Annotated in this window: 46 protein-coding genes and 1 tRNA gene (2 of these 47 only partly in view); 14 read left to right on the forward strand and 33 right to left on the reverse strand. The window is 57.0% G+C overall.

All coding sequences use genetic code 11. The features are described 5' to 3' along the window. On the forward strand, positions 1 to 1,850 hold the 3' portion of the coding sequence (locus tag NBV64_RS15110; protein ID WP_250756054.1) for a penicillin acylase family protein. The gene continues 583 nt to the left of window position 1, outside the view; only the last 1,850 of its 2,433 coding nucleotides appear in the window; the start codon falls outside the window, past its left edge; its stop codon occupies positions 1,848 to 1,850. Positions 1,851 to 1,923: 73 nt separating this feature from the next. On the opposite strand, the gene NBV64_RS15115 is transcribed toward NBV64_RS15110, so the two are convergent. Next, positions 1,924 to 3,036 (reverse strand): GGDEF domain-containing protein, encoded by a 1,113-nt coding sequence (locus NBV64_RS15115; RefSeq protein WP_009464009.1) that lies wholly within the window; start codon positions 3,034 to 3,036, stop codon positions 1,924 to 1,926. A gap of 115 nt (positions 3,037 to 3,151) precedes the next feature. Continuing rightward, on the reverse strand, positions 3,152 to 4,066 hold the full coding sequence (locus NBV64_RS15120) for a LysR family transcriptional regulator (protein ID WP_009464011.1): 915 nt from the start codon (positions 4,064 to 4,066) through the stop codon (positions 3,152 to 3,154). Positions 4,067 to 4,172: 106 nt separating this feature from the next. Here NBV64_RS15120 and NBV64_RS15125 point away from each other — a divergent pair, with 106 nt between their 5' ends. Together NBV64_RS15125 and NBV64_RS15130 are read left to right on the forward strand one after the other, a co-directional pair. Then, complete coding sequence (locus tag NBV64_RS15125; RefSeq protein WP_031232491.1) at positions 4,173 to 5,762, forward strand: sulfatase family protein; 1,590 nt, start codon at positions 4,173 to 4,175, stop codon at positions 5,760 to 5,762. A 37-nt stretch (positions 5,763 to 5,799) separates the two neighbouring features. Continuing rightward, entirely contained in the window at positions 5,800 to 6,771 is a 972-nt protein-coding gene (locus NBV64_RS15130; RefSeq protein ID WP_009464013.1) for a Bug family tripartite tricarboxylate transporter substrate binding protein, read from the forward strand. A 470-nt stretch (positions 6,772 to 7,241) separates the two neighbouring features. Here the strand turns inward: NBV64_RS15130 and NBV64_RS15135 are convergent, their stop codons facing one another. From NBV64_RS15135 to NBV64_RS15150, 4 genes are all read right to left on the reverse strand, one after another. Continuing rightward, the gene (locus NBV64_RS15135) at positions 7,242 to 7,580 is read right to left on the reverse strand and encodes a hypothetical protein (protein WP_250756055.1); all 339 of its coding nucleotides are present in this window, start codon (positions 7,578 to 7,580) and stop codon (positions 7,242 to 7,244) included. Positions 7,581 to 8,024: 444 nt separating this feature from the next. Further along, positions 8,025 to 8,999, reverse strand: coding sequence for a Bug family tripartite tricarboxylate transporter substrate binding protein (locus NBV64_RS15140; RefSeq protein WP_250756056.1), 975 nt, complete (start codon positions 8,997 to 8,999; stop codon positions 8,025 to 8,027). A 21-nt stretch (positions 9,000 to 9,020) separates the two neighbouring features. Further along, the gene (locus tag NBV64_RS15145; RefSeq protein ID WP_250756057.1) at positions 9,021 to 9,914 is read right to left on the reverse strand and encodes an MBL fold metallo-hydrolase; all 894 of its coding nucleotides are present in this window, start codon (positions 9,912 to 9,914) and stop codon (positions 9,021 to 9,023) included. Positions 9,915 to 10,092: 178 nt separating this feature from the next. Then, on the reverse strand, positions 10,093 to 10,839 hold the full coding sequence (locus NBV64_RS15150; protein ID WP_250756058.1) for a GntR family transcriptional regulator: 747 nt from the start codon (positions 10,837 to 10,839) through the stop codon (positions 10,093 to 10,095). A gap of 195 nt (positions 10,840 to 11,034) precedes the next feature. Between NBV64_RS15150 and NBV64_RS15155 the strand changes: the two genes are divergently transcribed. Next, the gene (locus NBV64_RS15155; RefSeq protein WP_250756059.1) at positions 11,035 to 14,643 is read left to right on the forward strand and encodes an ATP-binding protein; all 3,609 of its coding nucleotides are present in this window, start codon (positions 11,035 to 11,037) and stop codon (positions 14,641 to 14,643) included. A gap of 92 nt (positions 14,644 to 14,735) precedes the next feature. Here NBV64_RS15155 and NBV64_RS15160 read toward each other — a convergent pair whose 3' ends face one another. Continuing rightward, positions 14,736 to 16,340: a phospholipase D family protein gene (locus tag NBV64_RS15160; RefSeq protein WP_274984784.1), complete on the reverse strand. Its 1,605-nt coding sequence runs from the start codon at positions 16,338 to 16,340 to the stop codon at positions 14,736 to 14,738. Positions 16,341 to 16,494: 154 nt separating this feature from the next. Here NBV64_RS15160 and NBV64_RS15165 point away from each other — a divergent pair, with 154 nt between their 5' ends. Further along, a complete protein-coding gene (locus NBV64_RS15165) occupies positions 16,495 to 17,418 on the forward strand; it encodes an EamA family transporter (protein WP_250756060.1) in 924 nt (307 codons plus the stop codon). Positions 17,419 to 17,421: 3 nt separating this feature from the next. Here NBV64_RS15165 and NBV64_RS15170 read toward each other — a convergent pair whose 3' ends face one another. From NBV64_RS15170 to NBV64_RS15220, 11 genes are all read right to left on the reverse strand, one after another. Continuing rightward, a complete protein-coding gene (locus tag NBV64_RS15170) occupies positions 17,422 to 18,906 on the reverse strand; it encodes an NAD(P)H-hydrate dehydratase (protein ID WP_250756061.1) in 1,485 nt (494 codons plus the stop codon). A 188-nt stretch (positions 18,907 to 19,094) separates the two neighbouring features. Further along, positions 19,095 to 20,117, reverse strand: coding sequence for an XdhC family protein (locus tag NBV64_RS15175; RefSeq protein ID WP_250756062.1), 1,023 nt, complete (start codon positions 20,115 to 20,117; stop codon positions 19,095 to 19,097). A 24-nt stretch (positions 20,118 to 20,141) separates the two neighbouring features. Further along, positions 20,142 to 21,818, reverse strand: coding sequence for a TRAP transporter large permease (locus tag NBV64_RS15180; protein ID WP_250757253.1), 1,677 nt, complete (start codon positions 21,816 to 21,818; stop codon positions 20,142 to 20,144). Positions 21,819 to 21,829: 11 nt separating this feature from the next. Then, a complete protein-coding gene (locus tag NBV64_RS15185) occupies positions 21,830 to 22,438 on the reverse strand; it encodes a TRAP transporter small permease subunit (RefSeq protein WP_250756063.1) in 609 nt (202 codons plus the stop codon). A gap of 38 nt (positions 22,439 to 22,476) precedes the next feature. Then, positions 22,477 to 23,238 (reverse strand): ABC transporter permease, encoded by a 762-nt coding sequence (locus NBV64_RS15190; RefSeq protein ID WP_009464034.1) that lies wholly within the window; start codon positions 23,236 to 23,238, stop codon positions 22,477 to 22,479. Continuing rightward, positions 23,231 to 24,010, reverse strand: a complete 780-nt coding sequence (locus NBV64_RS15195) for an ABC transporter ATP-binding protein (RefSeq protein WP_009464036.1) — start codon at positions 24,008 to 24,010, stop codon at positions 23,231 to 23,233. The genes NBV64_RS15190 and NBV64_RS15195 overlap by 8 nt, the downstream gene beginning before the upstream one ends. After that, positions 24,010 to 25,029, reverse strand: coding sequence for an ABC transporter substrate-binding protein (locus NBV64_RS15200; RefSeq protein WP_137431454.1), 1,020 nt, complete (start codon positions 25,027 to 25,029; stop codon positions 24,010 to 24,012). The genes NBV64_RS15195 and NBV64_RS15200 overlap by 1 nt, the downstream gene beginning before the upstream one ends. A gap of 44 nt (positions 25,030 to 25,073) precedes the next feature. Then, positions 25,074 to 26,261 (reverse strand): xanthine dehydrogenase family Fe-S subunit, encoded by a 1,188-nt coding sequence (locus tag NBV64_RS15205; RefSeq protein ID WP_250756064.1) that lies wholly within the window; start codon positions 26,259 to 26,261, stop codon positions 25,074 to 25,076. Between the two features lie 3 nt (positions 26,262 to 26,264). Then, the gene (locus NBV64_RS15210; protein WP_009464042.1) at positions 26,265 to 27,101 is read right to left on the reverse strand and encodes an FAD binding domain-containing protein; all 837 of its coding nucleotides are present in this window, start codon (positions 27,099 to 27,101) and stop codon (positions 26,265 to 26,267) included. Continuing rightward, a complete protein-coding gene (locus NBV64_RS15215; RefSeq protein WP_250756065.1) occupies positions 27,098 to 29,500 on the reverse strand; it encodes a xanthine dehydrogenase family protein molybdopterin-binding subunit in 2,403 nt (800 codons plus the stop codon). Before NBV64_RS15215 ends, NBV64_RS15210 begins: the two co-directional genes overlap by 4 nt. A gap of 24 nt (positions 29,501 to 29,524) precedes the next feature. Continuing rightward, positions 29,525 to 30,622: a TRAP transporter substrate-binding protein gene (locus tag NBV64_RS15220; RefSeq protein WP_009460856.1), complete on the reverse strand. Its 1,098-nt coding sequence runs from the start codon at positions 30,620 to 30,622 to the stop codon at positions 29,525 to 29,527. A 382-nt stretch (positions 30,623 to 31,004) separates the two neighbouring features. On the opposite strand from NBV64_RS15220, the gene NBV64_RS15225 reads away from it, so the two are divergent. The 4 genes from NBV64_RS15225 (at position 31,005) to NBV64_RS15240 (ending at position 34,516) form a co-directional block, all read left to right on the forward strand. Continuing rightward, positions 31,005 to 31,319 carry a non-heme iron oxygenase ferredoxin subunit gene (locus NBV64_RS15225; RefSeq protein WP_009460854.1) on the forward strand — a complete coding sequence of 105 codons (315 nt, stop codon included), beginning with the start codon at positions 31,005 to 31,007 and terminating at the stop codon, positions 31,317 to 31,319. A 31-nt stretch (positions 31,320 to 31,350) separates the two neighbouring features. Continuing rightward, positions 31,351 to 32,628: an NAD(P)/FAD-dependent oxidoreductase gene (locus tag NBV64_RS15230; RefSeq protein ID WP_250756066.1), complete on the forward strand. Its 1,278-nt coding sequence runs from the start codon at positions 31,351 to 31,353 to the stop codon at positions 32,626 to 32,628. 66 nt (positions 32,629 to 32,694) lie between these two features. Then, positions 32,695 to 33,984, forward strand: a complete 1,290-nt coding sequence (locus NBV64_RS15235) for an aromatic ring-hydroxylating dioxygenase subunit alpha (RefSeq protein WP_035273649.1) — start codon at positions 32,695 to 32,697, stop codon at positions 33,982 to 33,984. Positions 33,985 to 33,997: 13 nt separating this feature from the next. Then, entirely contained in the window at positions 33,998 to 34,516 is a 519-nt protein-coding gene (locus NBV64_RS15240) for an aromatic-ring-hydroxylating dioxygenase subunit beta (protein WP_250756067.1), read from the forward strand. 1,212 nt (positions 34,517 to 35,728) lie between these two features. On the opposite strand, the gene NBV64_RS15245 is transcribed toward NBV64_RS15240, so the two are convergent. The 4 genes from NBV64_RS15245 to NBV64_RS15260 form a co-directional block, all read right to left on the reverse strand. Continuing rightward, the gene (locus NBV64_RS15245; RefSeq protein ID WP_205649066.1) at positions 35,729 to 36,331 is read right to left on the reverse strand and encodes an N-carbamoylsarcosine amidohydrolase; all 603 of its coding nucleotides are present in this window, start codon (positions 36,329 to 36,331) and stop codon (positions 35,729 to 35,731) included. 7 nt (positions 36,332 to 36,338) lie between these two features. Then, positions 36,339 to 37,391 carry a 2,5-dihydroxypyridine 5,6-dioxygenase NicX family protein gene (locus tag NBV64_RS15250; protein WP_250756068.1) on the reverse strand — a complete coding sequence of 351 codons (1,053 nt, stop codon included), beginning with the start codon at positions 37,389 to 37,391 and terminating at the stop codon, positions 36,339 to 36,341. 81 nt (positions 37,392 to 37,472) lie between these two features. Further along, the gene (locus NBV64_RS15255) at positions 37,473 to 38,297 is read right to left on the reverse strand and encodes an alpha/beta fold hydrolase (RefSeq protein WP_250756069.1); all 825 of its coding nucleotides are present in this window, start codon (positions 38,295 to 38,297) and stop codon (positions 37,473 to 37,475) included. Between the two features lie 2 nt (positions 38,298 to 38,299). After that, positions 38,300 to 39,271: an amidohydrolase family protein gene (locus tag NBV64_RS15260; RefSeq protein ID WP_026485442.1), complete on the reverse strand. Its 972-nt coding sequence runs from the start codon at positions 39,269 to 39,271 to the stop codon at positions 38,300 to 38,302. A 290-nt stretch (positions 39,272 to 39,561) separates the two neighbouring features. On the opposite strand from NBV64_RS15260, the gene NBV64_RS15265 reads away from it, so the two are divergent. Next, a complete protein-coding gene (locus NBV64_RS15265; protein WP_009460842.1) occupies positions 39,562 to 40,122 on the forward strand; it encodes a MarR family winged helix-turn-helix transcriptional regulator in 561 nt (186 codons plus the stop codon). A 15-nt stretch (positions 40,123 to 40,137) separates the two neighbouring features. On the opposite strand, the gene NBV64_RS15270 is transcribed toward NBV64_RS15265, so the two are convergent. The 4 genes from NBV64_RS15270 to NBV64_RS15285 are packed head-to-tail and all read right to left on the reverse strand — an operon-like array spanning position 40,138 to position 45,080. After that, positions 40,138 to 40,905: an ABC transporter ATP-binding protein gene (locus NBV64_RS15270; protein ID WP_250756070.1), complete on the reverse strand. Its 768-nt coding sequence runs from the start codon at positions 40,903 to 40,905 to the stop codon at positions 40,138 to 40,140. Next, on the reverse strand, positions 40,902 to 41,918 hold the full coding sequence (locus NBV64_RS15275) for a FecCD family ABC transporter permease (RefSeq protein ID WP_250756071.1): 1,017 nt from the start codon (positions 41,916 to 41,918) through the stop codon (positions 40,902 to 40,904). Before NBV64_RS15275 ends, NBV64_RS15270 begins: the two co-directional genes overlap by 4 nt. Continuing rightward, the gene (locus NBV64_RS15280) at positions 41,915 to 42,994 is read right to left on the reverse strand and encodes an ABC transporter substrate-binding protein (protein ID WP_250756072.1); all 1,080 of its coding nucleotides are present in this window, start codon (positions 42,992 to 42,994) and stop codon (positions 41,915 to 41,917) included. The genes NBV64_RS15275 and NBV64_RS15280 overlap by 4 nt, the downstream gene beginning before the upstream one ends. A 40-nt stretch (positions 42,995 to 43,034) precedes the next feature. Then, entirely contained in the window at positions 43,035 to 45,080 is a 2,046-nt protein-coding gene (locus NBV64_RS15285) for a TonB-dependent receptor plug domain-containing protein (RefSeq protein ID WP_250756073.1), read from the reverse strand. A 363-nt stretch (positions 45,081 to 45,443) separates the two neighbouring features. Here NBV64_RS15285 and NBV64_RS15290 point away from each other — a divergent pair, with 363 nt between their 5' ends. After that, the gene (locus NBV64_RS15290; protein WP_009460835.1) at positions 45,444 to 46,757 is read left to right on the forward strand and encodes a short-chain fatty acid transporter; all 1,314 of its coding nucleotides are present in this window, start codon (positions 45,444 to 45,446) and stop codon (positions 46,755 to 46,757) included. A gap of 183 nt (positions 46,758 to 46,940) precedes the next feature. Here the strand turns inward: NBV64_RS15290 and NBV64_RS15295 are convergent. From NBV64_RS15295 to NBV64_RS15320, 6 genes are all read right to left on the reverse strand, one after another. Beyond that, a tRNA-Val gene (locus tag NBV64_RS15295) sits at positions 46,941 to 47,015 on the reverse strand. Positions 47,016 to 47,109: 94 nt separating this feature from the next. After that, a complete protein-coding gene (dnaQ, locus tag NBV64_RS15300; protein ID WP_250756074.1) occupies positions 47,110 to 47,835 on the reverse strand; it encodes a DNA polymerase III subunit epsilon in 726 nt (241 codons plus the stop codon). Between the two features lie 86 nt (positions 47,836 to 47,921). Then, complete coding sequence (locus tag NBV64_RS15305; protein ID WP_009460831.1) at positions 47,922 to 50,999, reverse strand: efflux RND transporter permease subunit; 3,078 nt, start codon at positions 50,997 to 50,999, stop codon at positions 47,922 to 47,924. A gap of 9 nt (positions 51,000 to 51,008) precedes the next feature. Next, positions 51,009 to 52,055 carry an efflux RND transporter periplasmic adaptor subunit gene (locus NBV64_RS15310; RefSeq protein ID WP_009460829.1) on the reverse strand — a complete coding sequence of 349 codons (1,047 nt, stop codon included), beginning with the start codon at positions 52,053 to 52,055 and terminating at the stop codon, positions 51,009 to 51,011. A gap of 99 nt (positions 52,056 to 52,154) precedes the next feature. After that, positions 52,155 to 52,598 (reverse strand): ribonuclease HI, encoded by a 444-nt coding sequence (gene rnhA / locus NBV64_RS15315; RefSeq protein ID WP_022983314.1) that lies wholly within the window; start codon positions 52,596 to 52,598, stop codon positions 52,155 to 52,157. After that, entirely contained in the window at positions 52,595 to 53,356 is a 762-nt protein-coding gene (locus NBV64_RS15320; protein ID WP_009460825.1) for a class I SAM-dependent methyltransferase, read from the reverse strand. Before NBV64_RS15320 ends, rnhA begins: the two co-directional genes overlap by 4 nt. Before the next feature lie 23 nt (positions 53,357 to 53,379). Between NBV64_RS15320 and gloB the strand changes: the two genes are divergently transcribed. Genes gloB through fabI form a run of 3 tightly spaced genes read left to right on the forward strand, consistent with a single transcriptional unit; the run spans position 53,380 to position 56,428 of the window. After that, the gene (gene gloB, locus NBV64_RS15325) at positions 53,380 to 54,189 is read left to right on the forward strand and encodes a hydroxyacylglutathione hydrolase (RefSeq protein WP_031232534.1); all 810 of its coding nucleotides are present in this window, start codon (positions 53,380 to 53,382) and stop codon (positions 54,187 to 54,189) included. A 10-nt stretch (positions 54,190 to 54,199) separates the two neighbouring features. Beyond that, the gene (locus NBV64_RS15330; RefSeq protein WP_031232537.1) at positions 54,200 to 55,609 is read left to right on the forward strand and encodes a transglycosylase SLT domain-containing protein; all 1,410 of its coding nucleotides are present in this window, start codon (positions 54,200 to 54,202) and stop codon (positions 55,607 to 55,609) included. A gap of 33 nt (positions 55,610 to 55,642) precedes the next feature. Beyond that, the gene (gene fabI / locus NBV64_RS15335; RefSeq protein ID WP_009460819.1) at positions 55,643 to 56,428 is read left to right on the forward strand and encodes an enoyl-ACP reductase FabI; all 786 of its coding nucleotides are present in this window, start codon (positions 55,643 to 55,645) and stop codon (positions 56,426 to 56,428) included. 166 nt (positions 56,429 to 56,594) lie between these two features. Here the strand turns inward: fabI and NBV64_RS15340 are convergent, their stop codons facing one another. Beyond that, positions 56,595 to 57,671, reverse strand: partial view of a sigma-54-dependent transcriptional regulator gene (locus NBV64_RS15340; protein ID WP_250756075.1) — the 3' portion only. The gene runs 264 nt beyond the window's last position; the window shows 1,077 of its 1,341 coding nt (coding positions 265–1,341); the start codon falls outside the window, past its right edge — the gene reads right to left on this strand; the stop codon is at positions 56,595 to 56,597.

Genomic DNA, 57,671 nt, shown 5'->3' on the forward strand with positions numbered 1-57,671 from the left:
GCGCGGAACGTGGCGAACAGCTTTACAAACAACTACGCTGGCTGAACGACCCGACTGCCCCCACCATTATTCCGCAGCCTGACACCAAGGCAGCGCTGGCCGATTTGCCTACGCATTTGCAGGCTCTGTCCGCACAAGCGGCGCAGGACTACCTGCACAAGCAAGCCGTGGCCTTGGGCCCCACCGTGGCCGCAGGCACACCTACTGCCAGCAATGCCTGGTTGCTGGGCCCCGAAAAGACAAGCCACGGTCATGCCGTGCTGTACAACGGCCCGCAACAAGGCTGGTACACGCCGTCCATTACCTATAGCGTCGGCCTGCACGGTGCGGGCTACGACCTGACCGGCAGCACGGCCGTTGCTCTGCCCGCTATTTTGTTCGGCACCAATGGCCAGATTGCCTGGGGCTCCACCGTGGGTTCACTGGACACCAATGACGTCTACCAATTGCGCTTGAAAGACGGTGACCCGCATAGTTACTGGTACAACAATGCCTGGCACCCCATGGAGCACAAGCAGGTACGCATCAAGGTGCGTGGTCAGGACGATGTGACGCTGGACGTTTACCGCGCAGCTCAAGGTTATGTCAGCAGTTGGGACAAAAAGAACAACACCGCCTACGCCAACCGTCGCACCTGGGAAGGCCGGGAAATTGAAACCTTGCTGGGTTGGGCCCATGCGGCCAAGGCCAAGAACTGGGATCAATTCATGGCTCAGGCCTCGCGCGTCAGCGCTTCCATTACCTGGTTCTATGCCGACACCCAGAACAATATCGGTGCGGCAGCCCTGGGCCTCTTGCCCAAGCGCCCAGCCAATCAGGCGATCCAGTTCCCTGCAGCGGGCGACGGCAGTATGGAATGGCAAGGCTTCCTGAGCTTTGATCACAACCCCAAAGTGCTGAACCCGCAGCAAGGCTATATCGCCAGCTGGAACAACAAGGCCTACGGTGCCTTGCTGGCAGACAACTCCAACTTCTCCTATGTGGACCGTGTGCAGGAACTGCTGGCACCGCTACAGGCCAAGCAGCGCCTGAGTGACGAAGAAATCTGGGGCATTGACTCACTGGGTGCCCGCTCTGATCTGAATGCGCGCTACTTCGCCCCCATCATCCAGGAAGCTGCCAAGCTGCCACGTGCCAGTGCACTGGCACGTCAGGCTGCCGAACAACTGAAAGGCTGGGACTACAAGCTGCACGTGGCCAGCAATGGCAAACAGTACGAAGGCAGCGCCCCAGCCGTGATGCAGGCCTGGATGCAAGCCGCAGTGCCCGTATTCCTGAAAGGTCGTTTGCCTGACAGCGTCTACAACACCTACACACAAAGCCTGTACCCGGCCATGGATGATCCGCGCAGTGCCCAGCCCGCTGCGGCCGCCAAGCTGATCTGGAATGCCATTCAGGGCCCGGCTGCTGGTGTGCCACAAACAATTGATTTCCTGCAAGGTCGCCCGGCCCAGGAACTGGTGCTGGACGCACTGGAGCAAGCTGCTGCCTCGCTACAGAAATCACAGGGTGCACAAGCCCAGCAATGGCGTGCTCCTGCCGTATCCATGCTGTTCGCCGCACGCAATGCGATTGGGGTGCCTTGGTCTGACCCTGCACACGAGCGCCGCATCATGCCTTATCTGAACACCGGCAGCGCCCGATTCCAGTATGTGCTGGACCCCACCGGCGTGCGCATGTGCTCGGTTATGGCTCCCGGTCAAAGCGGTTTCATCAATCCTGAAGGCGAAGCCAGCGCCCATCACTCGGATCAGTTGGAGATGTTTGCTGCCTTCAAGTGCAAGAGCGATGCCATCAGCGCTCAGGACATCGACAAGGCCAGCCAGGATAGCCAAACCCTGCGCTACTAAGCCGTCAATAGAAAACGGGGCCTGGAGCGGTACACGCTCCAGGCCCCGTTTCCTTGTGCTTCACCCGGCAGGCTTAATCCCTCGCTACCACCTGGTTACGACCAGCGCGCTTGGCTTGATACAAGCGCTGGTCAGCCTGCATCAGGACATCCTCAATCACCTGACCGGGCTGGCATACCGCCAAACCCATACTGGCCGTAATCTGAAAAGCCTCGCGGTCGTGGTTATAAAAGGTTTGTGCCTGTACCTGGCTCAAAAGCAGATCGGCAAAACTCAAGGCCTGCGCATCACTACGTCCGGCCAGTATCAGCACAAACTCCTCGCCACCATAACGGGCCGCCAGATCATCCGGCCCCAGCTGCGCCTTGAATAAAGAGGCAGTACGCGTCAGCACGTCATCCCCTACCGAGTGACCGTGGGTATCGTTGATCTGCTTGAAATGATCCAGATCCACCATCAGCACATGCAGCCTTTCATGCACTGGTCCCTGTCCCAGCTGACGGCTAATCGCGCCCCGGTTCAACAAGCCGGTCAAGGTATCGTGTGTGGCTTGCCGATATAAACGCAGCAAAAGCCCCAGGTGAAAATAATTGGCTGTTAAAGCGACGACCAGCAAGGCTGTCAAAAGCCAAAGATCCTGTAAACCTTTCATGCTTAGCCAGGTTCCCGAACTGACACTGGCCAAAACCTGCAAAGCAATTAACGCGCCCCCCACCAAGGCTGATTCCAGCAAAGTGAAAGGAAAAATGCTTAAGGTGGCCACCAACAGAAAAGGAATAAAGCCATACCCCAGTACAACGTACTGGCCGGCCCCGGACAGGGTCAGCAGCATATAGGCGTAAAAAGAGGCCGGCAAAATAAAGACCAGGCCGCTTAAAACATAAATGCGGGTAATGCGCTGGTGGCCATTAAAAGCCAGCCATACACACAAGATCAGTCCCCCCAGGCTTAAAACCCGTATCGCCATCAAATGCGCGGGCCAGCTGGGCAAGACCAGCCAGTCCATCAAAGTCCAAAGGGGGGTCAGCAAAGCAAATAACAAGCCGACCAGAATGACACGGCTGCGCAAATACTCCATTCGGGCATGAATGAAGTCACGAGAATGATATTTCCCGCTCAGTGTGTCGCGCACCGAGCTAATACTGATCGCTTGCAAGTTTTTCCAGCCTTCCAGAATTGTTCCCATCAATCAATTCGCTAAGAAGAAACAAAGTAACATAACGGCAATTTTTAGTTACATGAGTTTGAAAAACAAGCTGTCAGTTCTTTCAGGGTCCGCCCGCGCTGACCCCGACTTACAATCACACCACTTGAGGTTGCTTACTCATCCAGCTAATTACCTCTTCCAACATCGGTTCGCCCGAATCCTGCGGGCGCCACAACAGACCCAACTGACCATGCAAGCGCGGGTCGCTCCAGTCCAGGTTCAAGATACACAGCTCCGGGTAGACCGGCACCATGCTGCGTGTCATGGGCACTAAAAAGTCGCTATTGACTGCCACACGGGCATTGGTGTGTGCGTAGGCGGACTCAATGGCGCAGGTGGGATACGGCAAGCCCTTGGCATCCAGGCCCAGTTCAAAACTGCGCCGCATCGGGCTGTTTCGTGGTGGCAATATCCAGGGATACTCCAACGTCTGCTCCCAGGTCACTTCATCTTGCTGTGCCAAAGGATGCTTGCGGCAAGCCGCTACCCCCAAAGGCACCATACCCAAAGGCAAATACGCCATCGCCGGGTTACGGCCTGCTTCATCTACACGGCCAATGACCAGATCCAGTTCGCCCTGTTCCAGATTACGGCTCAAAATATCCAGCGTGCCTTCCTGAATACGGATATGGCATTGTGGATCGCGCTCGTGCAAATACACCAGCAACTGCGGCAAATAAACCGCAGCCACCATAGGCGAAATACCCAAAGTAAATTGCTGGCGAAAACCCTGCCTGTATTGCTCCAGAGTTGCATTCATGCGGTCAAGGCGATTCAACACCCCCTGGGCCTGGGAAACCAGCGCCAGGGCGGCTGGCAAAGGCTCAATGCCGCGAGCATGACGCTCGAACAAGGGCATGCCTATATTGTCTTCAAAATCCTTGAGCCATTTTGACAAGGCAGGCTGAGTCATATTGGACTGCCGGGCCACATCGCTCATGCTTTTTTCTTCGCACAAACGAATTAAAACCTGCAGATGCTTCAAGCGAATGCGTTCACTCCAGCTCATGACTTACCTATATGAAAGAGGTATATATACCTGCAAGTTATTCAATTTAACATTATGGCTACTGCTTCCATAATGGGGATACCCAAAGCTACAAAATAGGCACTTCATGTCTCAGTCAGTACCCAATTTTTTATTGATCATTGCGGATCAACTCCGCGCAGACCATTTGGCTTGTTACGGCAATAAAGAAGTTAAAACGCCTAATCTAGATGCGTTAGCCGCTCGTGGTTGGAGTGCTGACCGATTTTACGTCGCCACCCCCATCTGTATGCCCAACCGTGCGTCCCTGATGACAGGTCGCATGCCCTCGGTGCACGGCGCCCGTCACAATGGTGTGCCCCTGCCACTGGATTCCAGCACCTTTGTCGATGTACTGCGCCAGGCAGGCTGGAGCACAGCCTTGGTCGGCAAGGCGCACCTGCAAAATATAACGGATACGCCCCCGCTCTACCCACGGCCGGATGATCCTCCGACCAAGGGAGAAGCTCGCCCTCCTCTGCCTACCAACGATTACGGCCAGGAATGTGGCCAATGGTGGCGCGATCGCGCCGATCACGGTGTTCAGCTACCTTTTTACGGCTACGAGCACGTGGACCTGGCCATTGATCACGGCGATCAGGTCTGGGGCGACTATGGCCGCTGGCTGCAGGATGAACATCCTGAAATCGCCGCCCTGTCCGGCCCTGAAAACGCCATCCCGACTCCGGACTACGAGTTAAGCCGCATTGGCCAGGCCTGGCGTACCCGTGTGCCAGAAGAGTACAGCACCACGGCCTGGATTGGTGAACGGACCCGCGCTGTGCTGGACAAATATGCCCAGGAACAACAGCCCTTCTTTATTCAGTGCTCCTTCCCGGACCCGCATCATCCCTTCACTCCGCACGGTCAGTACTGGGATATGTACAAGCCTGAAGAGGTCAGCCTGCCCGACTCCTTCCACCTGGGTCCGCATCCCCTGCCTGCCCATCTGCAATTGCTGCATCAGCTGCGCGATGAAGGCAAAGCCATCAAGCACACTCCTACGCTGTTTGCCTGTTCCGAGCGCGAGGCCCGCGAGGCGATTGCGCTGAACTACGGTTCCATCACGCATATTGATGCCGAGATCGGGCGCATTCTGGACCATCTGGAGCGCACTGGTCAGGCAGAAAACACCATCGTCATTTTCATGAGTGATCATGGCGACTTCATGGGCGACCATCAATTAATGCTGAAGGGCCCTGTGCATTATCAAAGCATTATTCGCAGCCCCTTTATCTGGTTTGACCCCAAGGATGCGAAAACTCAAGGCACAAGTGAGGCGGTCTGCTCTACCATTGACGTCGCGCCTACGGTGCTGGAACGTGCCGGCCAGCTGCCCTACAACGGCATCCAGGGTCGCTCCTTGCTGAAAGTGATGCACAAGGAGCCTGTGGAATGGCGCAAAGGCGTACTGATCGAAGAAGAAAACCAGCGCAAGCTGTTCAATACGCCCATTCGCACCAAGCTGCGTTCGCTGGTCACGCAGCAGCACCGTCTGAGCCTGTATGAAGGCGGTCAAATTGGCGAGCTGTACGATCTGCAAGCCGATCCGCTGGAACAACATAATTTGTGGAATGAACCTGACGCGCAAGCGTTAAAAACAACGCTTTTGTGCCAATTGATCGATACCATGATGGCTCACAGCGAAACCAGTCCCTTGCCTTTGGCGATAGCGTGAGCTGAACACTGTTAATTACCTCTATCTGGAGACATCTATGCCCACCCTTTCCTTGCTGCGCAAAGTAAGCATTTGTGCGCTGATCTTACCTTTGGCTACGCCAGTCCAGAGTGCCGAGGTGGCCACCATTGTGGTCAGCTCCGTGGCAGGAGGCCCGCTAGATGTCCTGGGTCGCATGTTGGCCCGCGAAGCCACTGAAACCACCGGCCAGACGATTGTGGTGGAGAACCGGGCGGGTGCAGCCGGTACGATTGCTGCAGAGGCGGTGGGCCGGGCCAAGCCGGATGGCAATACCTTGCTGCTGACACTGGATACGGTTGCTACAGCCAATCCGCATATTTACGTCAACAGCAAGTTCAAGATCGGGGAGTCCCTGGACCTGGTGTCTTTGCTGGGTACTTTTGACCAGGTTCTGGTGGTTCCCAGCAAGACCGGCATCACAACGCCTGCCGAGTTTCTGGAGCGTGCCCGCGCCAAGCCCATGAATTACGGCTCGGCCGGTATGGGTTCGCCTGGGCATTTGATGATGTCGGCCTTGACGCAGGATAGCGGTATCAAGCTGGATCACATTCCGTATCGCAGCAATAGCGCTGTGGTCAATGATATGTATGGCGAGCGTCTGGACAGCGGCTTTCTGACGATTGCCGGTGTCTTGGGTCCGATCAAGGAAGGTTTGCTGACTCCCTTGGCGACTTCTGGCGGCAAGCGCAATCCTTTACTGCCTGAGGTTCCTACTTTGGCCGAAGCAAAGCTGCCTGGATTGGAAAACTTTAACGAGAGCTTCTCGTATCTGGTTTTCACCACCAAGGGTTCGCCTCCAGAGAAGATCAAGGCATGGAACGATTTACTCAGCGATATCGTGAAGCGTCCGTCCACCGCCGAGACTTTGCGGATGCTGGATATTCAAGCCTACGACTCGTCCAAGGTTTCTCCAGCCCAATGGGTGCAGCAGCGTAACGCTCGCTGGGAGCAGATTGTGCGGGATAACAATATTCGTTCTGATCAGTAATTGTTGGAATTACAGCCCCTGGTTTCAGGGGCTGTTTTTTTTGAGGCTGTATAGGTTCGAGGGGATTACTGAGAGCAGGCTTTCTTCGTGAGTTGCTTTGGGGTAAGGACTCAACGGTTGGTGAGAAGGCTGCTCGTACAAAGAAGGGAGCAGGAGCAGGGAGCCGGTTAGTGCAGGTGTAGTGGTGTTCGGGCTGAGCACTTGCCGGTGCTACGCACCGGTGCCCTTGTCAGTTTGGGAATCCGGGCGCCCTGTGAACTCGCGGGGTACTTGGTCCCCCGGACCAAGTACAAACGCCCCGCTCAAACAGCACAGGGCTTGCATCCCGAATTCCCAAACTGACCGCGGCAAGTACTCTGAATCGCCCGAACACCACTACACCTGCACCAACCAGCAGACTCACATTGCTCTGCTCCCTTCTTTTCAAGAGCCCAACTGAATGGCTCAATGCGATATGAGGTTTGCTGCTTTTACGCCCTGTTTAAGGAGTGAAAGCTATGGCGCCAGAAGTGGCCAACAACAACAACAACAACAACAACAACAACAACAACAACAACAACAACAACAACAACAACAACAACAACAACAACCAAAGCCAAAGCCAAAGCCAAAGCCAAAGCCAAAGCCAAAGCCAAAAGAGTAGCGCCCCAAAACCTTAAAGCCTCCTCCAGCATCGTAAAAAAGCTACTTAATCCCCCCCCTTTTTCCTCAACTCCAGTCACCTCGCCTATGACCCACGTACTCAAACCAAGCTCAAAACCTGTCTGAAGCGTCCCAAGAAAAACGAAACCACCGTTCAACAAGTCCAAACCATTTCTACTCTCCAGTGCTGTTTGGGCTATGTACACGATGTTGCTTGTTTTCTTGTGGGGCCCGGGTACGGCTTGGCGGGCGAGTCAGGGCTCTTGCCGCAGGCAGAGTGCTGGGGCGGGATGCAAGGGTCGTGCTGTTTGAGGAGCACGCTTGCGGTTTGTCCGGGGGACAAACCGCGCTCCGAGTTCACGACCCGCCCGCCCCAGCACTCTGACAAGGGTACCCACGCGCAGCGTGGGCAAGAGACCCGCCAAGACAAGCCGTACCCGGGCCCCACAAGAAAACTATCCACCGGCCTCACGCAAAGCCCAAACAGCACGTCCAGAAGAAAGCCTCCTCCTGTCAAAACCAGCGCCCTCCCACTTCAAACAAGCCCTCGCATACAAGGCTCGACAAAACACTCAATCCCAATCAAGCCAACCCTGTACCCAAGCGACATATCAATCCAAACTAATCCCAGCCTTAGTCACGATATCGTGCCAATAATCCGCCTCCGCAGGCAGTCCCTTCCGAAACTCCTCAGCAGAAACCTTGGACAGCAAATACCCTTGATCCAGCAACTTGCTGCGAATAGCCGGATCAGCCAGAACCTTCTCCAAAGCCCCTTCAATCCTGCTCACGATCTCCGTCTCCGTCCCGGCAGGAACAGCCAACGCCCACCAGTTGCTGATCACCACGTCCTTGTAGCCCAGCTCCTCCATCGTGGGGACATCAGGCAAAGCCGGGAAGCGCTCTGGCAAGGCCACTGCCAAGGCCTTCAAACGACCTTCAGGCAAAAAAGCCGCCCCCAAACCATAGCTGCTGACAAACATCTGCACTTCATTGCTCAACAAAGCCTGAATCCCCGGCGCCGAGCCTCGGTAATGAATACCCAGCATGTCGCCCTCCAGAGCCTCGGACAGCTTCCAGGCCGACAGCTCCGGCGTTGTGCCTGCTCCTGGCGTCCCGTAATTCACCTGCCCTTTGCGCTGCTGAACATAATCCCGGAATTCAGCCATATTCTTGACCGGCAAATCTCCATTCACATAAACAAAAGCCGCCGCATCCGCCACCTTGTTGATCACATACAAATCCTTGAACGGGTCATAACCCATGTTCTTGTACAAGAACTGATTGATCACAAAATTATTGGTGGCTGAAAACAGCAAGGTGTAGCCGTCCGGCTTGGAGCGCGCCACCATCTGCGTGCCAATATTGCCGCCCGCGCCGGTCTTGTAATCCGTAATTACCGTCTGCCCCAGCTCCATCGACAGTTCGGGCTGCAAGATACGGAAAATAATGTCACCCGCCGCTCCTGGAGGGTAAGGAATCACCACTCGCACAGGGTGATCGGGATAATCCGCCCAGACCGGACCTGCCGCAGCCAGACCAAGCGCAGCCACCAAGCCCACCACCGTCTTTTTAATTGCTTGCATCTTGTCTCCCCCGCGCGCCTTTTACAGGTCTATGCGCATCAAATCCGTTGCCAAACGCAAATCGCCTTTGTAGCTTTTGCGAATATCCCGAGCCACTTCATCCAGACGCTCCGGCCCCATCAAATCAACCGGCAAATGATTGCCCGCCGCACGTTTAATCACCGGACTGGTGGAGTCGTAATGTCCAAAATGCGTGGCCACTAAACTCTTCACATTGGCTTTACGAGCGATCTCGCCCAACTGCAAAGGACTGGTATGGGCAAACGTGCCTACCCCTGACTGCGCGCGATGCTTCAGGAAAGACTCCGGAAAAGTGCACTCATGTATCAGCAGATCCGCATCCTGCGCCAGGCGAATCATGGACTCACACGGAGCCGTGTCGCCACTGAACGCCACAACCTTGCCTTCAGCCTCCATACGCATACCAAAGCAGTCCGTAATTTCGCTAGGAATGTGGTCCACCACATCAATGTAGATTTTGACGTCCTCGTCCTCGTACATCAGACCTGGCTCCACCTCGAAGACCTCGGGGCGTACCGCTTCAATATTTTTCTGACGAGCCGGATAAGCCGCACGAGCCTGAATATCCACACGAAACGCGCCATTCTCGAAGGAATGATCCACAAAATCCTGCGTGCCTTTGGGGCCAAAAACCTTCAGCTTGCCTTCACGGTTAAAAACCCAGCTGGACAGTACAAAAAAAGGCAGACCGCAAACGTGGTCATAGTGCAGATGGCTTAAAAACACCCAAGGCACATCGGCTGGATTGATATTGGCCTTCACCATCTGACGCGTGGACCCTTCGCCGCAATCAAACAGATAATTCTTGCCATTCTCCAGCGTCACCAAAATGGACGACTGAGCACGATCGGGATCTGGCAACGCAGCGCCGGTGCCAAGCATGGTTATCTTCACGTAAAACTCCTCCAAACAATAAAAACATCCAGCACCAGAACAGTGCCTTCCCTATAAAGTCATAAAGTTCTATTTTTAGGACTTTATGGAAAAAGTGTACACCTCGCTATCGAGCGGCATAACTTGGTGTTTTTACCTAGGAGTGTCGTAAAGGCGCAGCGCGCCTGGGATGGCAGTCTTAAAGGCCAGGTGTCAGCTCGGTCTGAATGCTGAGATATTTAGCGGGATAAAAGACCTGTGCCGCATAAACCAGTTGATTTGCACGGTTCACAATCAGGCGAATTACCCGCACCACCGGCATGCCTATATCCATATTCAAATGGCGTGCTAAATCCGCATCGGCAACCCGCACGGTCAGTGTCTGACGAATAGTATGGATCTGCTCGCGAGCCAGACGATTCAGCACCAGCAGCACTGGTTCCTGACTTAATACCGGTTGCAAGGTCTGGGCCAGTGTATTCAACACGTAGACCGTATTCAGGCTGTAAGCCACGCCATCAGCGTAATTCACACGGCTGGTCCACCAATATTCATCGGGCAAGGACTGCCCGGTAATTTCAATGGGCAAGGCTCCCAGACCATTGCCCAGCTCCACCATGACCGAATCCAGACGCGTCAGATGTTCAATCAAGGCATCCCAATTGGTGGGCAACATCAGCCAATGGTCTTGCGCGACGTCGCCAATAACAAACGTGCCCTTGCCGCGTGTGCGCTCGATCAGGCCTTCGTGTTCCAGCTCATCCAGTGCCGCCCGCACGGTAGCGCGCGAGACGCCATACTCCTGCATCAACTCCTCTAACGTGGGAATACGCGTTCCCACCGGCCATTCGCCACGCTCCAGGCGCGCTCGCAAGGTATATTTCACCTTGAGCGACAGAGGCAATTTGGACTGTTTGCGCAGCGATGAACGTGTGGGATCGACCATACCAAGAGGCAAGCAAGCACAGGAAAGTGACAAGTCCACATCATAGCCTGCGATGAGTTAAGCCGGAGATGTCCCAAAAAGGTTTAATCTTGAACAAGCAAAGCGTTTATTTTTGCAAAAGTTGGTAAACGAAAATTAAACGTATCGGATACATTATCCCAATCATTGCTTAACTCTTGATACGAGCCCGAGCCCATGGATGTTTTGCCTTCCTCCGCCTCGCACTTGGCCCAAATTTACCTGCTCGGTACCTACCGACTCCTGGTGAAAGGACAATGCCGCGCACAAATCATTAACTACGATAAAGCGCGTATTTTATTGTCCATGTTGGCCTTGGCCCAGGGCAAACCGATTAGTCGCAGCCGTTTGGCTGAAACGATCTGGCATGAAGACCCCATCAGTGTGGGCCGCGCTCGTTTACGCCACGCGCTGCACGCCTTGCGCCGCGCTTTTGAAGGTTGTGATCAGGTCCTGCACATTACCAATGACACCCTGGCCCTGGACCCCAGCCACACCCAGGTGGATGTGCTCAGCCTGTTGCAACACCCCAGTCAGCCATCGCTTAACGATCTGGAGCGCCTGAACCTGTATCAGGGCCCCTTGCTGGGGCAGGTAAAACTGCACCATGGCGAGCAGTTACAGGACTGGTTGCAGGATACACAGCAAAACATTCGTCAAACTCTGTCGCAATGCCGTGACCGTTACATACAGTCTGGCCTGAGCACGCTGCCTGCACCGCAAGCAGTCAGTTACCTTAAACGCTGGCTCCTGATCTGGCCTGAAGAAGAAAAACTGCATCAAGAGCTGATTCGGCTGCTGAAACAGGAAGGCCAGCATGAAGCCGCCCTGCACGCCTACGAGCAATGCTCGGTCTTGCTGGCCGACCGCCTGGGCTGCGAACCCAGTGCCCAGACACGCAGTCTGGTGGATTTGCCGGCACGCTCGATCAGCCCTGCCAAATCCTTACCCACGACGGTCTCTCTGCGCCTGCGCCCCTTGGCCGCGGTCGGCTTTTGCCTGCGCTTTGAGCCCGGTCACCGGCATGCTCGTGAGCGCGGCGGCCATCTGCTGGGACAATGTCGCCAGACCTTGCAAACCTTGATTGAACAGCATGGCGGCTGGCCCTGTGAGGCTGGCCCCAATCAGTTGATTGCCTACTTTGGTTATCCCGAGTTGCTGGAGTCGCCCGTCGCGCAAGCAGCCGCATTGGCACGGGTTGCGGCAACCTTGCGCATGGATGAACACGTCAAGCTGAGCATCGCCCTGCACGCCGATCTGGCCATGGACGATCAAAGCGCTTACCCCGATCCCTGGGGCCAACTTGCACAAGTGGTGCTGCCCTTGAGCTGGGAAGCCAGCCCCGGCACGCCACGTATCAGCGTGCAGGCCGCTCTGCGTCTGGACACCAAGGATGTGCAAGGCCCGCTGGGCCGCCAGAGCGAAGCGCTGTGGCTGAATCTGAGCCCTTCCGACGCAGACCCTACGCGTTTAACCAGCCGCGTCTATGGCCGCTCGCAAGAGTTCGACCATCTGGTGCAAGCCTGGGCGCATATCGGTCCCAACCGTGCCTTGCATCACATTGCCATTCACGGTCGCGCTCATATCGGCAAGAGTCTGCTGGTGCAGTCTCTGGCGGACTATGTGCAGAAAACCGCCCACCACTGCATTGTGCTCAATTGTCGTGAAGACAAGCGTCGTGTGGCCTGGCATCCGATTCGCCTCTGGCTGCACGAGCAGATTGCCGACTACCTCACCTCGCAAAACGGCAAGCAGCGCGATCCCTTCTCCGTGCAAACCTTGCAAGAGGCACTGGAAATCAGCCCCAAACAGGCCCAGTCCCTGCATCAATGGCTAAATAGCGGCCCGGACGAGCAAGACCTGAACGAGCCTTCCACGGCTCATATGGATTTATTGTTCAATTTGCTCAGCGGCCCGGGCAATTCGCCACGCCGTCGCTTGCTGATTATTGAAAACGTGCAATGGGCCGACCCGCCTTCCCAGCGCCTGATCCGCTTGCTGGCGCACACGGCCCCGCGTCACCCGACCTTGCTGCTGACAACCAGCCGCAAACCCGGTCATGGACTGGAACGTGCCGAGCACCTGAGCCTGCGTACACTGGATCGCTCCAGCATCAACAGCCTGTTAAGCGGCCAACGGGGACAAAGGCTGGCGCGCGATAAACGCAGCCGCCTGGTCCGCTTAAGCGCAGGCAATCCAGGCCATGCCAACGAGCTGCTGCGCTGCCATGAGCTCAATAGTGAATGCAGTGATGCCTTGTGCCTGACTGACCTGGTCTGCACCCAGTACCACAGCCTCCTGCCCGCAACACGCCACATCCTGACCAGCATCGCCTTGCAGGCACAGCCTATTTCCATCGACGAGCTGGCTCTGATGCTGCGCCTGGAAAACACCGCCTTGAGCAGTGGACTGGACACGCTGGCGACGCTGGATCTGATCGATGTGCATGACAAGCATGTCTCCTGTCTGCCGCTGGTCTCCCAGGCACTGGAACGTGTGGCGATGCAGGAAGAACTGCGTCAGGCCCACTACGCCATCGCCCAGCACGGCATACGCCGCCGTCACGCGCCCGAGTACATTGCCCTGCATCTGTGCGAAGCGGAAAGTCCGGAAGCCGCCTTCTGGTGGCAGCGTGCAGCCCGCGAAGCGCTGGCACAGGACGACCTGCGCCAGGCCAGCCAATACCTGCAGCGCTCCTTGAACCGCAGCGAATTGATTGAAGACTTGCAGGTTCGCCAAACCCTGCAATTTGAATGTCGCATGTTGCAAGGCGCGATTGAGTCCTCGTTGTACGGCCCCGCCTCCGCCTCTACGGCCATGGCCTACGAGCTGGGCCATGAGCTGCATGACGAGCATGACTCGGATCAGGTCATGATCAGCTTGTGGACAGCCTGGACAGCCTTTCAAGCCCAGGGCAATTTCGAGCAAGCCCTGCAAAAAGCGCGCCAGTTACTGGCTCTGGCCAATGAAACCAGCCACGATCAGAACCGCAGCTGGGCCTTGTACGCCATTGGTCAGCACGAGCTGTGGAAAGGGAATGTCACCAATGCCATCCAGACGCTGAACCTGAGCCTGGCCGTCTTTGATGACCTGAAGGAGCAGAACGGTCGTCAGGCCATTGCCGAGCACTTTCCTCAGTCCATTACCTTTGGAACCCTGAGCGTCGCCCTGGCCTTGAAAGGCAATATGGATGCTGCTCAGCAGCATGTCCATCTGGCCTTGCAATCCTTGCGTGTGGATACCACTTTTTCACTACGCGCCATTACGCACTTGTTCGTCATGCAGGCCTACTACCTGATGGAACAGCTTGAAGACTGTCAGCAAGTGGCCGAGCTGTCCTTGCAAGAGCTGCAAAAATCGCATAACCCCGAGCCCTGGTCTGCACTTAGTCGCTCTTACCTGCACTATTGCCAAGTGATGTTGCAAGGCCGAGAAACCAGCCTGCAGTCCCTGCTCGATTGCGTACAGATCGCCCAGTACGGTCTACCCATCAGCACCGATGGCCTGATGAGCCGTATTGCTCGCGCCATGATACGTCTGGGTCGCAGCAATGAAGCCATGCCCTGGCTGGACAAGGCTGCCGCTCAAGGTCTGCGTTATGACACCAATAGTCTGGGCACCGAGCTGCACTGTGTGCGCGGAGACGCCTGGATGGCGCTGGGCGAGAACGCACAAGCCTTGCAGGAATGGAATCTGGCCGAGCAACACATGGAAAAACATGGCTTGCATCGCTACGCAGACTGGATTCAGACACGCCGACAGGCCGTGCAAAAGCTCAAGGTCTAGTCAATAAAACCAGCAAGCACAAGAAAATGCTCCCAAGGAATCAGCTTGATCCTTGGGGGCATTTCAGATCCACTACCGATAATTGAATCGGCTTAAAGCAGCCACTCGATCGGCAGGATAGACAAGACGCCTACCCCGGCTCGACGCCAGATATTGGCATTCGGCTCGGAGGTGAAAAAGCGCTGGGTGCCGTCTTCGTTCAACTGAATCCACACCAGATCACCGTTTTCATCCAGTTCCACACGATAGCTGCGGTAAGGCAGGACGTCCTCAAAACTCTTGGACAGGGCTTGCGCCATTTCAGGGCTCTCGATAATAAAGCCCAGCTCCGTATTCAAATTGACCGAACGCGGATCGAAATTAAAAGAGCCCACAAACAGGCGCTTACCGTCTACCGCAAAGGTCTTGGCATGCAGAGCCGAACCCGAGCTACCAAAAGGCCCGGAGCCGTGACGCGTAGGCTTGTCCATGGTGGGCCGCAGCTCCAGTAACTGCACCCCAGCTTCCAACAAGGCTTTACGTCGTTTCGCATAGCCTGCATGTACGGCCGTCACGTCCGTTGCAGCCAGGGAATTGGTCAGGATACGGACCTTCATGCCAGGCCGCTTCATCATGTCCTCAAAGGCCCGTACACCTGCAGCGGTAGGCACAAAGTACGAGGACACCAGGTCCACCTGGCTGGTGGGCTTGCCCAGCACATGGTCCATTTGCCAGACCATCAATTGCTCAGGGTTGACCGGGCCCAGGGCCTTGGCCGGATCATCACTGATCATGGTGGTCCGCGCCCACTGGAAATCCAGCTCGCCACGCACCAAATGGCTGACCAGATCCGATTCACGCAGCACCTGCTGGTAATCCTTGGCGCGTGGTTGCGCTTCGGCTTCCTGCAACTTAGCCTGAAACTTCATCAGGGCTTCCGAACCACCCGTTTTGATCAGGCTGTCCACCGGATAGGCCGATTGACTGGCCCAGTAACGGTCAAAATCCTTGGAGACGTCCTGCACCACCGCGCCAATTGCCATCACGTCCAGATCCGCAAACAAGACGTCCTGAGTCGCACCGAAGTACTCATCGCCCACATTGCGCCCACCAATAATGGTGACCTGGTTATCCACGGTAAAAGACTTGTTGTGCATGCGCCGGTTCAGACGGGAAAAGTCCGTCAGAAAACCCAGAGGTTTGGGCCAGCGCAGCACAAAGGGGTTGAACAGCCGTACCTCGACATTGGGGTGAGCGTTCAAAGCGGCCAAGATATCATCCAGCCCGGTGATGCCGTTGTCATCAATCAACAAGCGCACACGCACGCCACGCTCGGCAGCCTGCAATAAAGTGCCCAGCATCAAGGTGCCGGTGGTGTCGCCCCGCCAGATGTAATACTGCACGTCCAGCGTTTTTTGAGCGGCAAAGGCTAACAAGGCACGGGCAGCATAGGCATCATGTGGATCGAACAAAGGATAAATGCCCGACAAGCCAGGATGCTGCTGAACTAAGGGAGCCACTGCCTGGCCAATCATGGTTTCCTTGGCCTGATCCAGCGGCAACGCCTCGCTGTGGCTACGTCCTTCCAGCGAAGGCAGGGCACAGCCTGTCAGGCCGGCCAGCAAGGCCCCACCCGCCATCAAGCTGCGCCAGAAAAAGGACGGTGCTTGTCCCGTAGAACGAGGAATCGTCGGCTTTTTGGCGGGGTCGATTTTCATGAAGGCATCTCTGTGGACATGGACATCGCTCAACATAGTAGCACCGCCCTCGGGACCAGGCCTGAGCATGTTTCGCAATCAATACTTGCAGCAAGTGGCAGGGCGGACAACAATAAAGCATCCACCCATTCTTTAAACTTGAAATAAAAGTAGCATGCCCCCCGCAACATCTCCTGCCTTACTGCCCCGTCACCTTGCCATTATGTTGCTGTTAATGCTGGGCAGCTCCTTCGCCGCCAACCATATCGCGGCCAAAGTGGCGCTGGACCATGGCACCGGGCTGATCATCTCGGTTATCTTTCGCTCGGCCGCGGCCACCCTGGCCTTGAGCATGCTACTGATCTGGCGCAAGCAAGCCCTGTATGTGCCCCGTCAGTATCTGGGCTGGCAACTGATGCTGGGCGGGCTGATCACCATGCAGTGCATGCTGATTTATTCCTCCATTGCCCGTATCCCCGTCGCCTTGGCCTTGCTGGTGGCCAATATGTACCCGATTCTGCTGGCGCTACTGACCTGGATACTGGGCGGGCACAAACCCACGCGCAAAACCTCCATCATCATGATGGCAATTCTGGTCGGCCTCTTGTTGGCGCTGGACGCTCCCAGTCTGATCAAGGGCGCAACGCTGGATGGGCAGTGGGTCCTGGGCGTGGTTTGCAGCCTGCTGACCGCCCTGACCTTTGCGATTGGACTGTGGATTACAGAAAATAAACTGGCGCCCTTGCCCGGCCTGGTACGCAGTTTCTGTACCATCAGCCAAACTTTGGTCTGCCTGATTGCACTTAGCCCTCTGGGACTGCTGCCCGGTGGCTCTTCCCTGCCCCACGACGCTGTAGGCTGGATTGCCCTGTCTCTGGTCTGTGTGCTGTACACCACGGGCTTTGTGACCCTGTTTGTGCTGGCTCCCCGCCTGGACATGACACGCAATGCGCCCTTCATGAATATGGAGCCGGTGGCCTCGCTGATTCTGGGCTGGCTGATTCTGAAACAAACCTTGAACTCCACCCAATTGCTCGGTGGCGCGGTGGTGCTGAGCGGGATTGTGGCATTGGCCTACCAGCGCGCCCCACGCAAGTAAGTCTCAGACCCTGGACAGAAGGCGCTGCCAAACACGGGGCAGCACCTCTATCAAATCCTCCGGGATCAATCCGGGACCAAACTCCAGGGCGGCCTGTGAATGCAGCCAGACAGCCGCCCCCGCCGCTTCAAAGGCAGGCATGCCTTGGGTCAGCAAGCCACAGACCAGACCCGCCAACACATCCCCGCTGCCTCCAGTGGCCAACCACGGCGGGGCGCAGGCATTGATCAAGGCCCGCCCATCGGGCGCGGCAATAACAGTATCTGCTCCCTTCAACACCAGCACGGCACCACATTGCGTAGCAGCCAGTCGCGCCGCTTCCAGACGATCCGGCACTTCCTCAAAAACGCGGGCAAACTCGCCCGCATGAGGGGTCAATACGCACTGCTCATGCAAGGCATCCCATAACTCCTGGGGCTGTGCTGCAAAGCTGCTGATGGCGTCCGCATCCAGAACACAAGGTCGCCCCGTTGCCAGCAAAGCCAAAGTCAGGCGACGGGTTTGCTCGCCCAGTCCCGCACCCGGCCCCACCAGCCAGGCGCGAATGCGCTCGTCCGTGGTCAGAGTGTTATCCAAGGGGGCCACCATGATGCTGTCCAGTGCCCCGGCGTACACCGACCAGACCGAGGGTGGCACAGCCATGCTGACCAGTCCGGCTCCAGCGCGCTGTGCTGCACGAGCCGCCAGACGGCTGGCTCCGGTCATCCGTTCGCCGCCAACCACCAAAGCATGCCCACGCGTGTATTTATGGCTCTGGGCACCCAACTGCGGCAGATGAGCATGCCACAAGGCAGGTTCATTCAACCAGGTATTGGCCTCTTGCAAGGCCGGCGCTGGCATGCCGATTTCGGCCAGCTCCAGCTTGCCGCACAAGGCACGGCCCGGATACAGCACATGGCCCGGCTTGTAGCGCACAAAACTGACTGTCACCGTGGCAGGGGCGACCACACCGCGCACCTGCCCGCTGGCGCCATCCAGGCCCGATGGCACGTCAATGGCACATACAGGAACCTTGGAAGCCGCCAAAGCCTGAATCAAGGCGGCTGTCTCGCCCTCTACATCACGATCCAGGCCTGCTCCCAGCAAACCATCCACCACCACCGAAAAGCGTCGAAAGTCCGGGCACTGACTTTCCCAGCGACCCTGCCATTGCGTTTGCGCCCAGGCGGCCGTACCCTGCCGTACAGACGGGTCCACCAGACTGAACACGGAAACCACCCGCCCCTGCTCGCGCAGAATTTGCGCCGCCACCAAGGCATCCCCGCCGTTATTACCCGGCCCGCACAAGAACAGCACCGCTCCTTGCGGCCAATGGCGCTGCACGGTACGCGCCACCGCACTGGCAGCGGCCTGCATCAATTGCTCGATGGATACCCCGAAAGCCGGAGCGGCTGCATCCATGCTGGCGCACTGTGCCGGACTGTACAGGGCCTGTTTTCCGGGCGCGGCACTCAGGGGCAAAAAACCATATTGGGACACAAAGGGCATGGCAGGCTCACAAAGACAGAAATCAAAACGTCCCTACGCTGCACGGGCTGGTCACCCGCTGGCGGCCTGCTGAAAACAGAAGGCGTCAGGTCCTGGGCGGCCTGGAGACAAAAAAAGAACGGGTCGCCGCCCGTTCTCTTATCTTAGTGCGAAAAGTTTGAATGCAGAACTGTCGCAACAGCCACCACCTAGGCCGACGGCTGTTCTTGTCTATCCTTGACAGAGCCGACGGACAGTTCACGCGGCACATCCACCCCGTTCTTGATCGCGATGATCTCGGCCATGATGCTGACGGCAATCTCTGCCGGGGTCTTGCTGCCTATATACAAACCAATCGGACCTTTGAGCTTGTCGATTTCCTCGGCCGTCAGATCAAAGTGCTCGGCCAGGCGTTCGCGACGGCTCTGGTTATTACGTCGCGAACCAATCGCCCCCACATAAAAGGCACTGCTCTTGAGCGCCTCCAGCAAGGCCATATCATCCAGCTTGGGATCGTGCGTCAGGGCCACAATGGCCGTACGCCGATCCGGCACGCAGGCAATGACCTCATCGTCCGGCATGCCGCTAACTACACGTGCACCCGTCACGCTCCAGCCTTGAATATGCTCGCTGCGCGGATCGCAGACCGTCACATCAAAGCCGTTGAACAAGGCAATGGTCGCCACGTACTCGGACAGTTGCCCACCACCGATCAGCAAGAGCCGATAGGACGGGCCAAAAGTCACCGACAGGCGGTCCTCGCTTAAATGCAAGGCAGCCGGAACACGGGTGGCACTGCCCCAGGCACGGCCAGTTTGCAGATCCACATGACGTTGCACCAGATGGCGCTGCTCCAGCAAGCTCAGCAATTCCGACATTGCTTGCGGGCAGGGATTGAACTCCACCAGCAAACGGATCGTGCCGCCGCAAGGCAGGCCAAAGCGATGCGCCTCATCCGCGCTGACGCCATACGTCAGCATCTGAGGACAGCCATCGCCATGCAGGCGCTTATCCGCCCCTTCGGGTTCGTGATAGGCACGGATCAGATCGTCCTCGATACAACCACCCGAGACCGACCCGACCACCGCCCCACCTTTTTCCAGAGCCATGATGGAACCCTCTGGACGGGGGGACGAACCCCAGGTCTGCACAACCGTAACCAAAATGGCATCACGTCCTTGTGCGCGCCACTCGTGCAACTGGCGCAATACCCTGACATCCAGGCTCTCCATATGTGTCTCCAGTCTTTCCTGTGTTTATTTGAATACCGGCATACCGCCACCCTCGCCCGAATCATCAAACGGATTCAGGTCGGCACCGTATTCGTCCTGCATTTCGATCGTGACTGTATTGGGATCAACTTGGGCGCCCGTTCCCTTGTAATGCGTCACCATGCCGGGGAACAGCAACACCACAGCAATCATAACAATCTGGATGCAGATAAAGGGTACGGAGCCCCAGTAAATGTCGCCTGTGGCCACACCCGGGATCTTCTTCTTGGTCACTTTGTCGATGTAATCATCCTTGGGCGCCACCGAGCGTAAATAAAATAGTGAGAAGCCAAATGGTGGATGCATAAAGGATGTTTGCATATTAACGGCCAAGAGCACGCCAAACCAGATTAAATCGATGCCCATCTTGTCAGCCACCGGCCCCAGCAAAGGCACGATGATGAATGCCAGTTCGAAGAAATCCAGGAAAAAGGCCAGTACAAACACCAGCACACTGACCAGAATCAGGAAGCCGTATTCACCGCCAGGCAGGTCAATCAGCAGGTGCTCCACCCACAAGTCGCCATCCACGCCACGGAAAGTCAGCGAGAAGATGGTGGAACCGATCAGAATGAACATCACGAAGCAGGACAGCTTGGCCGTGGTATCCATAGCTTGCTTGAGCAGATCGGTGCTCAGACGACGACGGCTGACCGCCATCAGAATAGCACCGACTGCGCCCATCGCACCGCCTTCCGTGGGGGTGGCAATACCCAGGAAAATTGTGCCCAGCACCAGAAAGATCAGGCCCAGGGGCGGGATCATCACAAACACCACGCGTTCTGCCAGCACCGACAGCAAGCCCAGCTTCAGCCATTTGTTGATCAGGGCCAGCACGAAAGCCACACCACCAACCAGCAAGATGCAGATAATAACCTTCTCATCTACCGGGCCGTTGGGATCAACCCAAAACTCGTCCAAGATATAACCGGCCACCAGCGAGATCAACAGCAACACGCACAAGGAGCGCGCACCGGAACGGCCATTGGCCTCCGAATAAGTGCGATGTTCGGCAGGAATCGGTGGCACATCCTTGGGACGCAGCACGGCCAGAATCAGGATGTAAAGCAGATAAGCGCCTGTCAGCACCAGACCAGGCACCATGGCACCACGGTACATATCGCCTACCGAACGGCCCAACTGGTCAGCCAGCACAATCAGCACCAGCGACGGCGGAATAATCTGCGACAAGGTGCCTGAAGCGGCAATCACGCCCGTGGCCAGTCTGCGGCTATAACCGTAGCGCAACATGATGGGCAAGGAGATCAGGCCCATGGAGATCACCGAGGCTGACACCACACCTGTGGTTGCAGCCAGCATGGCACCCACAAACACCACGGCAATGGCCAGACCACCAGGCATGGAACCAAACAGCTGACCAATCGTATCGAGCAGGTCTTCTGCCATGCCGGAGCGTTCCAGAATCAGCCCCATGAAGGTAAAGAAGGGAATGGCCAGCAAAGTATCGTTGGCCATGATGCCAAACACACGCAGCGGCAGCGCCTGGAACAGGGACCAGTTGAACAGGCCCATTTCCACACCGATCAGACCGAACACCATACCGTTGGCGGCCAGCGCAAAGGCAACCGGAAAGCCCAGCAGCAAGAAAACAATCAGCGACGCAAACATCACTGGCGCCATATTGGCGACAAATAAATCCATCATGATCTGGTTCAGCCTTTGTGTTGATGCGCTAACTTGGCCTCGGCTTGCCGAGCAATTTCTTCAGCCAGCAGCTCTTCGGGCGATTTTTCCTGCAACTTCTTGTTGGGGTTGGGGCAGGCACCGCGCAAGAAACCAATGCACTTGATCAGGTGCGAGATCCCCTGCAAGGAAATCAGGGCAAAGCCGATGGGAATAATCAATTTGGCAGGCCAGCGAATCAGGCCACCGGAATTAGAAGACACTTCCTGGCTCAGGTAGGAGTCCATGAACACCGGCCAGGACAAGGCCATGATGGCAATACAGGCCGGCAGCATGAACAGCACCACACACGCGGCTTCGATCACAATCTGCTTGCGCTCGGACAGGCGTGAGGCCAGCACATCCACACGCACGTGCTCATTGCGCAAGAAGGTATAGCCGCCCGTCAGCAGGAACAAGGCGCCAAACAAATACCACTGCACCTCCAGCCAGGCATTGGAGCTGGAGTCAAAGAACTTGCGCGCGATGGCGTTATAAGAGCTGATCACGACAACCAGCAAAACCACCCACATGACCACCCGGCCACATAGCTGATTCAGGCTGTCGATCGCCCTGGATAGTTTGAGTAAAGATTGCATCAATCCCCCAGATTTTCTGCGTTGAAGTTAGTTGGAATCTAATGAGACCGAAAACGGGTGGCGCGCTTTTCGACTGCATCCAGCAGGAAGTACAGCGCCAGTCCCATGACGGCCAGAATGAACAGGGCGGAAAACACGCGCACCGTGTCGAACACCCCTTGGGCGCTCATGATCACAAAGCCCAGGCCACGCTGGGAGGACACGAACTCGCCCACAATAGCCCCTACCAAAGCCAGGGACAGAGCCACTTTCAGGCCCGCCATGATCGATGGCAGCGCAGAGGGCAGGCGCACTTTGAAAAACAGGGCAACCGGCCCGCCTTTCAAAACCCGGCCCAGGTCCAGAATGTCGGGCGAGACCGAGCGCAAGCCTTGCACCGTATCCACAATCACGGCAAAGACGGCGATCAGAAAAGCAATGGCCACCTTGGGCTCGTAGCCGGTACCCATCCAGACCACGAACAGCGGTGCCAAAGCCACTTTGGGAATGCTGTTGAAACCCACAATCAGGGGATAGCAAAAACGCTCGAAGAGCGGTGAACCCACGAGGGCGACGGCAATCAGCACGCCGCCTACGGCGGCCAATACAAATCCAGCCAGCGTGATGCCGAGCGTGTATAACGCTTGACCCATGTACCAACCCAGTTCGCCATACAAATCCTCCAGAATCAGCGAGGGGCGCGGCAAAATCACTTCCCGCACCTGACCCAGCCAACAAATTAATTCCCATGCCAACAGCACCACGACGGTAGAGACCACGCCCGCCAACCAGCTGGGCATTGAACGCAAGGCTTTATTCATGGCTGTCTCCTGCACCATCGGCAATGCCGAACAATTGACGGATATGAGCGACATGCCGGCCGAACTCCGGGGTCTCGCGCAAGGACAGCGGGCGCGGACGAGGAAAGTCGATCTTGATCTGCTCCAGAATGCGGCCTGGACGAGACGAGAACACCAGCACGGTATCGCCCAGGAAAACGGCTTCGGCAATGCCGTGCGTCACAAACAAGGTGGTGTTGCCCGTTTTCATCCAGATGCGCTGCAATTCGGCGTTCATGTTGTCGCGCGTCAGTGCATCCAGCGCACCGAAAGGCTCATCCATCAGCAGCAGGCGCGGATCATCCACCAAAGCACGGCAAATGGAGGCCCGCTGGCGCATGCCTCCAGACAACTGGCGTGGATAGCTGTCGGCAAACTGAGACAGGCCGGTCAAGGCCAGCAATTGATCCACCTTGTCCAGATAATCGGCCGTGCGCTTGCCGGCAAACTCCAAAGGCAAAAGAATGTTGTCGCGTATGCTGCGCCACTCCAGCAAGGCATCGCGCTGGAACACCATGCCCACCTGGTCGGGCGGGCCGCTGACGGGTTGCTGGTCTACCGTCAGGGAGCCGCTGCTGATGTTTTCCAGCCCGGCCACGCAACGCAGGAAGGTGCTTTTCCCGCAGCCGCTGGGGCCCAGAATGCTGATGAACTGGCCGGGTTGAATATCGACATTGATGCCGTCCAGCGCCAGCACATCACGCGCGCCCTCAAAGCGCTTGCGCACATCTTGAGAAAGTACCCGCGCCGCCATTACTTCAGCTCCAGACTGCTCAGGGATTGCGGGGTGACCACGCCGGACTGGTAATAGTCCGTGGCCTTCTGACCGGCAGGAATCAGCTCTACCCGTTCCAACGTGGCAACTGTCTTGTCCCAGTCCGCAGGCTGGTTCACGCCAATACTGCCTTGCTCCACAGCCGGGCCAAAGTAGGTTTTAAGAATGTTCAGCTGGTCCAGCAAAATGGCTTTGTCCAAACGCGCATTGGGGCGTTGCGCCACAATCGCATCCACCGCTTCTTGCTCGTGACCGCTGTAAATGTAGTTCCAGGACTTGGCCACCACATTGGAAAAAGTCGCCAGCTCCTGTCCCCGGCTGGCTAGCTTGGCTTCGCTGGTGAACAGGCCAAAGCTGACCATATCCAGGCCGTGCTGGGCGAAAGGAATGGCATTGGAGGCGCGCTGACGCGACACCGAAGCCAGTACAAATGGAATGGTGGAGATCACGGCATCAGCCCGCCCCACCGCATAGGTCGCTGCCTTGCCAGCCGCATCCACACTCAGCAGATCCACATCGCTGCGACGCAAGCCGCCCGCCGCCAGAAACGCATCGACAAAAGGCGCTTCCAGAGAACCGGCGGTATAGGCGATCTTGCGTCCCTTCAAACCCTCCGGCCCGCTAATACCCGAATCCTTGGGCACCAGCACGCCGATATCGCTGGACGTGGCAAAGGTGGCCAGCCCTTTGACTGGCAAGCCTTTGCTGCGTGCAATCACCATGGAGGCCAGCGCTGCCTGGCCCACATCAAAGCGATCACTGCCACCCACGATCTGCACCGCCGTGACAGAACCGTTGCCATCTTCCAGCCGTACATCCAGGCCAGCCTGCTTGAACCAGCCCTTTTCCACGGCCAGATGAAACGGTGCATGGACGGCCCAAGGGGTCCAGTCCAGCTTTACATTCAAGGGCTCGGCTGCCGCCCCCCAGGTGCTCAACAAGAAGGTGGCCCCGATTGCGAGGCGCACACGTCCCCCCAAAGCTTTACGCTCCGTCATCTCCTTACCCCCGTTTTATTTATCGTCTTGCGTCGTCTATGCGCTTATGAGCGCCGGAAAAGTCCCTTGAAGCGGTCCCACAAAATGCTGAAGAACATCTTGACCGGATTGAACTCGGCCACCACCGGCTCTTCGCCTTCGGCCAGCGGTTTTTCCAGGCGCAGGTTCACGTTCTTGCCGAACTCCGCAATCATGCGGCGCACGAAATCCTGAACCAGCCCGGAGCGCGAAAACTGCGCCAGCGGCCCTTGCAGCGAATACACCAGCTCCACTTCCACGCGGCTGCGCGCTTCGCCATCCGGCTTGACCTGAAAGCTGACATCGCCACGGGCACGCGATTGGCTCAAGGAGTCCACGCCCTCACCGCGCAGCACGGCAGCACGGCGTTCGTTATCCTCTTCCAACGTGGCATTACCCTTGAAGGCAGCCGACATGGGGCCAAATTTGATGGCGATCTTGCCCTGTACCGTGGCCCCTTCCTGGGACTCGATAATCGCGCCGGGCAGACAGCCCGCCACTTTGGGCAAATCCTTCATGAAAGCCCAAACCTGATCGGCCGGGAAACGGGCATCAAAACCACCTTGAATAGCCTGGCCCTTGCCCTTGTCGGCACTGCCGGACGCGGCAGGTGCAGCAGCGGCCACCGGAGCGGGCGTCTGCACTTCTTCCTGTACCGCTTCAAAAGTCGTAAAGCCGTTCTGGTTCCAGTCTTGCTGCACGCTCTGCACCACGGCAGCGCGCAAGGCTTCTACCTGGGCATCGGGCTGATCGCGCAGGGCTTGCAGCACGGACAGAATGGCGGCTGTAATGCCTTGATAGCCGGTGCAGCGACAAATATTGCCGGACAACTCAATACGCACACGGGCTTCGTCTGCATCGGGCAAACGCAGCACGATGTCGCGGCTGGTCGCCAACATGCCAGGCGTACAGAAGCCGCATTGCAAGGCGTGTTTTTCCGAGAAAGCCGTACGCAGACGGCTCATGATCGGATCGTCATCGTAGCCTTCCACGGTGGTGACTTCGTGGCCATCACAAGCACCGGCAAAAGTGATGCAGGAGCGCACTGGACGGCCATCCACCAACACCGTACATGCGCCGCACACACCGTGTTCACAGCTCAGGTTGGTGCCGGTCAAACGGCTTTTCTCGCGGATGAAATCACCCAGATGGGTGCGCGGTTCGGCCTCGTGCTTTTGCTGACGGCCGTTAACTTGAATCGAGATTTCTGCCATGTCTTAACCTTTCACACCCAGCGCTTGCTTCAGGCTGCGCTCTACTACCGTACGGAACAGCACCTGATGAGCTTCATCCCGTTGTGCCAGATACGGCTGCAAGGCCGCTGCAATCGTGTCCCCTTCCAGGACGGCGGCCCCTTGTGCAGCCACGTTCACGGCCAGCTCGGGCAAGGAGCGCGGGGCGCCTTCCATGGCTCCAATCACTACGCGCGCCGTGCGCGTGGCCGGGTCGAAATAGCAGGCACAACTGGCATCGGCAAACTCGCCCACTTTGCGGGTAAATTTGTAATAACCCCAACGGGCCGAACCGGACACTTCAGGTACATCCACAGACTCGATGAACTCACCGGCTTCCAGCACCGTGGTGTAGGCAGCCAGCATGAATTCGCTCATGGGAACCGTACGGCTGCCTTGGGTTCCACGCACATTGATGCGTGCGCCCAGGGCGGCACAGGTCAGCACCCAGTCTGCCGCCGGGTCCGCATGGGCCAGGCTGCCACCCAAGGTGCCGCGATTACGCACACCCCGGTAAGCAATGCGGCCTGCCACTTTCTGCATCATGTGGCCGCGCAGCAGTTCGTGAATGCCATCTTCAATCTGGGCGTGAGTCACAGCAGCGCCGATACGCACTTGCCCTTTATTGGCCGTTACCTGTCGCAGCTCGGGCACTGCCGACACATCCAGCACTCGAGCAGGGCGCACCAGACGCAGATTCAACATGGGGCCCAGGGACTGGCTGCCACCCATCAAGCGCACTGCGGAAGGGTCGCTGCCATAAGCGTCCTGGATCTGTTTCAGGCTCTGGGCCTGTTCATACTCAAACTTGGCGGCCTTCATGCCTGAACCTCCGACACGGGCTGTTTATCTTGCTGATTGGCGGGCTGTGCTGCAGCGCGAATGGCGCTTAGCAGTCGATGCGGTGTCACGGGGGTATGTGAGACCTGTGCTCCCGTGGAGCGCAAGGCATTATTGATGGCCGACATGATGGCGGCAGGAGGGGCAATCGCCCCGCCCTCGCCCATGCCCTTGGCACCAAACTCGGTATTGGGCGATGGGCTTTCCATGTGTTCGATATGAATATTGGGCACTTCGCAGGCACCGGGCATGACGTAGTCTGCCAGGGTCGATGCCAGCGGCTGAGCAAACTCGTCGTAGGGCATTTCTTCGTACAAGGCGGTGCCGATCCCCTGGGCAATCCCGCCTATGGTCTGGCCTTCCACAATCATTGGGTTGATCATGATGCCGCAATCTTCCACCACCACGTACTTGAGCACTTCCACCCCGCCAGTCTTTGGATCGACAGCCACCACCACGGCATTGCTGGCGTAGGTGAAGCTGCCGGTATCGACTTTGGGTTTGTAACCTACGGATAGCTCCAGACCTTGCGGGTCCACGTCCTCGGGCAAATGCTGCGGATTGATGTACCAGGCATCCGCCACTTGGGCGATGCTGACCTGGCGCCCCTCGGCGCTGAACATATCGCCTTGATGCTGAATGCTATCCACATCGGCTTTCAGCATATGCGCGGCAATCTTGCGCACGCGCGGCAGCAGCTCTTTACAGGCCTTGGACACCGCACCGCCAGACATCACCAGGGAGCGCGAGGCATACGTGCCGGTAGAGAATGGCGTGCGGCCCGTATCACCGTGCACTACTTTGATCCTGGCCACGGGAATACCCAGAATTTCGCTGGCGATCTGGGCAAACGAGGTTTCCATACCCTGGCCGTGCGAATGCACACCCACACGCACTTCCAGCCCACCGTCCGGGGTCATGCGTACAAAAGCCTGATCAAAACCCGGAATCACCGCAGTGCCCCAACTGGCGAACACGGACGTACCGTGTGCAGACTGCTCGGTATAAGAAGCCACACCCAGACCAATCAGGCGACCATCGGGCTCACCCTTGGCCTGACGAGCCAGCACAGCCTCCACATCCACCGCAGCCAGAGCGCGGCGCAGGCTTTCTGGATAGTTGCCCGAGTCGTAATGCTTGTTGGCCACGTTGACGTAAGGCATTTGCTCGCCTTGCACCAGGTTCATCAAGCGAATTTCCCAGGAGGGCTTACCGACCGCCAGGGCGATCTGATCCATCATCTGTTCAATGGCCAGGCAGACACCCGTACGGGCTACGCCACGGTACGGCATGAAGCCTGGTTTGTTGGTGCCCACACCGCGTGTGCGGCAGCGGTAGCCACGAAAATCGTAAGGACCGGGCAGATTGCCCAGGGCCTGGCCTACTTCCAGCCCCACGGTAAAGGGCCAGACCGAGTAAGCGCCACCATCAATATCAATTTCAGCATCCAGCGCCAGCAGGCGGCCTTCATTGCTGATGTGTGCTTTCAGGCGGTACTGGTGTTCACGGGTATTGGCGCCAGCAATCAAGTGCTCACGGCGGTCTTCCATGAAACGAAAGGGCTTGCGGAAGGTCTTGGCCAACCAGGCCACGCACAGCTCTTCCTGATGCAGCACGCATTTATAACCAAAAGCGCCGCCCACATCGGGGGAAATCACACGAACCTGCGCCTGATCCATACCCAGGAACTGGGCAATGCCAGTGCGGTGCATATGCGGGATCTGACTGCCGCAATACACCACCAGTTGATCGGCCTGGAAATCCCAATAGGCCAGAACGGCCTTGCCTTCCATCGGCAACATGCACTGACGTGACAGGCTGACCGAGTGCTCGATCACGCGATCGGCACGGGCGGCATGCTCTTCAAAGGCCACGTCCGAGCGCAGTGTCACAAACACATTATCCTGCCAGCCTTCATGCAACAGATCACCCTGCGCGGCCAGCGAGGCCGGCACACTGCCGTAGACCGGCAACTCGTCGTACAGCGCTTCAATCTCCTCCAGAACGTCCTCGGCCACGGCGCGGCTTTCACCAAAGGCCATGGCAACCGGCTCGCCCACATAACGCACACTGCCCGAGGCCAGCGGCGGCATGCTGGAGGCCTGATAACTGGGCAAGGTGGAAGCGGCGTAAATATCCAGACAGTCCGGCATATCGGCACGGGTAATAACCTGCGCACGTGCGCTGTCTTCAATACTGATCTGACGGATTCGGGCATGCGCCATGGGGCTGCGCAGGAAGGCGACTTCCTGCAGCCCCGGCATGGTCATGTTTCCGATGAAGTTGCCCCGGCCATTGAGATGGCGCGCATCCTCCTTGCGAAGAATACGCGCACCCACTCCTTGGCCACCCAGGCTTGACGGGTGACTGTGCTGACTCATTTCACTACCTTAAGAATGTGCTGCTTAACTGCGCTTGCCCAACTCGCTGAAGGTGAAGTTGTCCAGGGCACTTTCGGCAACCCGGAACCAACTGGCTTCCTGCTCCTGGAAGGCCTTCCAGCTTGGATAAATCTTGGCAAAATCGGCGTTGCTGTCCGACAGTTCCTTCCACAGTTCCTGGGACTTGTCGTAGGCGGCCTTCATGACGTCCTTGGGGAAGTAACGCAGCTTGGCCCCATCGGCCACCAGCTTGCGCAGAGCGCCGGGGTTCAAGGCATCGTACTTGGCCAGGCTGAGCATGGTCTGCTCATTACAGGCCGTCTCGAATGCCACTTTGAAGTGCGCAGGCAAGGCTTCCCAGGCGTCTTTATTGACCATAGAGGTCAGGGACGCACTACCCTCGAACCAGCCGGGGGAGTAGTAGAAGGGAGCGACTTTGTTCAAGCCCAGTTTTTCGTCGTCGTAAGGGCCAATCCACTCGGCCGCATCAATCGTGCCCTTTTCCAGCGAGGAGTAAATATCGCTAGGAGGAATCTGCTGGGGCACGGCACCCAGTTTGGACAGCACCATGCCGCCGATGCCACCGATACGCATCTTCAGACCTTGCAGGCTGTCCAGGTCCTTGATTTCCTTGCGGAACCAGCCCCCCATCTGCACACCCACGTTACCCGCCACAAAGTTGACGATGTTGTACTGGCTGTACATTTCGCGCAGCAGTTTCAGGCCACCACCAAAGTGCACCCAGGAGTTGTGCTGACGGGCATTCATGCCAAAGGACAAGCCAGTATCAAACGTTACGGCGGTGTTCTTGCCCACAAAAGCGGTACTGAGCACGTGGTTGCATTCGACCGTGCCGTTGCTAATGGCATCCATGTTCTGGGCATAAGGCACCAGCTCGCCACCGGGGAAAGCGCGGATTTCGAACTTGCCTTCGGTCAGTTCGCTGACACGTTTGCACAGCGCTTCGGCCGAACCATAAATGGTGTCCAGGCTTTTGGGCCAGCCGGTAGACATACGCCAGCGCACGGTGGGGCTGTTCTGCGCAATTGCAGGGGCGGCTACGGCTGCCAAACCCGCACCCGCAACCGTTGCCGATTTCAGCAGAAAACTACGACGCTCCATCACTCACCTCTTTGTATTTTTTAATGTATTTACACCCCTTGCTCGATAGGGGTCTGGGTAGTTTGCCCGCCAGTCTGGCTTGCAGCCCCGACAGCAACTGCCCGAACCTTGCCAAACCGTCCCCCCCGAGGGGCCAGACGGACGTTCCAAGCAGTGTCAGCACACTATGAAATTGACATTCACCACTTCGATAATAGTAAGTGTGCTGATTAATTAATTTTTGGTCAAGCAGGGAAACTACTGACGCATGTCCTTGATGAGATAAAGGAAAGCATCATCAATAGCTTAAGCCTCAACTAGCGCAATCCCTTATAAAAACGATATTTGATTTTATAATTTATACAGTATACTGACTAATTGAAAGCACAACCCGGAGACAACTTTGAACTGGATAAAAATTTCCGAAACCGATGCCATCGACAACGAAGAGTCCCTGGCAATCGAGTGGGAAGGCAAGAAACTGGCCCTGCACAAACTGGATGACGAGTTCCACCTGACCGACAACGTCTGTACCCACCAATATGCCCTGCTGTCCGACGGCTATCTGGAGGACGGTTGCGTGGAATGCCCTTTGCATCAGGCCAAGTTCTGTTTGCGCACCGGCAAGGCCATGAACGCCCCTGCCACGGTGGACATCAAGGTCTATCCGCTGCGCATTGAAGGCAACGATATTCTGGCCGACTTCAGTCAGGCCTGAGCTTTTTTCTGCTGACGAGACTTGCAACATCATGGCACACCACACTTCCGTACTGATCATCGGCGCTGGCCAAGCGGCTTCGGTGCTGGCGCGCGAACTGCGCAGCCTGGGCTTTAGCGGCAGCATCACCTTGGTAGGGGATGAAACTCACCTTCCCTACGAGCGTCCGCCCCTGTCCAAAGACGTGCTCAAGTCCAGCGCGACCACTGACAGCGTGTTTTTGCAAAAAGCCGAGTTCTATCAAGAACAGAATATTGAACTCTTGTTGGGCACCAGCGTGCAGTCTCTGGATTGCGCCACACTTCAGGCCAGCCTGAGCAATGGCCAGACCTGGAGCTTTGACCACGCGGTGCTGGCCACAGGCGGCGCGGCCCGCGAACTGGCTCTGCTGCCCGCCAGCCAGGTCAACGCCCTGTATCTGCGCACGCTGGACGATGCCCTGAGCCTGCAAGCCCGTCTGCATCCCGGTTTGCGCGCCCTGGTGATTGGTGGCGGCTTCATGGGTCTGGAACTGGCTTCTACCGCCAGCGAAACCGGCGCACAGGTCACTGTCATTGAAGCGAATGAACGTCTGCTGGCCCGCAACGCCCCTGCGCTGCTGTCGCAATGGTTGCTGGAGCGCTTCGAGTCGCAAGGCATCACCGTGCGCCTGGGTCAGGGTGTGCGTCAGGCCCACTTTGCGGCAGAAAACGAGCACCCCGTTCAGCTGGAACTAAATGATGGCCAGATCCTGAATGGCGATCTGGCCATTGTGGCCGCCGGTCTGAGCGCGAACTCCGCCTTGGCGCGGGCCAGTGGTATCGCGGTAGACGATATGACGGCCGGGATTATTGTGGATCGCCAGGGCCGCACCAGTGTGGCGGGCATTTATGCCGCTGGCGATTGCGCCACCCAGATCTGCCCCGATACCGCCGTGCGCACGCGCACCGAATCCTGGCAGAACGCCAACGAGCAAGCCCGTCAGGTGGCCCACGCCATTGCCGGGCAGGATGCTCCTGCTGCACCTGTCAGTTGGTTCTGGACGGATGTGCTCGGTTGCAACATTCAAATGCTGGGCCAAGGCAGCCCGGATCTGAACTATCAGGTACGCGGCGTCATGGACAGCCAGGGCGATGCCATCAGCTTCATGTTGCTGGCATTTGAAGGCCAGCATTTGCGACACGCAATTGGCGTCAATGCCAGCGCGGATCTACGCGCTTTGCGCAGCGTCATGGAACAGAACTTGCCTGTGGACCCGGCCATCGTGCTGGACCCGGCGACCAAGCTGCGCCAGTACGTGAAAGAAGCGGCTCGTACGGCCCAAGTCTAAGAAAGAGAAGCGGCCTGCGCCGCCTCGTCATCCCGAATCATTAAAGAGTTATCAGAGGAGAACCCCATGTATCAGACGCAAACGGTGATAGGCCAGACGGTCGGGTCCAAAGACCGCCCTGTCGAGGAATGCACCTGGCCCGAGGATGTGCTCAACACCATTCCGGATTGGGTCTACACCAGCAACGACATTTACAACCGCGAGATGGAGCGCATTTTCCACGGTGACACCTGGAACTTTGTGGCCCTGGAAGCGGAAATTCCCGATTCGGGCGACTACAAGCGCTCGTATGTGGGCTCCACCCCAGTAGTCGTGGCGCGTGCGGAAGATGGCAGCATCAACGTGTTTGAAAACCGCTGTGCACACCGTGGTGCCGAGTTTTGCCGCCACAACCAGGGCAACACCAATGAATTTGTGTGCCCGTATCACCAGTGGTCTTACAGCCTGAAGGGTGATCTGCAAGGGATTCCTTTCAAGCGCGGTGCGAATAAAGAAGGCGGCATGCCGCGCAGCTTCAAGAACTCCGAGCATGGTCTGAAAAAGCTGCATGTGACAACGCACAATGGCGTCATTTTTGCATCCTACAGCGACAAGGTCGAGCCTATTACGGAATACCTGACGCCTGAAATTCTGAAGGATTTCGAGGCGGTGTTTCCCGGCAAGAAGCTGAAGATTCTGGGTTACTACCGTAACGAGTTGCCTTGCAACTGGAAGATGTACCACGAGAATCTGAAAGATCCTTACCACGCGACCTTGCTGCACTCTTTCCTGGTGGTATTTGGTCTGCTGGTGGCGGGCAACAAGTCGCAGATGTATGTGGACCCTGTACATGGTCGCCATGGCTATATGGCATCGGCCAAGTCCGAGGACAAGTACGCCGAGGTCAGCGAGGACAACAAGAAGGAAATGCGTTCGTTTGTGGACGATATGCGTTTGCGCGACGAGCGTTTCCTGGACTACATCAAGGAGTTTGATTCTCCCTGGTCGGTCACCATGCAGACAATTTGGCCCAATCTGATTGTTCAGCGCGAGATGAACACCTTGGGTGTGCGTCAGATTGTGCCCAATGGCCCCAACAGTCTGATCATGCAATGGACCATGTTTGGCTATGAGGACGATACCGAGGAGATGACTCGTCACCGTCTGCGTCAGGGCAACCTGATGGGCCCTGCCGGTTTCCTGGGTCTGGAAGACAACGAGGCCATGAAGTTTGTGCAGGAAGGGGTACGTCGTTCCAGCAGCGAGGTGAACATCATCAAGCTGGATGAAAGCAAGCTGGGTACGTCCAATACGCTGATCTCGGAAGCGGCTATTCGCTCCATGTACCAGTACTACCGCCAAGTGATGGATCTGTAAGACGAGCTGACTTATGAAAATGGATTTTTCTTTCAAACCCGCCCAGGTTTCTGTTGAGCGTGCTTTGTCGTTAAAGGCGGAAATTGAGCTTTTCAATGCCGAGTACTGTGCCACTTTGGATCGTGGCAATGTTGAGGACTGGCCCATGTTTTTTGTGGAGGACGCGGTTTACCGGGTCACTTCACGCGAGAACGCGGATCTGAATTTGCCGGTAGGTCTGGTCTATGCCGAAGGGCGCGACATGATGCACGACCGTGCGGTGGCCATTGCCCGCACGCAGATGTATGCCCCGCGCTACATGCTGCATCTGGTCACGGATGTGCGCGTGATCAGCGAGGCTGACAATGGCGATATTGAGGCCGAGGGCAATTTCATGCTGATGCAGACCTTGGTGGAAGGGCCTTCCACGGTGCATCTGGTGGGTAATTATTTCGATACCTTCACGCGTGTGGACGGTCGTTTGATGCTCAAGGAGCGTCAGGTGATTTTTGATACGTCCATCCTGGCGAATGATCTGGTGTTTCCGGTCTAAGTCCGGGGTTTGCTTCTGGTTTCAAAACTGTTTTTTGTGTGCTGTTTCCGAGCCACTTGAGTCAGAAGGTCTTCTGATTCCTTTGAGCACCCTTCTTTGTTGAGGGGTGCTTTTTTTTGCTTATTTATTGGGGCAAAGGGCTGATGCCTAGCGCAACGTCAGAGATATGAGGCTTTAGGGCTGGTAGCGCAGGTTTGGAGGGCATTCAGCTTAGTCAGGATCGGGGATAAAAGGTCTCTGTGAAAACGCCATTCAGTCGGCCTGCTGGGGTGTCCGGGCTGAGCACTTGCCGGTGCTGCGCACCGGTGCCCTTGTCAGGAGATAGCTACGGGCGCATCCTGAACTCACCCGGTACTTGGTCCCCCGGACCAAGTACAAGCGTCGGGTTCAAACAGCAGGATGCTTGCACCCCTACGCTATCTCCTGCCCGCGGCAAGTACTCTGATCCGCCCTGACACCCCAGCAGGCCGACTGAACGGCTCACAATGGCTTTTTATCTACCAATCTCTTACGGACTCTTTGAACAAACAGGGCCTCGTGCCTTGCTCTTCTGTATTTCCTAAGCACCTATCGTTCTGCTCTTCAGCCCCCCCTCCCTTCCGTTCTCCACCCATCCAATCTGGGCCCTTAATTTCATCCCACCTCTGCCAGTGCCGTTTGGGCTTTAACCCGTGTTGCTTGTTTTCTTGTGGGGCCCGGGTACGGCTTGGCGGGCGAGTCAGGGCTCTTGCCGCAGGCAGAGTGCTGGGGCGGGATGCAAGGGTCGTGCTGTTTGAGGAGCACGCTTGCGGTTTGTCCGGGGGACAAACCGCGCTCCGAGTTCACGACCCGCCCGCCCCAGCACTCTGACAAGGGTACCCACGCGCAGCGTGGGCAAGAGACCCGCCAAGACAAGCCGTACCCGGGCCCCACAAGAAAACTATCCGCCGCCCTCACGCAAAGCCCAAACGGCACGTCCAGAAGAAAGCCCTGACACCGTAATCCTTGCAAACCCACAACGCTGCCAAAAATAAAAAAGCCCCCGAGAGCCATACGGCTTCCAGGGGCACAGGTCCGATAGCCCGCCCCCAAGCGGCAGACCATCGATACTCAATTACAAGGCTATCAAAACAGACTTGTTAACGACGACTCATATCCATCAAGCACGGACGCCCATCCAGACCATGATGAAACACGTCGCTCTTTTCAAAAGCTCAAAAAAATTGAATAGCGTTAAAGACCGATCAACGTCATCGCCTCTTCACGTGTTGCCACGGTGGCGTACTTCTGACGCATATCGAACAAGTTAGCCTCGTGAGGGCCAATCGCACGGTCACCCACACAATCCGATACCACCAAGGGGCGGAAACCCAGTTGCATCGCATCGACCACGCTGGAACGCACGCAACCGCTGGTCACGGCGCCAGCAACCAGCAGTGTTTGCACACCACGTTGGGTCAACCAAGCGGCCAAAGGCGTACCGAAAAACGCCGAAGGCACGTTCTTGCGAACGATGAACTCACCGGGCGCAGGAGCCAGTTCCGGCACAATATGGCTGTTGTGGGCGTCTTCGGTCAGACCCAGCATGCCGGGCACTTTGATGCTGAAGATATTGTTATCAGCGCCATCATCGGCATACACAATGCGGGTGTGAGCCACCGGCCAGCCCTGTTCACGCGCCGTTGCCAGCAACTTCTGCGTGTTCTCGATAGCTTCGGGAATATTGCCGCCACCAAACACGGCAGGATCCGCAAAGCCATTCACCAGATCAATAATCAACAAGCCGTAAGGAGCTTTAGGCTCCAGCGTCGACCCAAAACCTTGTTGAGCGTACACCGCTCCTTCATTCGTACTCACCAACGCCTCCGTCCAGTACTTTGCCGTCACGCACGACAGCACGGCCATCCAGGCTGACCGTGCAATTGCGCAAAGGAATATCAATGTGGCAGGCCGTCGTGCGATTGCCGCCAGCCTCGTTGTTCGGGCCCAGGGAGAACAGGAAGTTACCCTCGAACGCACGGGCATCCATGCCAATGGTGTTTTCACGCGAGTACAGACCCAGTGTGGACCAATGGCAACGTGGTTGCAGACCCCAGCCGATATGCGAGATAGCGTAGCCCTCGGGGTCATTGAAGGACTTCATGTACTCGTCCAATAATTGCGCCTCAATGCCGCCTTCGATCTTCGTGGCATAACCATTCTCCACAGTCAGAATAATCTGCTCGGAGGAATACTTTTTCTGCGGCAGCAGGATGTCGCCCTTATCGATCACAATGATGCCGTTAGTGCCCAGCTCGTTCGGCCAGGTCAGCACGAAGCCACTAGGCCAGTGGTCCCAACGACCGGGCTCATCTACAAAACCGTATTCACGAATCGCGGGGAACTCACCCAGCGGGCAACGCAAGTTGGTGCCAGCAGGAGACGTAATGCTCATTTCCTTGGCGGCCTTGATCAAAGCGGCCGCCGCAGTCACGCGTGCACGATCCGCTTCCGTTGGCACCGTGCGAACCAGAATTTCTGGTGGCTCCACCGCCAGCAAGATCTTGGTACCCGACTTCAGAATGTCGATCTGCTCGGGCGAGAACAACAGGGTCATCAAGTCCAGCACCAGATCACTGGCCTTCAGGGCTGCAATCGCTGCTTCGTTACCCGTCAGCGGGGTCGTACCCAGGTAGGCCAGCGAGTCACGGCTCAAGGCTTTTTCCGAGTTGACCGGCAACAAGTCCAGGCGATTCACAATCGCACCCATGGACTGAGCAGCAATCTGCGCACACTGCATGGTTTGCGGATGCGTGGTCGAGCTGGTCAGCAAGGTCACGGTTTGACCGGCCTGCAGCTTGGACAGGCGTAGCACTTCTTGCCATGCCTCGATAAGTTGGTAATCACTAACTGCCATCTTGTCTCTCCTTGTGAAAGGTTCCGACACTGACGCGGAACCTTTGCATCACGACGGGCCGCCCATGCGGCCCTTTCAACATCACACCAAGCGCTGGCCCAGGAAGTCACCGAAAGCTTCGTAAAAGCCTGCTTCGTTATCCCAAGGAATCATGTGACCGGCATCAGGCACGCGAACGTGCTGAACGCCAGGGGCCAGCTGCTGAATCTCGGCCACATCCTCGTCACGCACCACGTCACCACGCTCGGCTGTCATTAGCAAGGCAGGCACGGTCAAATGCGGGAAGTCGACATGAATATCGTCGGTATGAAAGCCCTCAAAGCTGGCCAGAATCGCAGGCTCATGGCAGGTGTGCAGCCACTGAGCACGCAATTGCAATTGCTCTTCGGTCCAGGTCGGGCAGAAGGCACGCATATCGTCAGCCGTGCAACCCTTGCGAGCCATCGCCATGGAATCGACGTACCAGGGCAACTTGGAGGGATAAGCGCGACGACCTGGGCCGGACACTGGCGGATCAACCATCACCAGACGATTCAGGCCCTCGCTGTTCTTGTGAGCGGCACGCAAACCAATGCGGGCACCCATGGAGTGACCGACCACGATGTAGTCCTTCAGGCCCAGCGCTTGAGCCAAGGCGATCAAGTCATCCGCCTGTGCATCGAGGCTGTAATCCATGCCTTCAGCCGCTTCGCTCAAACCGCGACCACGCACGTCTTGAATGTAGGTATCAAAGTGCTTGCCGAATTGCTCGCCCACAAAACCCCAGGTCACCGCCGGGCTGGTAATGCCAGGAACGATGATGACGGCAGGACGCTGGTCACGCCCACCGACGGAACCACCAAAACGCAGGTAATGCTGACGAATGCCATTGGCGTGCACATGAGCGCCGTACAGAAATGTGCTCATGCTTAGCTCCGGTCCAGCTTGAACAGACGGGCCGCGTTGCCGTAGCAAACCAGCTCGCGTGTCTTGTCATCCATAGGCGCTGCCTCGATGAAATCAGCGGCAAGCTCGGTGGACTCGTAGGGGTAATCAACCGAGAACAGCACGGCTTCGGCACCCATTTCACCAATTGCGCCCATTAGCGTTGGGGCAGAACAGACACCCGAAGTAGTGATCAGGATGTTGCTGCCGATGTACTCGGAAGGCTTGCGCTTCAAGGTCACACCATGTGGGTACACGGCAAAGCGGCTGTCGTAGCGCCAGCGCTGGAACGGCAAGCCTTCACCCATATGACCCAAGATCAACTTCACATCCGGGCAGCGATCAAACACACCACCGAACAACATGCGCAGCGCGTGGGTGCCGGTTTCCACGCCCCAGCCCCAGGTTGCACCCATCAGCTCCGGGTGGCCCGTGTAAGCGTGCGGCATTTCATAAGCATCAAAGGGGTGCAGATAGAACGGCACATCCAGCTTCTGCACGGTTTCCCAGAAGGCATCATATTCGCGGCCATCGTAGTACACGCCATGCGTGTGACCGTTAACCAAAGCGCCTTTCAAGCCCAGATCCTGCACCGCACGCGTCAATTCCTGCGCGGCAGCAGCCGGGTCTTGCATGGGCAAAGTGGCAAAGCCGCCCAGACGATCGGGATGGCGTGCAATTTGCTGCGCCAGGAAATCATTGTTCTGACGTGAACGCTCGATAGCGACGGACACATCCTTTTCCACCTGTACCCCAGGGCCGGTCTGCGACAGCACAACGTACTCGATACCGGCACGATCCATCACCTCCAGACGCTGGGCGTCGAAGTCATGCAAACGAGCCATCAGTTCACGCGCGTCGGCACTGTCAATATGTTTGACAAAGGCCTTGGAATAATCCTCAAAGCCAACGGCGTTGAAGTGCTCCTCCAGTGCTATTTTTTTAATACGTTTCACCGTAAATTTTCCCTAAATTATTGATTTACATAAGGTCAATCGTTTGACCCCCCAACAATATCTATCAGTATGCTGATTATTATTGTTTTCAGCAAGTCGGGAAATCACATATACTTTGGGGCGTGGACAGCGCCTGTAGAAATGACTGCAAATCAGAAATCAGGGCTTTTGTTCACGTTAGCGTAGCCCTGCTTTCCTTGTAGACGCCGACCTTGCAGCCGTACCCTTTGCAGGTCGTCCCGCTTTCAGTGTGCTGCCTTGTTGGCAACGGGCTGAAGGCCACTCAATCGATGACTGACTTATCCATGAAGAATCACGCCGAGCTAAAGCAAGAAGAACGACTGGAAGCCGACGAGGCCGAAATCCTGGGTCCAGTGGAAGAAGAAAATGCCGAGCTGTATCGACGCAAACTGTGGTCCCGGCCTGGTTTTCTGGTCCGCCGTCTTAACCAGATTCACTACGCCATGTTTTACGAGGAGTGCAAAAGTGACCTCACCCCTGTCCAGCACGGTGTCCTGTCCGTGTTGATGGGTTCACCCTGGCTGGATCAAACCACGATCGGCTACGAGCTGGGGCTGGATCGCACCACCTCGGCCGATGTCATCCGCAGGCTGGAGGAAAAAGGTTTGCTGGGACGCCGTATCAACCCCGAAGACCGCCGCTCTCGCCAGACCTACATCACCGAAGCAGGATTGGCGGCGATGAAGGAAATCAGTGCTGGCATGAACCGCGCCCAGGAACGACTGCTGGACCCACTGACCGCCAAGCAGCGCCAGACCTTTATGACCATGCTGACGCGTGTAGTGGAGCACAACAACCAATATGGTCGTGCTGCCTTGAAAAACATGTGAGAAGCTCGGGGGGCCTCAGGCCCCTCGCGCATACCAATCAGGTAGTTCAAAGGCATGCGCTGGCAGTTGGTACAGCTGGCGCAAACTGGCCTGACTAAGCATGTCGCGGGGCTGTCCCTGCGCCAATATGCCCCCATCCCGGTACAAGATCACCCAGTCCGCCACGCGGGCCGCATGTTCGGGTTGATGCGTACACAAAAGCACACCCAGACCTTCCTGACGCAAGTGCGAGACTTGATCCAGCACCCGTAATTGATTCGCGAAGTCCAGGCTGGAGGCGGGTTCGTCCATGATCAAGAACTGTGAACGCTGCACCAAGGCACGTGCAATCACACACAGCTGACGCTCTCCACCGCTGATCTGATCAATACGTTTTTGAGCCAGCTGCCCTATGCCCAACCGCTCCAGGCAAACGCCTACCCATTGCCGGTCGGCGGCCCGAGGTTGGGTGTACCAGGCCAGCTCACTGGCGCAACCCAGCAAGACCCATTGCTCTACCGTAAAGGCAAAGGCCGACTCCTGCGCTTGCGGTACATAAGCCAGTTGTCTGGCCAGGGCACGCGCACTCCATTGCTCCAGGGGCTTGCCCTGCACCTTCACCTGCCCTTTTAAAGGCGGCTGCAGGCCCAGCAAGGTGCGCAGCAAGGTGGACTTACCGCTGCCATTGGGCCCGAGCAAACAAACGACCTGCCCGGTTTGTACGCGCAGATTCACATTACTGGCGACTTGCTTGCGCCCGTAGCCTACAGCCAGATCAATCGCTTCCAAGCCTTGCCCGCTCATCGCTGCCTCGCACCACGAGCCAGCAACAGCAAGAAGCCGGGAGCACCCACCAAGGCCGTCAGCACACCCAAGGGCAATTCCAGCGTGCCTATGCTTCGTGCCAAGGTATCGGTTAACAAGAGGAAGGCGGCGCCCACCAACAAGCAAACGGGCAATAGACGGGAGAAGTCCGGGCCAACCAATAAACGGGCCGCGTGCGGGATCAGCAAACCGACCCAACCTATAATTCCTGCCAGAGCCACGCACACCGCCGTCATCAAGGTCGCGCAAACGATCAGCAGACAACGCAAGGCAGAGACGGGCATGCCCAAGGAGCGGGCCTCCTCATCTTGCAGCGCCAGGACATTGATACGCCAACGCAAAAGCCAGACAGGGACGATGCACGCCAATACCATCAGCGCAGCCGGCCAGACTTCGTAGGAACGTACGGCGCTCAAACCTCCCAATAACCAGAAGGTCATGGAGGGCAATTGAGAGTAGGGGTCGGCCAGGATCTTGATCAGCGACAGGGCGGCACCCAGCAAGGTGCCCACCGCCATCCCGGCCAGGACCAATATCAGAACAGGTGGATGATGGCGTAGCATGCGCGCTAGGCTCAAGACAATGCCCACCGCCAGAAGGCCGCCAACAAAGGCCGCCATCTGCACGCCGAACAAGGAGAAATTCAAATAAATGGCCAGAATCGCCCCCAGACCTGCACCCGAGGACACACCCAGGATATCGGGTGAAACCAGTGGATTGCGAAACATGGTTTGATACGCCGCGCCTGCGGTCGAGAGCGCCGCCCCCACCAGCAAAGCCGCTGCAATACGTGGCAGACGCAGATCCCAGACCACGCGTACGGCCTGACTCTGCCCCGCTTCTGGATCGCTACCAAAACCGGCGACCAGGGCGCGCAGCACTTCTGTTCCGGACAAGGGATACGCCCCCTGCCCCAGGGCAAACACCACCAATACGGCCAGAACCAGCCCCAGCAAAAGCAGCAATAGCCCGTAGGACAAACCTGACTTCATGCGCCTTGCTGCGAACCCAGCGGGTCCAGCCCTTGTACCAATCGCTTGACCTGCTCGTCGCTCAAGGACATGCCGTAAAAAGCCGAGTAAAACTCCTGCAACTCTGAATACATGCGTGGCATGGCAGCACTGCCTTCCAGCAAGGCATTAAGCCAGATCACCCCGGCCAGACGATTGACTCCCGGCGGGCCATCCAGCCAGCCAAAGGGCAAGGCGGGTACGCGGTACAAGCGTCCTTCCTTCACTGCATTGAGCTGATTCCAGGGAGCCTGAGTACGGGCCAGCTCAAAGAAAGCATCATCCTGAGCAAACAGCATGTCCGGGTCCCAGGCCAATAATTGTTCGTAGGAAATACGGCCCAGGCGATTATCGGTTTTCTCGTCACCCATTACCGTCAAACCGCAAAGCCGCAGCACCTCGGTATGAATGGATTGACCCATGCCGGTTTCCAGACCATCGTTACCGCGTGCCAAATAGGCTTTCAAGCCTTTGGCGCGGGGGTTGGCGGCCTGATGTGCGGTATCCAGAATCGCTTGTGCACGCAAGGCCAGTTGCTGGCCGCGCTCGGCCTGCCCCAGGATATGACCTGCCTGACGCAACTGCGCCGGGCTGTCGTTCAGGCGACCATCCAGCAAGACATAAGGCACGCCCGTCTGCTCTTGCACGGATTTGGCGGCAGACTCGTAATAGGGATTCACATCGCCTATATCCACCACCATATCGGGCTTCAAGGCCAGCAGGCTTTCCAGGGACAAGGTACTGCCCCGACCGGCCAGACGGCCAAGATACGGCAAGGAAAAACCAGCGGCCTCCATCATGCTGCGTGCAGCAGGAGCCAGCTGAAAAGGCCAACCTAAGAGCGCGTGGGGTGCCAGGCAATACACCAGCACAGAAGCGGGCGGACCGGCTGCCACTACCCGCCCCACTTGAGCCGGATCAGGCAGCTTGCCCGCCACACTGATATGCAAGCTGATAGAGCGGCTGGTCCCGGCCTGTTCGGACCGGGCCAGCAAACGGGCATGAGGCGCCAACATAGTCAGTGCCACCCAGGCACGCAATACATCACGACGCTTCATTTATGCCTCTCCCCCTTTAACTGCAAATCACAAAACGGCTTTAGAAACGATAGCTTCCGCCCACAAACCAGACACGTCCGGGCATGGGGTAGCCTTCTTTGTATTGGTACAGCTTGTCGCCCAGATTACGCACACCGGCTTCCAGTGTGATGTCCGAATTCGGACGCCAGATACCTTTCAAGCTCAACAAGGCAAAGCCCGGTGTTTTTTCGTAGATCTGATCACCCTTGCTATTGGCGTAGGAGTAGTAGCGGCCGCTTTCGGTTTCCACCGAACCCATCACTTCCCACTGCGCAGTGGGCTTCCAGCTCAGGTGAGCAAACAGGCGGTGATTGGGTGTATCCACCAGTTTGACGTCCGGGTCAGACTGGTTGCGACGATTCAAATATGTGTACGCCAGGCCTGCCGACCAAGGAGCAGACAACTCCTGCTGCAAAGACAGCTCCAGACCCATTTGACGAGCCTTGCCGACGTTGGTGGCCTGATCACAAAAACCCACTGGACGGTACTTGTCACAACCGGGAGCCTGAATAACCGTGCTTTGAATCATGTCACGCACCTGGCTCAAGAACAGCGCCGATTCCAGCTGTGCACCTTCCCATGGCTGACCGCGCAAGCCCAGTTCATAGTGAATGGCGTGCTCGGGTTTCAGATCCGGATTAGGTTGGGCGTAGCCCATGCGGCTGGAGTAGCGATCTTTAATCGTGGGGAAACGAGTCTTGTAAGCCACGCTACCGTAGACCTGCATGGCATCGCTCCAGTCGTAACCCAGCTCCAGCAAACCGTTGGTGGCATCGGTATCGCCGGTTTCAAAGTTGTGCGCTTCTTTGGCTTTGCGACGTTCGTGGCTGGCACCCACGCGCAACTGCCACAGCTCACCCACAGCAATACGGTCTTCAAACGCCAGAGACGTGGTCACGTCCTTGTAGTGCTCAGTGCCCGATGGCTTGGGATCACGGTGCTGATCTTCCTTGTAGTGCAAGGCAAAATGCAGCTCGTGATTGTCCAGGCTGGTGTTGACCCATTCCAGGGCAGCGCCACGGGTAAGGTCCGTGTACTCGCTGGTCGGGCCAGTCAGGGTCGCGTATTGATCATTGCTATACATATCCAGACCGTTCTTGTACTTGTCTTCGTACACGCGGGTCTTGATCGTGTTGCTCTCGCCAATCTGTGTGGAGCTCAGGAAGTACAGGCTTTCCTTGTCCCAGTATGGCCAGCGCCAGTAGCGTTGACCCAGCTTGGCATCGTTCACGCCGGTGTAGACCGGATTGTCTTTCTGACCTTTCTGGTTCACGTAGCCAATAACGTATTCATCCGTCGCATTGGGAGTGATACCCAGTTTGAAGGACGCTTTCTTGTCCATTTGAGAAGCATTGCTGCGCATGCCACCCGTGTCGGTAGGACGTGCTTTTTGATCTTCAAACCCACGACCCAAGGGGAAGCTGCGTTCGCCTGACCAGGACAAGCCTGCCTGCATGTACCAGGAACCCTGATTGGTGCCCACGTTCAAGGCACTGTAGCGTTGATCGCCCGTAGCGTAACCGGCGCGGAACTCGCCTTCAAACTCTTTGACGGGTTTACGGGTCACCAGGTTGATGGCACCGCCCATGATATTGGGGCCATACAGTAAGGAAGCTGCTCCCTTGGCCACGCGAATTTCGCTCAGGTCCATGGTGGTGAAACGGGTAAAGTCCACATAGCCGTCGTACGGCACGTACTGTGGAATACCGTCAAGAAACAAGGGCACCTGACGCGAATCGAAGCCACGCACATAGACCATCTGTTCGTTACGAGCACCGCCCGCCGAAACGGTCACGCCGGGTTGCACACTAACGGCGGCACCCACATCGCGCAAATCAAAAGCCTGCATTTCTTTCTGGCTGACTGCGCTCTCCCCCAAAGGAGCCTCGCGATCCAGGCTGGACTGAACAACCACTTTGCCCAGCTGAAACACACGGTCATTGTTTTCCTGAGCCTGAGCCTGGCTAACTGCCAAGGCCCCCATCATGCTCAAGACCAATGCGCGCGGCACAAAACAGACGGACTGATGACGCGCTGCTGTGGCGCGTTTGGACTGATGTCTCATTCCCCTTCCCTATTCGATCTTTCTAATTGATTTATGAACTGACGCCACACAAAGATGCGGCACAAAAAAAAACGGACCCCAAGGGGCCCGTAAATAGAACCCATCATCGAGCGATGAGTGATGGTTCTTTCGAAAACACCGCTATATAGTAAAGCATATAGCGAAGAACAACAACTAGCCAGAAACTTTAAGGTTCAGGTTTTCCCGTCTTCCCAATTTGCGGCTTCTCGCCAACAATACGGCTGTACTGAGCATTCCTATCAAAATGCTGCCAGCAAAGTGCCTGCACAAACAGGCACCCAAACGATCCCAAGACATCAGGACCCGCGCAAATACTGGCGCAAATCCACAGGAGCACAATTTATGTTTAAAGCCATGACGCGCGGTTCGGTCCGCCTGGTTGAACGCTATCTACCCGATCCGTATATTTTCGTCATCCTGCTCACACTGATTGCCGGTATTGCGGCAATGGCGTTTGAGCAACGCTCTCCCATGGAGATCATCCAATATTGGGGTAACGGCTTTTGGGGTCTACTGACCTTTGCCATGCAAATGTTGCTGGTCTTGCTGACCGGTCACATGCTGGCCAGCACGCCACTGGTAAAAAGCTGGTTGCGTGGCCTGGCCTCGCTGGCCCGTTCGGCTGGATCCGCCATCATTCTGGTGACCCTGGTGTCGCTGGCGGCCAGCTGGATCAACTGGGGTTTCGGCCTGGTGGTCGGTGCCCTGTTCGCCAAAGAACTGGCTCGTCAGGTCCGCGTGGACTACCGCTTGCTGGTTGCCAGTGCCTACTCGGGCTTTCTGGTCTGGCACGGTGGCCTGGCCGGTTCTGTACCACTGACCATTGCCACCTCGGGCCACTTCTCTGAAGACAAGATCGGCATCATCAGCACATCTGACACCATCTTCGCCTTCTTTAACCTGGCCATTGTGATCGCCCTGTTCATTCTGGTGCCGCTGATCAACCGCTTGATGCTGCCCAGCGACAAGGAAAGCATTTACGTCGACCCCAAGCTGCTGGAAGACACGCCAAACGACGTCAACCAGACCACCGATCGCCCAGCAGACCGTCTGGAAAACAGCCGTCTGATCTCCATCGTGATTGGTGTCGCTGGCCTGGCCTACCTGTTTGACTACTACGTGCTGCGTGGTGCAACCCTGAACCTGAACGTGATCAACTTCACCTTCCTGATTCTGGCCATCTTGCTGCACGGGACTCCACGTCGTCTGCTGAAAAGCCTGGATGAAGCCATTCGCGGCGGTGCCGGGATTGTGATTCAGTTCCCCTTCTACGCAGGCATCATGGCCATCATGATCGACTCCGGTCTGGCTGCCAGCCTGTCCGAGTGGTTGGTGTCCTTTGCCACTGCTACCACCCTGCCCTTCTGGACCTTCATGAGCGCCGGTCTGGTCAATATCTTTGTGCCCTCGGGCGGTGGCCAGTGGGCGGTACAAAGCCCGGTCGTGATTGCTGCCACACAGGCTCTGGATGCTGACATGGCGCGCACCGCCATGGCCGTTGCCTGGGGCGACTCCTGGACCAATATGCTCCAGCCTTTCTGGGCCTTGCCGGTATTGGCGATTGCCGGTCTGAAAGCCAAGGACATCATGGGCTTTTGCCTGATTCAGCTGATTGTCTCGGGTATTGTTATCTCGATTGGTTTGACCTGGTTGTAAGACAGGCCGGGATGCCTTCATCAGGCACCGTATCCTGACTGGCAATAAAAAACGCCCCGTGAATATCCATGGGGCGTTTTGCATTGAGCAGGCAGCAATTAGCCCAAGCATAAGCAGGACGCAAACAAGCCGCCACAAAAAAGGGCAATGACACTATGAGGGGGAATTAAATGAAGGTAGAGATGGTGGGCGGTACAAGGTTCGAACTTGTGACTTCCACCGTGTGAAGGTGGCACTCTACCACTGAGTTAACCGCCCGGAGCTTTAAAGAACTACAAAAGCTGCGAAGAAAAAAACTATAGCATGGCCCTGATTGATTTACAAGTTCAGGGCCAGCTCTTTTCTTAAATAATTACTCCGTTGCCGGGTTGAGCATCTCACGCCACATGGGCGGCTTCTTGTTCTGCTTTTCCAGCACGTCCATGTATTTCTCATGCTCGGCCTGATCGGCTTCGGACGCACGCAGCACTTTCAGCACGCTGGCGTCAAACTTGCCCAGGCTCAGATTGCTGCCATCCCCACCTTGCCCATCAGACTCGTCAAAGTCCATCAGCAAGGCGTCCTGGCCACGGGTCATGGCCAGCCAGACATCAGCCAGCAACTCCGAGTCCAGCAAAGCGCCGTGCAAGGTACGGTGGGAGTTGGAAATGCCGTAGCGTTCGCATAGGGCATCCAGGGAGTTCCGTTTGCCGGGGTGCATTTCCCGCGCCACCAACAAGGAGTCGGTGATGCTGTCGCAGTACTGGGAGAACGGGCCTTTACCTACCTTTTGCAGCTCGGCATCCAGAAAGCGTGTATCAAAAGAGGCGTTATGAATAATGACTTCCGCACCCCGCACAAAATCCAGCACCTGATCCACCACATCCTTGAAACGTGGGTGGCCGGACAGAAACTCCGTGGTCAAGCCGTGAATTGCCAAAGCTTCAGGATCAGAGTCCCGGTCCGGGTTTAGATACAAGTGCAGATGGCGGCCCGTCAATTTACGATTGAACAGCTCTACCCCACCCACTTCAACAATGCGGTGCCCTTCACGAGGCTCCAGACCGGTGGTTTCAGTATCCAGAATAATTTGACGCATTCACTTTCCCTACAAATTCAATCACAGTAATGGCACTCGACAAGGAGGCTATACAAACAGCTTCCCCGCAGACCAGCACCACAGGTTCAGACAGAGGCCTCGGGCTTATCAATCAATTCCAGTTGCTTGTCCTGCCCTTCTTTCTTGCCCGCAATCAGCGTATAGGCCACCGGCACCACAAACAAGGTCAACAAGGTTCCCAGGGACAAGCCGCCCACCAGCACCCAACCAATCTGCTGACGGGATTCGGCACCCGCCCCGGAGGCATAGGCCAGCGGCAAGACCCCCAGCACCATGGCGCCGGTTGTCATCAAGATGGGGCGCAGGCGCATCTCGCAAGCGCGCACCACGGCATTGTACAAACTGGCCCCCGCTTCGCGTTGTTGAGTGGCAAATTCCACAATCAAGATACCGTGCTTGGTAATGAGCCCCACCAGGGTAATCAAACCGATCTGACTGTAAATGGACAAGGTCCCGCCCGACAGCCATAGGGCCAGCAAGGCCCCTGTCATGGACAAGGGCACGGACAGCATGATGATGAGCGGGTTGCGCCAGCTTTCAAACTGCGCGGCCAGCACCAGATAAATAAAGGCCAGTGCCATCAGGAAGACCAGATAGATACTGCCCGAGGAATCCCGGAACTCGCGCGACTGGCCATCCAGGTCTGTCTGCACCGTTTCCGGCAAAGTCTTGCGAGCCACCTCATTCATGTGTTCGAGCACCTCACCCAAGGCATAGCCGGGGGCCACCGATGCTTCCACAATGACCGCTCGCAAGCGGTTGAAGTGGTTCAGCGATTGCGGCGATACGCTCTCGCGCACATTCAGGAAGTTGGAGGCCTGCACCATGCCACCATCTTTAGTGCGCACGTAAATATCCAGAATGTTTTGCGGGCTGGAACGAGCCTGCTTGTCCACCTGCACAATCACGTCGTACTGCTCGCCATCACTCTTGTAGCGCGTGACCTGACGCCCACCCAGCATGGATTCCAGAGTGCGGCCTACCGCTTCCACCGATACGCCGGTATCGGCCAGCTTGTCGCGGTCCACATCAATACGGATTTCCGGCGTGTTCAAGCGCAAGTCCGTGTCCACGTTCAACAGCCCTGGATAGTCTCGCAGCTCAGCCAGAAAACCGTCCACGATCTTGGCCAGCTCCGGATACGGTGCCTGGCTCATGATCACAAACTCCACCGGCTTGGACGTAGCCCGCTGTCCCAACGACGGCGGGTTAGTGGGGAAAGCACGCGCACCGGGAATGGCGGAGAAATGCGGTTGCAGTTCACGTGCAATGGATTGCTGGTTACGTGTACGCTCCTCCCACGGCTTCAAGCGCAAAATTGCAAAGGAATCGGTGACGGTAGGGAAACCAATAATGGACTGATACCCCTCTGTCTCCGGTATGCCGCGATATAGCTCTTCCACCCGCTCCACATTGCGCAAGGTGTAATCCAGCGTAGCGCCTTCGGGCGAATTCACAATCCCGAAAATCACACCTCGGTCTTCAATCGGAGCCAGTTCGCTTTTGATGACCGTAAACAGCAGCCCACTGGTCGCGGCAACGGCCACACCAATGAACAGGACCAGAAAACGCCAGCGCAAGGCGCGAATCAGGATACGGCGGTAGCCTCGAGTCAGCCAGACCAGGAAGTTTTCGATACCCTGACTGACGCGGCCCACTTTCGCACCATGTGGACGCAGCATGCGCGAGCACATCATGGGCGTCAGGGTCAGGGCCACGAAACCGGATACCAGCACGGCAGCCGCCAAGGTCAGGGCAAACTCAATGAATAATCGCCCGGTACGGCCTGTGGCAAAAGCCAGTGGGGCATACACCGCCACCAGGGTTAGCGTCATGGCAATCACGGCAAAGGCAATTTCACGCACACCCAAAAAGGCAGCCTGCATGGCCGTCTTGCCCTCTTCGATATGGCGGTACACGTTCTCCAGCACCACAATCGCATCGTCCACCACCAGGCCAATCGCCAGCACCATGGCCAGCAAGGTCAGCGTGTTGATGGAAAAGCCCAGCATGTACATGATGGCGAAGGCCCCGATCAGGGAGATCGGAATCGTCACAATGGGAATCACACTGGCGCGGAAACTGCGCAGGAAAAACACAATCACCAGCACCACCAGCAAGATGGCCTCGGCAATGGTGGTGTACACCGAATCAATGGATTTCTGAATGAAGATGGAGCTGTCGTAAGACACGGACAACTTCATATTGCCCGGCAGGCTTTCGTTGATGCGCTCCACTTCTGCCCGCACGGATTTGGACAGATCCAGCGGGTTGGCGGTGGACTGTTTGGTCACGCCAATGTTCAAACTGTTTTGCCCATTGAATCGGGCCAGTACCCGCTCTTCGGCAGGCCCGATACGCACGTCGGCAATGTCGGAAATGCGCACCGGATAACCAGCTGCCTGACTGATGATGATGTTGCGAAATTCCTCGGGCGTTTCCAGGTCGGTGGAGGAAACCACGGAAAACTCGCGGGCATCGGACTCGATACGGCCCGCCGGAATCAGCACGTTTTGTTTACGCAGAGCATCTTCCACATCCTGCACGGTCAGCTGGTAGGCTCCCAGGCGGGTGCGATCCAGGTCGATACGCATGGCGGGCAAGCGCTCGCCAAACACGCGCACTTCAGCGGCACCAGGCAAGACGGACAGGCGCGTTTTAATGTAGCGGTTGATGTAGTCCGAGGCCTCCAGCATGCTGTAGTCGCCGGTATCCACACCTACATAAATAATCGGGGTGGAGTCTGCTTCCACCTTATTGATGATGGGCTCGTCCACCTCATCGGGCAGGAAACGTCGGGCACGCGACACCTTGTCGCGCACATCGGCGGCAGCGGCATCGGGGGCCCGGTCCAAATTGAATTTAATGTTGATCAGGCTGCGCTCGGAACGGCTGCGTGAAGTCATCACGTTCACGCCCTCGATCCCGGACAACTGATCTTCAAGAGGCTTGGTCACCTGGGACTCGATCACCTCCGGTGAGGCCCCTTTATAATTGGTGATGACGGAGACTACCGGCTCGTCAATAGCGGGGTATTCGCGTACGGTCAGGCGTTCATAGGAAATAAAACCGACCAGCACAATCACCAAAGACAGAACCGTGGCAAATACCGGGCGACGGATACATAAGTCAGAAAGAACCATGATTCCGTCCTATTGCTGCGGCTGTGTTTGGACGTCGATCACTTCCTGAATATCGACCGGCACTCCATCACGAACCTTTTGCAGCCCAGCCACCAGCACATTGTCGCCCGCTTTCAGATCGCCTGTGACTTGTACCCAGCCCTGCTCGCGTACACCAACCTGCACCTGACGGCGCTCTGCCCGGCCGTCTTTCACAATATAGATGTACTGATCCTGCCCCGAAGGAGCCAAGGCGGTTTCAGGCACCATCAAGGCCTGATAACGCGATAGCTCAAGGCGTACACGGCTGAACAAACCGGGGCGCAGAGCGCCATCTTCATTCGGTACCTGGGCCCGCAGCAAAATGGAACGGCCAGCCGTATCCACCGCCGGGCTGACAGCCAGCACCGAGCCATGGCGGGTTTCGCCCAGGAAGGCATCAAAGCGCAGTTCGACCGGCATGCCGGCCTTCACATCGGCCAGATATTGTTCAGGGATACGGAAGTCCACGTTCAAGGTCGAAACCGCTTCCAGCTGCACCAGGTCCGTGCCCGGCCCAACATAATCACCCACCGAGACATTACGCAAGCCGGTCACACCATCAAAGGGGGCACGGATACGGGTCTTGTCCAGCTGCACACGCGCCAATTGCACTTCGGCTTGCTGAACAGCCAAACGGCTACCGGACTCGTCTTTGGCCTGCTGGCTGATAAAGCCCTGGCGGCTCAATTCCGAAGAACGCTTGTGCTGACTATTGGCCAGATTCAAATTTGCCTGTGCCTGGTTCAATTGCGCCTGCGCCATGGCCGGGTCCAATTGAATCAGGAGCTGGCCTTTTTTGACGGGCTGACCTTCTTCAAAGCTGATCGCTGAAATACGGCCACTGATCTCGGGCCGCAGCACGACGGACTCTCTGGCCACCAGGGTTCCCACCGCCGCCACATCACGAATCAACTCACTTTGCCGCACGGGCAGCACTTCCACCCGCGTGGCATCAGACTGCGCCCAACTGGGGCTGCTACTGGCAAACAGTACAAGAAACAGAGAAAAAATCGTGGGACGCAGCGTGGAAATCATGGGCGGCTTATCCTGACCGGCCAGGCCGGTGAAGCTGTCTGACAAAATATGACGGGTGGCTAATAGTACTATCAGCGGGCTACAACTCTGCCCAAGATCTTATAACTGCCTGGCGATTTCCACCCCTTCATTGGCCAGTTGATCCGCACGCTCGTTACCGGGATCACCCGCATGGCCACGCACCCATAACCAGGTCAGTTCATGTTTTGCGGCCTGCTGCTCCAACTCCTGCCACAGGTCGGCATTCTTGACGGGCTTTTTATCGGCAGTACGCCAGCCGCGGGCTTTCCAGCCGGGCAACCATTCGTTCATGCCTTTCTGTACGTACTGCGAATCGGTGTGTACCCGCACCTGGCAAGGGCGTTTCAAGGCTTTGAGTGCCTCGATCACGGCCATCAGTTCCATGCGGTTATTGGTAGTATTGGCCTCGCCACCGCAAATGGCTTTTTCACGTCCGCCATGACGCAACAAGGCGCCCCAGCCCCCCAAACCGGGGTTGCCCTTGCAGGCACCATCGGTCCAAATATCGACAACATCAGTCATGTCTTGCTAATTCCTTCATCGGCAGCGCGTCCAGCAACCACCATAGGCCGACGCACACGCCGACGGTTTTTCTTCCACTTGGGCCCGACCATACGCAAGGCCGGCGTGCGTTTGACCGCACTAATCATGTAGACGGCCCCCGCAAAGCTCCACCAGCGCGCACCGCTTTGCTCCATCCAGGACCAGCGGTCCAGCCAGGACTGCTGACGGCACAACGGTGCATAACAGCCCATCTGCGTACTTTGCACATCAAAGGACAAAAGCTTTAACCAGTCGCGCAAGCGCGAGGGTGACATCACATCTCCCGGCAAGGTAGGCGTGCCCCGCTCCAGACCCGGAATCCAGTCGTGGGCACCCCACAAACTCAAGGGGTTGAAACCCGTCAGGAGAATGCGCCCTTCTGGCACCAGAACGCGCTCGGCCTCTCGCAACACCTGGTGCGGGTCGCGGGCGCTTTCCAATGTATGGGGCAGGATTAAAAGATCAATGCTTTGCGTATCAAAAGGCAGATGCTCGGGTTCGGCATAAACCAGGTTCTTCTGCTGGGCGGGCAGGACGCCGGCCTGAGCCGTACATACCTTGCAGGAGATGCGACTATGCGCCAGGAGGTCCCAATGCGGCAATCCAATTTGTATGGCATGATACCCGAAGGTGTTGACCACCTCCGCATCGATTCCGGCTTGTTCCCAAGCCCGCACATATCGCCCCGGTACGGTTTCCAACCACTGGGCAAATTGATCATTCAAAGTCTGCTCCACTGGCGCTCTCTCCCTCTACCATGATGAATGCATTTACCTGGCCTGTGCCAAGCGATGTTCGCCTGATTCCACTACCAGCCCTGAACGACAACTATATATGGGCTTTAAGTCGAAACGGTCATGCCCTGGTTGTGGACCCCGGCCAGGCCGCCCCGGTTCTGGATTGGCTGGAACGCGAGTCCTTACAACTGGATGCCATTTTACTGACACACCACCACGGAGACCACGTTGGAGGTGTCATGGATATCCTGGCCAGGCACCCGGCTCGCGTCTGGGGCCCCGCCAACGAGCGTCTGCCTGCCTGTGACGTGCCTGTCGGCCAGTCCGATAAGGTCGAGTTACCTACTCTGGAACTGACGCTGGACGTGCTGGACATCCCCGGCCATACCGCCGGACACGTTGCGTACTTTGGTCAAAATGAGGTAAAACAGCCCTTTGTTTTCTGTGGTGATACCTTGTTTGCTGCTGGTTGCGGACGCCTGTTTGAAGGCACCCCGGCACAAATGACGGATTCCCTGGGCAAGTTGGCAAAACTGCCATCGGACACCCTGATCTGCTGTGCGCACGAATACACTTTATCCAATTTACGCTGGGCTCTACAGGTAGAGCCGGACAATCCCCAGCTGCATGAACGTTGGGAACAGGATAATCTCAAGCGTCAGCAAAACTTGCCTACGGTGCCCTCCACCTTGAAAACAGAATTGGCTACCAATCCATTTCTGCGTTGCGAGACGACTGCTGTTATCAAGGCTGCCGAGCACCATGCTGCCCAGTCCCTTAATAATCCTGTCGAGGTATTTGCCAGCCTGCGCGACTGGAAAAACAATTTCTGAAGATTCCGCAATGAACCTAATGAGACTTTTTGCGCTGCTATGCGCTTTCGTGCTGGCAGGCTGCGCCACAGGCCCCAAGGTCAGCCCTCAAAAAGCCGCCAAGACCTCCACCAGCATTGCCGCCGATACGTCTCGCACCATTGATCTGACCCACCCACCCAAAGACGCGTGGGACCGGATGCGCCGGGGTTTCTCCATCCCCAACCTGCATACCGATCTGGTTGATTACTGGACCAACTACTACGCTTCGCACCCCGAATCCATCCGTACCATGAGCCAGCGCGCCTCGCGCTATCTGTACCACATCATGGACGAGCTCGATGCCCGTGGCCTGCCTTCCGAACTGGCCTTGCTGCCTTTTGTGGAAAGTGCCTATAACCCCGTCGCCTATTCGCGCTCCCATGCGTCCGGTCTGTGGCAGTTCATCCCCAGCACCGGCACACAATACAAGCTGGAGCAGAACTGGTGGGTAGACCAGCGCCGTGACCCGGTCGAGTCCACTCGCGCTGCTTTGGACTACTTGTCTTACTTGTACGAGTTCCAGGGCGACTGGTATTTGGCCCTGGCCTCCTACAACTGGGGTGAAGGTTCGGTACGCCGCGCCATGGAGCGTAATGAACAGGCCAACCTGGATGTTGACTACTTATCGCTGAAGATGCCGGACGAAACACGTAATTACGTCCCCAAACTGCAAGCGATCAAAAACATTGTGGCTAACCCGGAGCGTTATGGCATTACCCTGCCCCCAATCAGCAACACACCGTATTTCACGGCCGTGCGCAAGAACAAGGACATTGACGTAGCCCTTGCTGCTGAGCTGGCTGAAATCTCCGTGGACGAGTTCAAGGCCTTGAACGCTGCCCACAATCGCCCCACGATCCCTGCCGATCGCGGCACCTTGCTGCTGCCCGCCAACAAGGTGGATATTTTCAATGCCAATCTGGCGGCCTATCAAGGCAAGCTCAGCAACTGGAAGGCCTACCAATCCAAGCGCGGCGAAAGCTATCTGTCCATTGCCCAGCGTCACGGCATTACCTTGTCGCAGCTGCGCTCCATCAACGGTTTGGGTAGCAAGAGCACCAAGGCCGTGGCCCAGACACTATTGGTGCCCAGCACCACCTTGGGTGAAGGCAGCCTGCAACTGGCTTCTCTGACCAATACACCTGCCGCCCCGGTAGCGCAAAGCACACGCCGTGCTCGTACGCAAACGGCCAGCGTCAACCGCAAGAATGACACTGTTGTTTTGCGTCGCGGCGCCAATGTGCGCACCCATACGGTTCGACAGGGCGATACACTTTACGCCTTGGCCAAACGGTACGACACTTCGGTGGCAGAACTGCGACGCCTGAACAATATCAAAGGCAGCTCTCTTTCCAGGGGGACACGTTTGCGTGTTCCCGGTTCCAATATTCGTGGCTAAGTCCACCCACTAATTACATAAAGGATTTTCAGCATGGGTTTCCTGCAAGGAAAACGCATCCTGGTCACAGGCGTCCTCTCGAATCGCTCTATTGCTTACGGGATTGCGCAAGCATGTCGCCAACAAGGTGCTGATATTGCCCTGACCTATGTGGGCGAGCGTTTTAAAGAACGTGTTGAAGGCTTTGCCAAAGAACTGGGCACGGATATCGTGCTGCCCTGTGATGTGTCTGAAGACGATCAGATCGAACAGGCCATGGCCTCGCTGGGCGAGCGCTGGGACGGTCTGGACGGTTTGGTGCACTCCATCGGTTTTGCACCCCGTGAAGCCATTGCCGGCAACTTCCTGGACGGCCTGTCGCGCGAATCGTTCCGCGTCGCTCATGACATTTCCGCCTACAGCTTTCCCGCACTGGCCAAGGCTGCCCTGCCCTTGCTCAAAGGCCGCAAGAGCTCGGTGCTGACCCTGACCTACCTGGGCGCTGAAAAAGCCATTCCCAACTACAACACTATGGGCGTGGCCAAAGCTGCGTTGGAAGCCTCCGTGCGTTACCTGGCGGTGGCGCTGGGCGAGTACGGCATTCGTGCCAACGCCATCTCGGCCGGTCCTATCAAGACCCTGGCTGCCAGCGGCATCAAGGACTTCTCCACCATTCTGAAATTCGTAGAGACGCACGCTCCCTTGCAGCGCAACGTCACCATTGAAGAAGTGGGCAATGTGGCCTCCTTCCTGATGTCCGAATTGGCCAGCGGTATCACAGGCGAGATCACGCATGTTGACGCCGGTTTTAACTGCATCGTTCCGGGTATGCAGGAGTAAGGCCCCACGCCTTGATGTAAAAAAATAGCGGCCAAGGCCGCTATTTTTATTGCTCAGGGACGTCTAGACAAGGCATAGGCAAGCTGCCGTTTGCCTCCAGGAGTACAACCCGAACAGAGCCTGCCCAAATCAGACAGGGTAGAAAAACCTGTAAGGGTCTAGCGAATCAATCACCCTGCGCCCCCTCTTCCACAAAGTCGCTACGCAAAATGCCATGCCGCTGCAACTTGTCGTAAAAGGTTTTGCGCGGGATACGCAGATCCTGCAAGGTCGCCTTGATATCACCACGATGGCGTGCCAGCGCCTGACGTATCTGCTGCGACTCGAACTGCTCCATGCGGGCGGGCAGGCTCAAGTCCTCGTTTTCCAGCTCCTTGATCTCCGGGTGCTGCACACCCAGCACTTCACGTTGCGCAAAGTGTGCCAGCTCGCGCACATTGCCCGGCCAGTGATGTGACTGCATATAGGCCAGACTGCGCGCATCGGGCATCTTTTGCGGCATGCCGTACTTCTTGGCAGCCAGCGCCGCAAAGTGAGCGAACAGCATGGGGATATCCTCCTTGCGCTCCCGCAAAGGCGGCAGGCGCAAGGTGACCACGTTGAGTCGGTAATACAAATCGGCGCGGAAGTTCGTACGCTGGGCGGGGTCGGACAAATCCACCTTGCTGGCGGCAACGACGCGGATATCTACCGGGTGCTCTTCGTTGGAACCCAAAGGAGTTACGCAACGGGTTTCCAGCACACGCAGCAAGCGCACCTGCGCAATCATGGGCATGCTTTCGATTTCATCCAGAAACAGCGTGCCACGGTGTGCATGTTCAACACTGCCTACACGTCTGCGCTGCGCGCCCGTGAATGCCCCGGCTTCGTGACCGAACAGCTCGCTTTCAATAATGGTTTCAGGCAAGGCACCACAGTTCAGTGCCACAAAACGATGCTGTGCTCGGGCGCTCCAGCGGTGCAGCAACATGGCCACCACTTCCTTGCCCGTGCCGGTTTCCCCTTCCACCAGCACATCCACATCGGACTGGGCCAGATGCCGCAAGGTAGTGCGTAAATTGACCATGACCTCGGAATTACCCAGGAGCGCCGGGCCTTGGCCGTCCTCGTCCAATTCCTCGCGCAAGGCACGGTTTTGCAGCACCAAACTGCGCTGCATGGTGGCATGACGTATTACCGTCAGCAGGCGTTCGGCCTGATAAGGCTTGGTCAGAAAGTCAAAGGCGCCATCGTGCATGGCCTG

It is taken from the genome of Alcaligenes sp. DN25 (assembly GCF_023674485.1).
GTDB lineage: Bacteria > Pseudomonadota > Gammaproteobacteria > Burkholderiales > Burkholderiaceae_B > Alcaligenes > Alcaligenes phenolicus.

Excerpts from the sequence above, each read along its gene's own strand:
- NBV64_RS15115 (WP_009464009.1), bottom strand. The coding sequence starts at position 3,036 with ATGGGAACAATTCTGGAAGGCTGGAAAAACTTGCAAGCGATCAGTATT.
- NBV64_RS15120 (WP_009464011.1), bottom strand. The coding sequence starts at position 4,066 with ATGAGCTGGAGTGAACGCATTCGCTTGAAGCATCTGCAGGTTTTAATT.
- NBV64_RS15125 (WP_031232491.1), top strand. The coding sequence starts at position 4,173 with ATGTCTCAGTCAGTACCCAATTTTTTATTGATCATTGCGGATCAACTC.
- NBV64_RS15130 (WP_009464013.1), top strand. The coding sequence starts at position 5,800 with ATGCCCACCCTTTCCTTGCTGCGCAAAGTAAGCATTTGTGCGCTGATC.
- NBV64_RS15140 (WP_250756056.1), bottom strand. The coding sequence starts at position 8,999 with ATGCAAGCAATTAAAAAGACGGTGGTGGGCTTGGTGGCTGCGCTTGGT.
- NBV64_RS15150 (WP_250756058.1), bottom strand. The coding sequence starts at position 10,839 with ATGGTCGATCCCACACGTTCATCGCTGCGCAAACAGTCCAAATTGCCT.
- NBV64_RS15155 (WP_250756059.1), top strand. The coding sequence starts at position 11,035 with ATGGATGTTTTGCCTTCCTCCGCCTCGCACTTGGCCCAAATTTACCTG.
- NBV64_RS15160 (WP_274984784.1), bottom strand. The coding sequence starts at position 16,340 with ATGAAAATCGACCCCGCCAAAAAGCCGACGATTCCTCGTTCTACGGGA.
- NBV64_RS15165 (WP_250756060.1), top strand. The coding sequence starts at position 16,495 with ATGCCCCCCGCAACATCTCCTGCCTTACTGCCCCGTCACCTTGCCATT.
- NBV64_RS15170 (WP_250756061.1), bottom strand. The coding sequence starts at position 18,906 with ATGCCCTTTGTGTCCCAATATGGTTTTTTGCCCCTGAGTGCCGCGCCC.
- NBV64_RS15175 (WP_250756062.1), bottom strand. The coding sequence starts at position 20,117 with ATGGAGAGCCTGGATGTCAGGGTATTGCGCCAGTTGCACGAGTGGCGC.
- NBV64_RS15180 (WP_250757253.1), bottom strand. The coding sequence starts at position 21,818 with ATGGATTTATTTGTCGCCAATATGGCGCCAGTGATGTTTGCGTCGCTG.
- NBV64_RS15185 (WP_250756063.1), bottom strand. The coding sequence starts at position 22,438 with ATGCAATCTTTACTCAAACTATCCAGGGCGATCGACAGCCTGAATCAG.
- NBV64_RS15190 (WP_009464034.1), bottom strand. The coding sequence starts at position 23,238 with ATGAATAAAGCCTTGCGTTCAATGCCCAGCTGGTTGGCGGGCGTGGTC.
- NBV64_RS15195 (WP_009464036.1), bottom strand. The coding sequence starts at position 24,010 with ATGGCGGCGCGGGTACTTTCTCAAGATGTGCGCAAGCGCTTTGAGGGC.
- NBV64_RS15200 (WP_137431454.1), bottom strand. The coding sequence starts at position 25,029 with ATGACGGAGCGTAAAGCTTTGGGGGGACGTGTGCGCCTCGCAATCGGG.
- NBV64_RS15205 (WP_250756064.1), bottom strand. The coding sequence starts at position 26,261 with ATGGCAGAAATCTCGATTCAAGTTAACGGCCGTCAGCAAAAGCACGAG.
- NBV64_RS15210 (WP_009464042.1), bottom strand. The coding sequence starts at position 27,101 with ATGAAGGCCGCCAAGTTTGAGTATGAACAGGCCCAGAGCCTGAAACAG.
- NBV64_RS15215 (WP_250756065.1), bottom strand. The coding sequence starts at position 29,500 with ATGAGTCAGCACAGTCACCCGTCAAGCCTGGGTGGCCAAGGAGTGGGT.
- NBV64_RS15220 (WP_009460856.1), bottom strand. The coding sequence starts at position 30,622 with ATGGAGCGTCGTAGTTTTCTGCTGAAATCGGCAACGGTTGCGGGTGCG.
- NBV64_RS15230 (WP_250756066.1), top strand. The coding sequence starts at position 31,351 with ATGGCACACCACACTTCCGTACTGATCATCGGCGCTGGCCAAGCGGCT.
- NBV64_RS15235 (WP_035273649.1), top strand. The coding sequence starts at position 32,695 with ATGTATCAGACGCAAACGGTGATAGGCCAGACGGTCGGGTCCAAAGAC.
- NBV64_RS15240 (WP_250756067.1), top strand. The coding sequence starts at position 33,998 with ATGAAAATGGATTTTTCTTTCAAACCCGCCCAGGTTTCTGTTGAGCGT.
- NBV64_RS15250 (WP_250756068.1), bottom strand. The coding sequence starts at position 37,391 with ATGGCAGTTAGTGATTACCAACTTATCGAGGCATGGCAAGAAGTGCTA.
- NBV64_RS15255 (WP_250756069.1), bottom strand. The coding sequence starts at position 38,297 with ATGAGCACATTTCTGTACGGCGCTCATGTGCACGCCAATGGCATTCGT.
- NBV64_RS15265 (WP_009460842.1), top strand. The coding sequence starts at position 39,562 with ATGACTGACTTATCCATGAAGAATCACGCCGAGCTAAAGCAAGAAGAA.
- NBV64_RS15270 (WP_250756070.1), bottom strand. The coding sequence starts at position 40,905 with ATGAGCGGGCAAGGCTTGGAAGCGATTGATCTGGCTGTAGGCTACGGG.
- NBV64_RS15275 (WP_250756071.1), bottom strand. The coding sequence starts at position 41,918 with ATGAAGTCAGGTTTGTCCTACGGGCTATTGCTGCTTTTGCTGGGGCTG.
- NBV64_RS15280 (WP_250756072.1), bottom strand. The coding sequence starts at position 42,994 with ATGAAGCGTCGTGATGTATTGCGTGCCTGGGTGGCACTGACTATGTTG.
- NBV64_RS15285 (WP_250756073.1), bottom strand. The coding sequence starts at position 45,080 with ATGAGACATCAGTCCAAACGCGCCACAGCAGCGCGTCATCAGTCCGTC.
- NBV64_RS15290 (WP_009460835.1), top strand. The coding sequence starts at position 45,444 with ATGTTTAAAGCCATGACGCGCGGTTCGGTCCGCCTGGTTGAACGCTAT.
- dnaQ (WP_250756074.1), bottom strand. The coding sequence starts at position 47,835 with ATGCGTCAAATTATTCTGGATACTGAAACCACCGGTCTGGAGCCTCGT.
- NBV64_RS15305 (WP_009460831.1), bottom strand. The coding sequence starts at position 50,999 with ATGGTTCTTTCTGACTTATGTATCCGTCGCCCGGTATTTGCCACGGTT.
- NBV64_RS15310 (WP_009460829.1), bottom strand. The coding sequence starts at position 52,055 with ATGATTTCCACGCTGCGTCCCACGATTTTTTCTCTGTTTCTTGTACTG.
- rnhA (WP_022983314.1), bottom strand. The coding sequence starts at position 52,598 with ATGACTGATGTTGTCGATATTTGGACCGATGGTGCCTGCAAGGGCAAC.
- gloB (WP_031232534.1), top strand. The coding sequence starts at position 53,380 with ATGAATGCATTTACCTGGCCTGTGCCAAGCGATGTTCGCCTGATTCCA.
- NBV64_RS15330 (WP_031232537.1), top strand. The coding sequence starts at position 54,200 with ATGAACCTAATGAGACTTTTTGCGCTGCTATGCGCTTTCGTGCTGGCA.
- fabI (WP_009460819.1), top strand. The coding sequence starts at position 55,643 with ATGGGTTTCCTGCAAGGAAAACGCATCCTGGTCACAGGCGTCCTCTCG.